The 55500-nt window shown below is 42.5% G+C and carries 54 protein-coding genes and 1 pseudogene (1 of these 55 cut by a window edge); 46 read left to right on the top strand and 9 right to left on the bottom strand.

What is annotated here, in order from left to right:
- The first annotated feature begins 213 nt into the window (after positions 1-213).
- The 11 genes from D1155_RS05115 (at position 214) to D1155_RS05065 (ending at position 11486) form a co-directional block, all read left to right on the top strand.
- Positions 214-1266 (top strand): BMP family ABC transporter substrate-binding protein, encoded by a 1053-nt coding sequence (locus D1155_RS05115; protein WP_160201300.1) that lies wholly within the window; start codon positions 214-216, stop codon positions 1264-1266.
- An 88-nt stretch (positions 1267-1354) separates the two neighbouring features.
- Entirely contained in the window at positions 1355-2896 is a 1542-nt protein-coding gene (locus D1155_RS05110) for an ABC transporter ATP-binding protein (RefSeq protein WP_160201299.1), read from the top strand.
- Positions 2893-3966, top strand: coding sequence for an ABC transporter permease (locus D1155_RS05105; RefSeq protein WP_160201298.1), 1074 nt, complete (start codon positions 2893-2895; stop codon positions 3964-3966). The genes D1155_RS05110 and D1155_RS05105 overlap by 4 nt, the downstream gene beginning before the upstream one ends.
- A gap of 1 nt (position 3967) precedes the next feature.
- The gene (locus D1155_RS05100; RefSeq protein WP_201759531.1) at positions 3968-4921 is read left to right on the top strand and encodes an ABC transporter permease; all 954 of its coding nucleotides are present in this window, start codon (positions 3968-3970) and stop codon (positions 4919-4921) included.
- A gap of 133 nt (positions 4922-5054) precedes the next feature.
- On the top strand, positions 5055-6143 hold the full coding sequence (gene tig / locus D1155_RS05095) for a trigger factor (RefSeq protein ID WP_160201297.1): 1089 nt from the start codon (positions 5055-5057) through the stop codon (positions 6141-6143).
- 319 nt (positions 6144-6462) lie between these two features.
- Positions 6463-6900 (top strand): hypothetical protein, encoded by a 438-nt coding sequence (locus D1155_RS05090; RefSeq protein WP_160201296.1) that lies wholly within the window; start codon positions 6463-6465, stop codon positions 6898-6900.
- A 137-nt stretch (positions 6901-7037) separates the two neighbouring features.
- Positions 7038-7280 carry a YlmC/YmxH family sporulation protein gene (locus tag D1155_RS05085; RefSeq protein WP_160201295.1) on the top strand — a complete coding sequence of 81 codons (243 nt, stop codon included), beginning with the start codon at positions 7038-7040 and terminating at the stop codon, positions 7278-7280.
- A 178-nt stretch (positions 7281-7458) separates the two neighbouring features.
- Positions 7459-7914: a transcriptional regulator NrdR gene (gene nrdR, locus D1155_RS05080; protein WP_160201294.1), complete on the top strand. Its 456-nt coding sequence runs from the start codon at positions 7459-7461 to the stop codon at positions 7912-7914.
- Between the two features lie 16 nt (positions 7915-7930).
- Positions 7931-8584, top strand: a complete 654-nt coding sequence (gene cmk, locus D1155_RS05075; RefSeq protein WP_160201293.1) for a (d)CMP kinase — start codon at positions 7931-7933, stop codon at positions 8582-8584.
- A complete protein-coding gene (locus tag D1155_RS05070) occupies positions 8584-9825 on the top strand; it encodes a DUF1015 family protein (RefSeq protein ID WP_160201292.1) in 1242 nt (413 codons plus the stop codon). Before cmk ends, D1155_RS05070 begins: the two co-directional genes overlap by 1 nt.
- Before the next feature lie 74 nt (positions 9826-9899).
- Entirely contained in the window at positions 9900-11486 is a 1587-nt protein-coding gene (locus D1155_RS05065; protein WP_160201291.1) for a penicillin-binding transpeptidase domain-containing protein, read from the top strand.
- Here the strand turns inward: D1155_RS05065 and sigK are convergent.
- Positions 11480-12106, bottom strand: coding sequence for an RNA polymerase sporulation sigma factor SigK (gene sigK, locus D1155_RS05060; RefSeq protein WP_160201290.1), 627 nt, complete (start codon positions 12104-12106; stop codon positions 11480-11482). The two genes, D1155_RS05065 and sigK, sit on opposite strands and share 7 nt — an antisense overlap.
- A 99-nt stretch (positions 12107-12205) precedes the next feature.
- Positions 12206-12370 carry a DUF1540 domain-containing protein gene (locus D1155_RS05055; RefSeq protein ID WP_160201289.1) on the bottom strand — a complete coding sequence of 55 codons (165 nt, stop codon included), beginning with the start codon at positions 12368-12370 and terminating at the stop codon, positions 12206-12208.
- A gap of 181 nt (positions 12371-12551) precedes the next feature.
- Between D1155_RS05055 and radC the strand changes: the two genes are divergently transcribed.
- From radC to D1155_RS05020, 7 genes are all read left to right on the top strand, one after another.
- Complete coding sequence (gene radC, locus D1155_RS05050) at positions 12552-13232, top strand: DNA repair protein RadC (RefSeq protein WP_160201288.1); 681 nt, start codon at positions 12552-12554, stop codon at positions 13230-13232.
- 28 nt (positions 13233-13260) lie between these two features.
- On the top strand, positions 13261-14304 hold the full coding sequence (locus tag D1155_RS05045) for a rod shape-determining protein (RefSeq protein ID WP_160201287.1): 1044 nt from the start codon (positions 13261-13263) through the stop codon (positions 14302-14304).
- Positions 14305-14316: 12 nt separating this feature from the next.
- On the top strand, positions 14317-15135 hold the full coding sequence (gene mreC, locus D1155_RS05040; protein ID WP_160201286.1) for a rod shape-determining protein MreC: 819 nt from the start codon (positions 14317-14319) through the stop codon (positions 15133-15135).
- Positions 15132-15632, top strand: coding sequence for a rod shape-determining protein MreD (gene mreD, locus D1155_RS05035; protein WP_160201285.1), 501 nt, complete (start codon positions 15132-15134; stop codon positions 15630-15632). The genes mreC and mreD overlap by 4 nt, the downstream gene beginning before the upstream one ends.
- Positions 15629-18358 carry a penicillin-binding transpeptidase domain-containing protein gene (locus D1155_RS05030; RefSeq protein WP_160201284.1) on the top strand — a complete coding sequence of 910 codons (2730 nt, stop codon included), beginning with the start codon at positions 15629-15631 and terminating at the stop codon, positions 18356-18358. Before mreD ends, D1155_RS05030 begins: the two co-directional genes overlap by 4 nt.
- 23 nt (positions 18359-18381) lie before the next feature.
- Positions 18382-19119 (top strand): septum site-determining protein MinD, encoded by a 738-nt coding sequence (minD, locus tag D1155_RS05025; RefSeq protein ID WP_160201283.1) that lies wholly within the window; start codon positions 18382-18384, stop codon positions 19117-19119.
- Between the two features lie 210 nt (positions 19120-19329).
- A complete protein-coding gene (locus tag D1155_RS05020) occupies positions 19330-20355 on the top strand; it encodes a uroporphyrinogen decarboxylase family protein (RefSeq protein WP_160201282.1) in 1026 nt (341 codons plus the stop codon).
- A gap of 176 nt (positions 20356-20531) precedes the next feature.
- Here D1155_RS05020 and D1155_RS05015 read toward each other — a convergent pair whose 3' ends face one another.
- Complete coding sequence (locus D1155_RS05015) at positions 20532-21635, bottom strand: FtsW/RodA/SpoVE family cell cycle protein (protein WP_160201281.1); 1104 nt, start codon at positions 21633-21635, stop codon at positions 20532-20534.
- 173 nt (positions 21636-21808) lie between these two features.
- Here D1155_RS05015 and rny point away from each other — a divergent pair, with 173 nt between their 5' ends.
- From rny to D1155_RS04960, 11 genes are all read left to right on the top strand, one after another.
- A complete protein-coding gene (rny, locus tag D1155_RS05010) occupies positions 21809-23350 on the top strand; it encodes a ribonuclease Y (RefSeq protein ID WP_160201280.1) in 1542 nt (513 codons plus the stop codon).
- Positions 23351-23480: 130 nt separating this feature from the next.
- Positions 23481-24830 carry an MATE family efflux transporter gene (locus D1155_RS05005; RefSeq protein WP_160201279.1) on the top strand — a complete coding sequence of 450 codons (1350 nt, stop codon included), beginning with the start codon at positions 23481-23483 and terminating at the stop codon, positions 24828-24830.
- 17 nt (positions 24831-24847) lie between these two features.
- Positions 24848-25984, top strand: a complete 1137-nt coding sequence (locus D1155_RS05000; protein ID WP_160201278.1) for a cysteine desulfurase family protein — start codon at positions 24848-24850, stop codon at positions 25982-25984.
- A gap of 394 nt (positions 25985-26378) precedes the next feature.
- Complete coding sequence (gene thiI, locus D1155_RS04995; protein WP_160201277.1) at positions 26379-27563, top strand: tRNA uracil 4-sulfurtransferase ThiI; 1185 nt, start codon at positions 26379-26381, stop codon at positions 27561-27563.
- Between the two features lie 72 nt (positions 27564-27635).
- Positions 27636-27965: an anti-sigma F factor antagonist gene (spoIIAA, locus tag D1155_RS04990; RefSeq protein ID WP_160201276.1), complete on the top strand. Its 330-nt coding sequence runs from the start codon at positions 27636-27638 to the stop codon at positions 27963-27965.
- Complete coding sequence (gene spoIIAB, locus D1155_RS04985) at positions 27955-28395, top strand: anti-sigma F factor (RefSeq protein WP_160201275.1); 441 nt, start codon at positions 27955-27957, stop codon at positions 28393-28395. The genes spoIIAA and spoIIAB overlap by 11 nt, the downstream gene beginning before the upstream one ends.
- On the top strand, positions 28385-29119 hold the full coding sequence (locus D1155_RS04980; protein ID WP_160201274.1) for a sigma-70 family RNA polymerase sigma factor: 735 nt from the start codon (positions 28385-28387) through the stop codon (positions 29117-29119). The genes spoIIAB and D1155_RS04980 overlap by 11 nt, the downstream gene beginning before the upstream one ends.
- Positions 29120-29330: 211 nt before the next feature.
- Positions 29331-30473, top strand: a complete 1143-nt coding sequence (locus tag D1155_RS04975; RefSeq protein WP_160201273.1) for an acyl-CoA dehydrogenase — start codon at positions 29331-29333, stop codon at positions 30471-30473.
- Between the two features lie 20 nt (positions 30474-30493).
- On the top strand, positions 30494-31300 hold the full coding sequence (locus tag D1155_RS04970) for an electron transfer flavoprotein subunit beta/FixA family protein (RefSeq protein ID WP_160201272.1): 807 nt from the start codon (positions 30494-30496) through the stop codon (positions 31298-31300).
- Between the two features lie 18 nt (positions 31301-31318).
- Positions 31319-32602, top strand: a complete 1284-nt coding sequence (locus D1155_RS04965) for an electron transfer flavoprotein subunit alpha (protein ID WP_160201271.1) — start codon at positions 31319-31321, stop codon at positions 32600-32602.
- A 748-nt stretch (positions 32603-33350) separates the two neighbouring features.
- A complete protein-coding gene (locus D1155_RS04960; RefSeq protein WP_160201270.1) occupies positions 33351-34733 on the top strand; it encodes an MATE family efflux transporter in 1383 nt (460 codons plus the stop codon).
- Here the strand turns inward: D1155_RS04960 and D1155_RS04955 are convergent.
- The gene (locus D1155_RS04955) at positions 34730-35308 is read right to left on the bottom strand and encodes a Maf family protein (protein WP_160201269.1); all 579 of its coding nucleotides are present in this window, start codon (positions 35306-35308) and stop codon (positions 34730-34732) included. The two genes, D1155_RS04960 and D1155_RS04955, sit on opposite strands and share 4 nt — an antisense overlap.
- A gap of 54 nt (positions 35309-35362) precedes the next feature.
- Here D1155_RS04955 and spoVAC point away from each other — a divergent pair, with 54 nt between their 5' ends.
- Genes spoVAC through spoVAE form a run of 3 tightly spaced genes read left to right on the top strand, consistent with a single transcriptional unit; the run spans position 35363 to position 37373 of the window.
- The gene (spoVAC, locus tag D1155_RS04950) at positions 35363-35866 is read left to right on the top strand and encodes a stage V sporulation protein AC (RefSeq protein WP_243151015.1); all 504 of its coding nucleotides are present in this window, start codon (positions 35363-35365) and stop codon (positions 35864-35866) included.
- Between the two features lie 34 nt (positions 35867-35900).
- The gene (gene spoVAD, locus D1155_RS04945) at positions 35901-36983 is read left to right on the top strand and encodes a stage V sporulation protein AD (protein WP_160201268.1); all 1083 of its coding nucleotides are present in this window, start codon (positions 35901-35903) and stop codon (positions 36981-36983) included.
- Between the two features lie 33 nt (positions 36984-37016).
- Positions 37017-37373 carry a stage V sporulation protein AE gene (spoVAE, locus tag D1155_RS04940; protein ID WP_347560967.1) on the top strand — a complete coding sequence of 119 codons (357 nt, stop codon included), beginning with the start codon at positions 37017-37019 and terminating at the stop codon, positions 37371-37373.
- A gap of 2 nt (positions 37374-37375) precedes the next feature.
- Here the strand turns inward: spoVAE and D1155_RS04935 are convergent, their stop codons facing one another.
- Positions 37376-38455, bottom strand: a complete 1080-nt coding sequence (locus tag D1155_RS04935) for a serine/threonine-protein kinase (protein WP_160201266.1) — start codon at positions 38453-38455, stop codon at positions 37376-37378.
- 86 nt (positions 38456-38541) lie between these two features.
- Between D1155_RS04935 and D1155_RS04930 the strand changes: the two genes are divergently transcribed.
- Positions 38542-38982: a helix-turn-helix transcriptional regulator gene (locus D1155_RS04930; protein ID WP_160201265.1), complete on the top strand. Its 441-nt coding sequence runs from the start codon at positions 38542-38544 to the stop codon at positions 38980-38982.
- A gap of 390 nt (positions 38983-39372) precedes the next feature.
- On the opposite strand, the gene D1155_RS04925 is transcribed toward D1155_RS04930, so the two are convergent.
- Positions 39373-39603: a helix-turn-helix transcriptional regulator gene (locus D1155_RS04925; protein ID WP_160201264.1), complete on the bottom strand. Its 231-nt coding sequence runs from the start codon at positions 39601-39603 to the stop codon at positions 39373-39375.
- Positions 39604-40096: 493 nt separating this feature from the next.
- On the opposite strand from D1155_RS04925, the gene D1155_RS04915 reads away from it, so the two are divergent.
- From D1155_RS04915 to D1155_RS04885, 7 genes are all read left to right on the top strand, one after another.
- Positions 40097-41080, top strand: coding sequence for an SPFH domain-containing protein (locus D1155_RS04915; RefSeq protein ID WP_160201312.1), 984 nt, complete (start codon positions 40097-40099; stop codon positions 41078-41080).
- A 35-nt stretch (positions 41081-41115) separates the two neighbouring features.
- The gene (locus D1155_RS04910; protein WP_201759529.1) at positions 41116-41694 is read left to right on the top strand and encodes an Ltp family lipoprotein; all 579 of its coding nucleotides are present in this window, start codon (positions 41116-41118) and stop codon (positions 41692-41694) included.
- Positions 41695-42274: 580 nt separating this feature from the next.
- Positions 42275-43081 (top strand): ABC transporter permease, encoded by an 807-nt coding sequence (locus tag D1155_RS04905; RefSeq protein WP_160201263.1) that lies wholly within the window; start codon positions 42275-42277, stop codon positions 43079-43081.
- Positions 43082-43095: 14 nt separating this feature from the next.
- The gene (locus D1155_RS04900) at positions 43096-43872 is read left to right on the top strand and encodes an ABC transporter ATP-binding protein (RefSeq protein WP_160201262.1); all 777 of its coding nucleotides are present in this window, start codon (positions 43096-43098) and stop codon (positions 43870-43872) included.
- Between the two features lie 15 nt (positions 43873-43887).
- The gene (locus D1155_RS04895) at positions 43888-45210 is read left to right on the top strand and encodes an LCP family protein (protein WP_160201261.1); all 1323 of its coding nucleotides are present in this window, start codon (positions 43888-43890) and stop codon (positions 45208-45210) included.
- Positions 45211-45237: 27 nt separating this feature from the next.
- The gene (gene thrS / locus D1155_RS04890; RefSeq protein ID WP_160201260.1) at positions 45238-46983 is read left to right on the top strand and encodes a threonine--tRNA ligase; all 1746 of its coding nucleotides are present in this window, start codon (positions 45238-45240) and stop codon (positions 46981-46983) included.
- A gap of 2 nt (positions 46984-46985) precedes the next feature.
- Positions 46986-47261, top strand: a complete 276-nt coding sequence (locus tag D1155_RS04885) for a DUF2007 domain-containing protein (RefSeq protein ID WP_160201259.1) — start codon at positions 46986-46988, stop codon at positions 47259-47261.
- 204 nt (positions 47262-47465) lie between these two features.
- Here D1155_RS04885 and D1155_RS15765 read toward each other — a convergent pair.
- The 3 genes and pseudogenes from D1155_RS15765 to D1155_RS04870 all read right to left on the bottom strand — a co-directional run.
- Positions 47466-47728 (bottom strand): annotated as a pseudogene (locus D1155_RS15765) (transposase); the annotation flags it as partial.
- Positions 47729-48020: 292 nt separating this feature from the next.
- Complete coding sequence (locus D1155_RS04875) at positions 48021-50507, bottom strand: transglutaminase domain-containing protein (RefSeq protein ID WP_160201258.1); 2487 nt, start codon at positions 50505-50507, stop codon at positions 48021-48023.
- 11 nt (positions 50508-50518) lie between these two features.
- Positions 50519-51751: an aminoacetone oxidase family FAD-binding enzyme gene (locus tag D1155_RS04870; protein ID WP_160201257.1), complete on the bottom strand. Its 1233-nt coding sequence runs from the start codon at positions 51749-51751 to the stop codon at positions 50519-50521.
- Positions 51752-52260: 509 nt separating this feature from the next.
- Here D1155_RS04870 and D1155_RS04865 point away from each other — a divergent pair.
- The 6 genes from D1155_RS04865 to rimM form a co-directional block, all read left to right on the top strand.
- Positions 52261-53013, top strand: a complete 753-nt coding sequence (locus D1155_RS04865; RefSeq protein WP_207709514.1) for a hypothetical protein — start codon at positions 52261-52263, stop codon at positions 53011-53013.
- 153 nt (positions 53014-53166) lie between these two features.
- A complete protein-coding gene (gene ylxM / locus D1155_RS04860; RefSeq protein ID WP_201759528.1) occupies positions 53167-53526 on the top strand; it encodes a YlxM family DNA-binding protein in 360 nt (119 codons plus the stop codon).
- A gap of 3 nt (positions 53527-53529) precedes the next feature.
- Positions 53530-54870 carry a signal recognition particle protein gene (ffh, locus tag D1155_RS04855; RefSeq protein WP_160201255.1) on the top strand — a complete coding sequence of 447 codons (1341 nt, stop codon included), beginning with the start codon at positions 53530-53532 and terminating at the stop codon, positions 54868-54870.
- Positions 54871-54917: 47 nt separating this feature from the next.
- Positions 54918-55160 (top strand): 30S ribosomal protein S16, encoded by a 243-nt coding sequence (rpsP, locus tag D1155_RS04850; protein ID WP_160201254.1) that lies wholly within the window; start codon positions 54918-54920, stop codon positions 55158-55160.
- Between the two features lie 17 nt (positions 55161-55177).
- Positions 55178-55417, top strand: a complete 240-nt coding sequence (locus tag D1155_RS04845) for a KH domain-containing protein (protein WP_160201253.1) — start codon at positions 55178-55180, stop codon at positions 55415-55417.
- A 75-nt stretch (positions 55418-55492) separates the two neighbouring features.
- Positions 55493-55500, top strand: partial view of a ribosome maturation factor RimM gene (rimM, locus tag D1155_RS04840; protein WP_160201252.1) — the beginning only. It continues 490 nt past the right edge of the window; 8 of the gene's 498 nt are visible here — the first part of the coding sequence; the start codon lies at positions 55493-55495; its stop codon lies beyond the right edge, outside the window.

Raw genomic sequence — 55500 nt, 5'->3', positions numbered from 1 at the left:
TCATGCGGGATCTCCTGTGTAATGGTTTGGGGTGGTAACTTAACTTTAACACAAAAATGAGATCTCGCAATTTTTTTATTCAGTTGTAACACATCTATTGTAAACCTACAATAACGACAAAATATTATTGTAAATTGTATTGATAACACAAACAGAATGTGGTAAAATTTATGCAGTAAATTCATTGTAAATTTGATAATACGGAGGATGAAGATGAAGAAATTTATTTCATTAACCTTGGCTGCCGTAATGGTACTTTCCATGTCCTTATTTATGGCAAGCTGCGGCTCAAGCGACGATGGCGGTGAGGCAAAAGAACCGGCTGAAGGTGCTATGAAAATTACAGGCGTTATTGCAACTAAGCTAGGTGACCAGTCTTTCAATGATTCTGCTAATGATGGACTGAATGAACTTGGTGAAAAAGGTTTTGACGTAAAAGTTACAGAATGCAACAATGACAAAACTATGTTCGAACAGAGTTTGATTTCTGCTGCTGAAAATTCTGAAGTAGTAGTAGGTGTAGGTTCTGAACTGGACATGATTGGTAAGGTTGCAAAGGATTATCCGGATACTAAATTTATTTGGGTGGATAATATTGTAGAAGACTATAAGGACATCCCTAATTTGACTTGCATCTCCTACAAGCAGAACGAAGGTTCCTATCTGGTAGGTTACATCGCAGGTTCTATGACTGAAAGCAATGTAGTTGGTTTCATTGGTGGTCAGGATATTGATGTAATTAATGATTTCCGTGTAGGCTACACACAAGGTGCTGAACAGGCTGGTAAAGACTTAGGTAAAGAAATCAAAGTTGTCAAGAACTATACCAATGACTGGTCAGATACTAATGCAGGTGCTGAGGTTGCTCAGTCCCAGGCTTCAGCAGGTGCTGACATTATCTTCTGCGCTGCAGGTGGTTCTGGTAACGGTGCTATCATGAAGGCTGAAGAATTAGGAATTAAATGTATTGGTGTTGATAAAGACCAGAGAATTGAGTTTCCACAGTATGCAGATTACATTTTATGTTCCATGATTAAGAACGTACACAAATCTATTGTTGATTATGTGACCATGTTTGCAGAAGATGAATCCAAGTGGATTGGCGGAGATATATTCTACGCAGGTTCCGACGGTGAATATGTAAAGGTTGCATATGGATCCGACGATATGGAAAAACTGGTTTCTGAGGATATCATTAAAGCCCTGGATGAACAAATGGAAAAAATTAAGGCTGGAGATATCGTGGTAGAAACAGCACTGAAATAGTAATTTCGCAATAAGATTTACAAGGCGTGGCGTTTTAACGCCACGCCTTCTTTCATTTATGTAGACTAAGGAATGTGAGGGAACGATTTTGCAGGAGACGATTGTAAAGTTTGAAAACGTGACCATGCAGTTTCCGGGCGTACTTGCAAACGATAATGTTTCCTTTGATATAAAAAAGGGAGAAATCTTCGCTCTGGTAGGAGAAAACGGTGCAGGAAAGAGTACTCTGATGAATATTCTTTACGGAATCAATACACCGACCAGCGGCGATGTTTATATCAAAGGCAACAAGATGGAAAAGCATACGCCGACGGAATCCATCGAAAATGGAGTGGGTATGGTGCACCAGCACTTTATGCTGGTTCCTTCTTTTACTGTGGCGCAGAACATCGTGCTCAGTAAAGAACCGAGAAAGAACAGATTTTTCTATGATTTAAAAGGCGCTGAAAAAGCAGTGTCCGACTTGGTAAACGACTACGGCCTTGTTGTAGATCCGAAAGCAGTTGTAGAGGAAATCAGCGTAGGGCTGCAGCAGAGAGTAGAAATTTTGAAGACCTTGTACAGAGGCGCAGACATCTTGATTTTGGACGAGCCTACGGCAGTGCTGACGCCGCAGGAAACAGAGGAATTATTCGATGTTATCAGACGGATTGTTCGTGAAAAGGAAATGACCGTTATTATCATTACCCATAAGCTTAACGAGGTTATGGCTATTTCCGACAGAGTCGGGGTAATGCGTCAGGGACAGCTGGTCGGCGTGGAGCAGACTAAAGATGTCAACGAAAAGATTTTGGCTTCCATGATGGTAGGCCGTGACGTACTCTTTGATAAACTGGAGAAGAAAGGAACGCCGGGCGATGTGATGATTGAAGTAGAGAATCTTCAGGTTGCAGATAATCGCGGTCTTCTTGTTGTTCGCGGCGTGGATTTGCAGGTACATGCAGGTGAGATTTTGGGCATTGCAGCAATTGAAGGTAATGGTCAGAGTGAGCTTCTTGAGGCGATTACAGGTATGCGTCACATTGAAGCAGGTAAGGTTAAGGTTTCCGGTACGGACATTGCACACCTGCGGCCGGGAGAGGTTCGTGCACTGGGCCTTGCCCATATTCCGGAAGACAGAATTGCCACCGGTGTATCCACAAAATCCACCATTACGGATAACCTGATTATCGGTAAGGAAACTCTGCCGGAGTTTTCCAAGTATAAGATTCATCTGAAGCAATCCTCTATTGTCAGATATGCAAATGAGCTCTTTGAGAAATTTGACATGAGAGGTGCAGGTGTAGGTACTGAGGTTGGCTCTCTGTCCGGCGGCAACATGCAGAAAGTTGTCGTAGCCAGAGAATTTTCCTTCGATACACCGATTGTAATCATCGCTCAGCCGACCAGAGGCGTGGACGTAGGTGCAATCGAGTTTATTCACCAGTGCATCATCGATAAGCGTAACGAAGGCTGCGCAATTCTTTTAGTCAGCGCAGATTTGGACGAAGTATTCCGTCTCAGTGACAGGATTATCACCATGTACGAAGGTGAAATTACAGGTGAATTCAAAGAAGGCGAAATCGACAAGATGGGTATCAGCTATTACATGACCGGTCACCGTAATGAAGAAACGGAGGTGCAGGCATGAATCAGCTAAAGGAAAAAATTAATGTAAGATATATCGGCACGTTGGCAGCCTGCATTATCGCAGCGCTGCTCATCGGCGCAGTGCTGATGGTTTTAACAGGATTTAATCCGGTTGAGGCTTACAGCGCTATGATTGAGGGTTCTCTGGGAAGTCCCCGCTTTATCGGTAATACCCTAGAGAAAGCTATGACACTTTGTCTTCTAGGTCTTGCTACGGCCATCGGTGCAAAGGGCGGACTTTTTAACGTCGGTGGTGAAGGGCAGCTATTCTTCGGGGCGCTGGTTTCGACTATGATTGGTCTCTGGTGCTCTAATTTGCCGACCGTCGTGGTGCTGGTACTGGCCTTTATTGGTGCAGTTGTGGTGGGAGGTATCTATGCGTGGATTCCGGCCATGCTCAAAGTAAAGCTTGGCGTCAGCGAGGTTATCACCACGATTATGTTAAATACTGTAGCGATTAAGGTTTGTACATATCTTGTAAACGGACCTTGGGTTGCACAGACGAAAGGCATATCGAAGGGGACGGAGTATTTATCAGATACTATCCGCTTTGCAAAACTGATAGAGTCATCAAATTTGAGTACAGGTTTTATTGGCGGAGCGGTTGTGACATTTTTCATCTGGTATGTGATGAAGATGACCAGCACCGGTTTGAGGATTAAAGTGACCGGTGAAAATGAAAGATTTGCAAGATTTGCAGGGCTTCCTAGCAGTAAGCTGATGATCGGCTCCATGGTGGCCTCCGGTGCAATCTGTGGTTTTGTTGGGTTAATGATGGTATATGGTTACCAAGGGCAAATGTCACAAGCTGTCAGCAACGAATTCTATTTCGACGGTATGCTGGTTGCTATGATTATGAACTATAACCCGATTGGTATTATCATCATGAGTTTCTTCTTTGCGATTATGAGCGTAGGCGCAGCGTATATGGATATGATGGTAGGTGTTTCCACACAGATTTACGATATCATTTTCTCTATCATCATCTTCCTGATGGCTGCTGAAAAGGGTATCAATACATGGCTGGAACATAAAAAATTACAGAAAAAAGCAAGAAAGGAGCTGAAATAAAATGTGGGATCAAATTTTAGGATTATTCAGTGTTGGATTATTCCAAAACACCATTCGTAATGCAACTCCGGTACTTCTTGCTGCTCTGGGCGGGCTTTTTACTGAGCACGCCGGCATTATGAATATCGGCATGGAAGGCATGATTTTGATGGGGGCGTTCTTTGCTGTTGCATTCAGTTTTATGTTTGTCAGCGCACCGATGGGCATTCTCGCGGCGGTTCTTGTAGGAATTCTGGTGGGGCTATTCTTTGCGTTGTTTGTTGTAAAGCTGAAGAGTGATGAATTTATCATCGGTATGACGATTAACACCTTTGCAGGGGGTCTGACTATCTTCATGCTCCGTTCCGTGTTCGGAAAGGTTGGTACCTGGACTGACGCAAACATCAAGGGGCTTGACCCGATTGAAATTCCTCTGATTAAGGATATTCCTGTACTGGGAGATATTCTCAGCGGATACTCTCTGTTTGTCTATCTGTCTTGGCTCTTTGTGATTCTAGTATGGATTTTCCTTTATAGAACCCCTTACGGTTTCTGGCTGCGTGCGGCGGGAGAACATCCGGAAGCGCTGGAGACAGCAGGTATCAGTCCAGTTAAGATGAAAGTGATTTCCAGTATTTTATGCGGTATTTTCTGTGGTTTTGCAGGAGCACATCTGTCTCTAGGATTCCTTAACTGCTTCACAGAGGGTATGAGCGCAAGCCGCGGCTTTATCGCATTTGCATGTGTGGTATTCGGTATGGCAAATCCGCCGAAAGTATTCGGTGCTGCCTTGCTCTTTGGCTTCCTGCAGGCACTGGGTATCAGACTGCAGTCCGTGGGCGTGCCGAGTGATTTGACGGCGGCAGTTCCGTATCTGGCAACCGTCCTCATGTTGGTATATATTACAGTGTCCGCAACAGCAAGGAAGAGAAACAGAGCGAGAAAGGCGGTCGAAAGACTGGAAGCACAATCGTAATCTTTTGACCATGTGAAAAATTGTGTATTTTATGTGAATTCTCGTGATAACATTTGAAAACTGCTGATAGCCGTGTTAGAATGTGTATAGTCTGGTAACGGACAAAGTATTATAGATTAGAGGATGGAATGACATGAAGAAAAAACTATTATCAAGCAGTCTGATTGCAGTGCTTTGCCTGGCGTCAGTTTTTGCGATGACTTCCTGCGGTGAAAGTGAACCTTACAGCGATTACGATCTGTCTGAATACGTGACTGTAGGAGAATATAAAGGACTGGAATATGAGAAGGTTTCTGTTTCTGTATCCGACAAGGAAGTAGAAGAGGAAATTCAGAAGAGACTGGAAGCCCATAAGACTTCTGAAGACGTAACTGAGGGTACTGTAAAGGACGGAGATACTGTTAATATCGACTTTAAGGGCACCATGGATGGCAAGGCATTTGACGGCGGCAGCGCTGAGGGTCAGAGCTTGACTATTGGTTCCGGAAATATGATTCCGGGCTTTGAAAGCGAACTCATTGACAAGAAAGTTGGCGATACCGTAACTTTCGATATCACTTTTCCAGATCCTTATGAGAACAATCCGGATATAGCAGGCAAAGAAGCAACCTTTGAAGTAAAGATTAACAGCAAGAAGGTTGAGAACGTACCTGAATACAACATGGACTTTGTCAAGGAGTACTACAGCGATTATAAATCCCTGGACGAATTCGAAAAGGGAGTAAAGGCTGACTTGACTGAGACTAAGACTACAGAAGCTGAGAACCAGATGAAAAGTGGTCTGTGGCAGCAGATTGTGGAAGCTTCCGAAGTAAAACAGTACCCTGATGAAAAGGCTGAGAGGATTGAGAAAGAAAAGGAAAATCTCAAGAAAGTCGCAAGCGACTATAACATGGAATGGGAAGATTATTTAGAAACCATCGGTTATGAAGAGAAAGATTTAAACAAGACTATTGAGACTTATGCGGAATCTATCGTCAAAGAAGAGATGGTGCTTTACAGCATTGCTAAGACTGAGGGACTGGAAGTCAGCGACGATGAGTATGCGGAGTATCTGCAGAGCCTGCTGAAATCTGCTAATATGGACGAAGATGCATTTAAGAGTGCATATAACATGACCATAGAGGAGTGGGGCGAAGAAAACAACGTCCGTACTTCCCTCCTTTTAAATAAAGTCATGGATAAAGTCATCGAGTATGGCAAAGAGGTCAGCAAGAAATAACTGAATATTATTTGTGAATTTTGAGGGAACCGCCTGTATGAATGGAAAATAGCCGTTCATGAGGTGGTTCTTTTTTCTATATGTAAAATGTATTTTGCTAAAAATTTATAAATAAAATGATTTTAATATTATATATTATAAAAACAAATCATAAATTGACGAATTTGAGCAAATATGCTATCATATAGAAAAGTCAGAAAAGTTAACAATCCTACAGCAGGACCATATGCTTATAAATCGGGTTTTAAAGCAGAAGCGTTTCCGAAACATAATCCGTTTAATGATTAAGGGAAAATAGAATCGAAAGGGGTAAAGTCTTGTGAGTTACAAAAAAGTGTATTACATCTGGACTATGTTTATAGTAGCTATGCTGATATATGTATTGACTTTTCACCATGACATTGTTAGTGGACCGTCTTTTTTGTCGAAAGGTTTTTCGATAAATGAATGGGGTGAACTGCTACAGCAGTATCAGAATCAAAGGAATATCACGGGGCTGAGAACCTTAATCGAAGGAATTAGTAGAATTAATGTCTTTGTGATTATTGCAGTTTACTTCATTGTTTTTAAAAGCATAAAAGAAATTGTAATGAAAAAGAAAGTGAAAATGATTATTGCAAATGTGATATGCTGCGCTATTACAATTGTTTTCATGGCGTTTATGAAAGAGTCCTTCAAATTATATTTATCCATTGCAGCAATGATTCAATTTAATTTTTGCCAATGCTATATGCTTGGAATAATTGGCAATGATTAACCATATATAATATTGACTAAAATAAAAAGGTTAAAAGGCAAAACAAAGCGGTCTCTGAAGGGGATCGTTTTGCATATTCGGAAAACTTTTGCATATAGTGAATTATACGACTATGGTCAGATCAAAGGGGGAAAAATATGTTAAGTACGGACAAACTGAAGAATAAGGAAGTCATCAATATGCGGGACGGCAGGAGCCTTGGCTTTATCTATGATATAGAAGTAAATCTGGAGAAGGGAACGATTGATGGTGTGATTATACCGGCAGAGCGGGGGTTATTTCGATTTTTTGGAAACAGGGAGGATGATTTTGTCATAAAATGGGACAGGATTAGAACGATTGGAGACGATGTAGTGCTGGTAGATTTAGAGGGGTATTGAGTTGGACAAAACTAAGGGAAAGCTGTGCAGGGTGATAGTCACCGGCGGATGTTTTCTAAAATGGAAAATTACTAAATATAGGTGCAGTCTTCTGAAGAATTTTCTTTGCAAAAACTACAATATGTAGTAAAATGGAAAAGTAAACTGTTTCCAGAGAAAGATCAAGGAGGAATGCCAGATGAAATGCCCATACTGTGAGAATCCGGATACGAAGGTAATCGATTCCAGACCGACAGAGGAAGGACATGCAATTAGACGGAGAAGAGGCTGCGAAAAGTGCGGCAAGCGCTTTACAACTTACGAAAAAGTAGAAGAATCTATCATCATGATCATTAAAAAGGACGGACGCAGGGAGTCTTTTGATCGCAATAAAGTGATGAACGGCATTGTTAAGGCATGCGAGAAACGCCCGGTTTCTATGGCGGATATTGAACGAATCGTCAACGAAATTGAGCGGGGGCTGAACAATTTGATGGAGAAGGAAGTCGAAAGCACTTTTATCGGAGAACTGATTATGGAGCAGCTGAAAAAACTGGACGAGGTTGCTTATGTCAGATTTGCGTCAGTATACCGTCAGTTCACCGATGTGAATACATTCATCAAAGAAATTGAGAAACTCATTGGAAACAAGTAAAAAACAGGAGAAATACATGAAAGAAATCATTAGAATTGCGGTGGATGGACCTAGCGGTGCAGGAAAGAGCACCATCGCCAAAGCCATTGCAAAGAAACTTTGCATAGACTATATTGACACAGGCGCAATGTACAGAGCTGTGGGATATAAAATGCTGCAAAAGGGTATCGCTATGGATGATATTCCTGCGATTACCGAAATGTTAAAAGAAACCGAAATTGACTTCTCCAGTGGAAACATCTATTTGGATGGGGAAAATATCAACGACAGAATTAGAACAGAGGAAATTTCCAAGCAGGCTTCTGATTGCTCTGCCCTTGGCATTGTCAGAGCTAAGCTTACAGAACAGCAGCAGAAGATGGGTGAGAAAAAAAGCGTTATTATGGATGGCAGAGATATCGGTACAGTGGTATTTCCAGATGCGGAGTATAAGTTTTATATTACGGCGACAGCAGAAGAGCGTGCAAACAGACGATTTAAGGAGCTGATTGCAAAGGGCGAAGAGGTGACTTATGAGAAAGTTCTTGCAGATATCAAGCAGAGAGACCATAATGATTCTACCAGAGAAATAAATCCTCTTAGAAAAGCGGATGACGCATTGGAACTGGACACCACAGAGATGAAAATTGAAGAAGTAATAGATTTTATCAGCAAGGAGATGAACAAATAATGTCGATTGTCAGACCTTTTCGGGCTGTCAGACCTGCAAAAGAAAAAGCAGAACGCGTCATTGCACTTCCTTATGATGTAATGAACAGAGAAGAAGCGGCAGAAATGGCAAAGGGAAATCCGGATAGTTTTCTTCATATCAGCAGAGCCGAAATTGATTTGCCCGGGGAAATTGATCCCTATAGCAGAAGTGTTTACGAAAAAGGCAGAGATAATATCCAGGCATTTCTAAAGAGCGGAGTGCTGCTAGAGGAAGAAAAGCCTGCCCTTTATATCTACAGACAACAGATGGATGGCAGATTTCAGACCGGAATCGTAGGATGCTGCAGTATTGACGCCTATGCAAATAACGATATCAAGAAGCATGAACTGACCAGAGTTGAGAAAGAGCAGGACAGAATTAATCACTTTGATGTCTGCAGCGCCAATACGGAACCGATATTTTTGACTTATAGGGACAGCAGCGACATTGATGCTGTAATCGATGGTTATACGAAAAGCCATGAACCGGTGTACGATTTGACAACGGCAGAAGGTATTGGACATGCACTTTGGGTTGTTGAGGAAGAAGTTGTGATAGCAAAACTTTGCGAAGCCTTTGAAGAGGTACCTGCCCTTTACATCGCTGACGGACACCATAGAAGTGCATCTGCTTACAAGGTTGGAATGAAGCGGCGGCAGGATTGTCCTAATTATACTGGTGAAGAGGAATTCAATTACTTCATGGCGGTGATTTTTCCGGACAGTCAGCTGAAAATCTTTGACTATAATAGAGTCGTAAAAGACTTAAACGGTTATACAGAGAAAGAACTTCTTCAGAAAATTGAAGAAGCAGGTTTTGTGATTATAGAAAAGGGTGCGGAGAGCTATAGACCGCAGCATATTCACGAGTTTTCTATGTATTTGAGTGGCACGTGGTATGAACTGCGGGCGAAAGATGAGCTGGTGCCGGACGATGTAATTGGTGCGCTGGATGTTTCTATTTTGCAGAATCATCTCCTTGGACCAATCCTTGGAATTTCTGATCCGCGTACAGACAAGCGAATTGACTTTATCGGAGGAATCAGAGGACTTGAGGAACTGAAACGCCGTGCGGACAGTGATATGAAGCTGGCATTTGCTGTATATCCGGTGACTATGGCAGAGCTGATGCATATTGCTGATTGTGGTCAAATTATGCCTCCGAAATCCACTTGGTTTGAGCCGAAGCTTGGGAGCGGTCTGTTCATGCATCGCATTTAAAACACTTGAAAATGTATAACGAGAGACTTTGCGGAAAAACTATCTGCAAAGTCTTTTTTATGGGAGGAAGCGACATGGTGAAGCGGTATGGAAAGCGGATTAGAATCATTGGGATTGTAGGATTGGCTTTATTTCTAGCGCTGATTGGCAGGCTGTATTATATTCAGATTTTGTGCGGGCAGGAACTGGCGGCAGGCGCTTTGGGGCAGCAGATTATAAAGGTGCAGTCTGTCAATAATCGCGGCACCATTTATGACAGGAATATGCTTCCCCTTACAGACAGCGGATGCAGTTATTATTATCTCGTGGCGGAAGAAAGGTGCGACGCGGGATTTACTCTTTTGATGAGGAAGGTGCAGGCAGAAGTGGCAGGCTCCAAAGGGGAGGGTTATACGGTATATAAGACTGCCGTGTACGATGAAGAGGTGAATGAAACGCTGCTTACCCGCTATGGCGCTTATGGATTCTGCCTTGGAAGCAGGTACGAAGATACGCAGACTGCTGCTCACTTAATCGGCTATCTCAGTGGGGAGGATAGAACCGGTGCAGCTGGTCTTGAAAAAATGTTCCAATATCGTCTCTCTGCTTCTTCTGCAAAGCTTCTGATGGTAGGCAATGGCATAGGGGCACCGGTTCCTGGAATTGGAGTAAGTCAGAGCCAGGACTGCACTGTGATTGATCCGGCAGCAGTGGTAACAACTGTTGACAGCAGTCTGCAAAAGAAAATTGAAGAAATTTTGAAAGAAAAAGAAATTTCTGGTGCGGTAGTGGTGATGAAACCGGGATCAGGACAGATTTTGGCAATGGCCAGTACGCCGGGGTTTAATCCCAATCAGGTGGAGAATTACCTTAACTCCGGACAGGGAGAGCTTGTCAACAAAGCGGTGCAGGGAGTATATCCGCCAGGTTCAGTGTTTAAAATTGTAGTGGCTGCCGCTGCTCTTGAAAGCGGTGCAGCTGATTTGACGGAAACATATAATTGTACTGGAAAGACAGAAGTTAACGGTGTAACACTGATTTGCGATGATCATCCGAGCGGACATGGGGAAGTGGATTTTGAAGAAGCTTTTGCGCTGTCCTGCAACGGCTTTTTTGCCCATTTAGCAGAAAAGACTGGATCCGAGACCATTGTTGAGATGGCACAGCGGATGGGTCTTGGAAAGACTGTCATTTCCGGCTTTCCTGATGAAGAGTCTGGAACTTTTCCGGAGGAAAGCGAGAGAAGGGATAGAGGGCTATCAAATTTTGCCATTGGTCAGGGAAGTCTCTTGGTTACACCGGTGCAAATCGCAAAAATGACCAATATTATCGCCTCTGGCGGAGTGGATTATCAGGCAACTCTTGTTATGAGTATGGAAGGACAGTCACCGGAGGGAACTAGAGTAATGACTGAAGTGACTGCCAAGGAGATTGCCCACATGATGGAGGCGGTCTGTGAAAAGGGAACGGCTTCCAGTGCAAGTCTGCATAGGAAATCTGCAGGAAAAACCGGTTCTGCCGAGGCGGGGTCAGATGAAAGTTATACAGTGCATGGCTGGTTTACAGGATATTTTCCTGCGGAGAACCCTGAATATACAGTGACTATAATTGCTGAAAATGGAAAGACAGGAAGCCGTTCAGCACTTCCTGTCTTTGAAGAGATTGTAAATTTTCTCTACTGATGAAATCCGTCTCGCAGCTTTTCCAGCGCACGCTTTTCGATTCTGGAAACATAGGAACGGCTGATATTCATAGAAGATGCGATTTCCCTCTGAGTTTTTGCCTCTCTTCCCGAAAGTCCGTAGCGAAGACAGATGATTTCCTTTTCTCTGGGTGTCAGCACTTTTTCTATGATTTCGTAAAGTTCCTTGATTTGAAATTTCAGATTTAGATTGTCAACAATTTCATCGGGATCTGTGCCTAAGATGTCATTGAGACTGATTTCGTTTCCGTCTTTATCCGTGCCGATGGGAAGACTGATGGAGACTTCCTGTTTGTTTTTCTTTGATGCCCGGATGTTCATCAGAATTTCATTTTCGATACATCTTGCCGCATAGGTGGCAAGTCTTGCGGCCTTTTTGCTGGTGTAGGTATTGATTGCTTTTATCAGCCCAATAGATCCAATGGAAATTAAATCTTCTAAAGGGGTATTGGCGCCTGTATATTTTCTGGCAATATGGGCGACCAGACGAAGATTTCTTTCGATTAAAACGTCTTTCGCCAAGGGGTCGCCAGCTTCCATCATTTCAACGTACATTTTCTCTTCATTTTCTGAAAGTGGCAGTGGAAAGGAACTGCTCATATATGTAACCCCCTCTTCGAATAAAACTATATGCGAAAAGAGAGGGCAAAGTGCATGACTACCTTGAAATAGGCATGGTTCTAAATTTAGACGCCGCGCTTATTTTACCTGGAAGGACATGCAGTCTGTGCACTGGCACTGGGTCGGATTTGCCTCGTGAGTGCCGACGGTGATTGCTTCCAGAGAGCAGTGGGTGCCATCACCTGCGATGTGCTTGCACTGCGTTACAGTGCAGTTGATTTTCTGATTACAACAATGACTCATAATAAAACCTCCTCATCACGTTATCTCAGTAAATATTTTGCCCGCCTTTCACAAAAATATAAGGGCTTTTGCTTGTAAGGACTGACAAATAATGATATAATTCATAATGATATTTTGCGATTAATTTAAAATGGAATGGAAATTGTTACGGCAGATTTTATCAGCATAGAGAGGATATGATATGCAAATAAAATTATTGCCCGAGAATGAAAGACCTGTAGAAAAAGCCTGCAGTATCGGCATAGACAAGCTGTCCAGTGCGGAGCTGATTGCGCTGATTCTTCATACAGGCACCAAAAACAAGTCAGCAATTGGTCTGGGAGAAGATGTGCTTTCAGCATTTCCCGGCGGCATCTGTGATTTAGGTGGATGTACGCTGGAAGATCTTCTGCAGATTGATGGTATCGGACCTTCCAAAGCGTGCAGTATCTTGGGAGCCATAGAACTTGGTAAGCGTATTGCGGCAAGTATGCCAAAAGAGCGCAGTACTATTACAGGTTCTGAGGATGTTGCTAAGCTTTTTATGGAAGAACTTAGATATCGGAAAAAGGAACATTTCAAATCTGTACTGGTCAACACAAAAAGCGAAATCATTGCTGTTGATTCCGTGTCTGTGGGTGAATTGTCAAGCACCATCATCCACCCGAGAGAAGTTTTCCAGCTGGCAATTAGAAAGAGCGCTGCTGCTGTAATCTTTATCCACAATCATCCCAGCGGGGATCCGACACCCAGCGGCGAAGATATTGAAACTACGAAGCGACTGACAGAAGCAGGAAAGCTTCTTGGAATTCGGGTTCTTGATCATGTCATTATTGGTGATGGCAGGTATGCAAGTATGGGAGCAATGGGATTGATGGAGTAAACGTGATAGAATTTTTGGAGGTAACAGAATGTTTAACTTATTTTCGGCAAAAGATATGGGAATCGACTTAGGAACTGCCAACACCTTGATTTACATCAAGGACAAGGGAATTGTGCTTAACGAACCATCCGTCATTGCGATGGATAACAGAAGGGGCGTTACCCTTGCGGTAGGCTCACAGGCAAAGGACATGATTGGCAAGGCGCCAGCTAACATCAGTGTTATCAGACCCCTTGAAGACGGCGTTATTTCTGATTTTGACAGAACTGCAGATATGCTAAAAGCTTTCATTGAAAAGGCTGCGGCAACCAATAAGGTAAAGAATTTCCGTGTGGTAGTCGGTGTGCCGAGCGGTGTCACTGAGGTAGAGAAGAGAGCGGTAGAAGAGACTGTCAGAAATATGGGCGCTTCCGAAGTATATATTTTAGAAGAACCGATGGCAGCTGCAATTGGAGCAGGTCTTGATGTGGACAGTTCTACTGCTTGTATGATTGCTGATATTGGCGGCGGTACGACGGATATCGCCATTATTGCGCTAGGCGGCATAGTAGCAAGTTCCTCTATTCGCCATGCGGGAGATAAGTTTAACGACGCAATCATTCAGTACATGAGAAAAAGACATGCACTGCTGATTGGTGAAAAGACGGCTGAGTACCTGAAGATTCAGGTGGGAGCAGCATGTCTTGATCTTGATGAAAACGGTGATGAGATTATTACCACTGTTAATGCCAGCGGCAGAGATATCATCTCCGGTCTTCCAAAGATTCTGGAGGTAAGCAACAGAGATATTATGATGGCGCTGCAGGAATCTGTGGATATTATTGTCGATGGTGTAAAAGCTACTATTGAGAAGGCTCCGCCTGAAATTGCGGCAGATATTGCGGCGAACGGCATGCTTCTTTCCGGAGGCGGCGGTATGATTCACAATTTGGATCAAATGATTGAAAAGAGAACTGGCGTGAAGGCGAATATAGCCGAAAATGCCTTTGAAGCAGTGGCGATGGGTACAGGCATGAGTCTGAACAATATCGAAAAACTGAAAATCTATGCGACTAGCATTAATAGAAGATAGGATAGATAGGGTATGAAGTGGATTAAAAATCACAAGTTAATCAGTTTTCTTTTGGCAGTGATTCTGCTTAGTCTGCTGTTTCTGGCAGGCTCTGTGGCTGCCGGAGGAAGTGGCAATATCGTAACGGGAGTATTCAATCGTATTTATACAGCCATTGAGCGGCCTGTTACGGCTGTAGCAGGGGGGATTTCCGACAACGTTTCCGGAATTTTCTCCTATCAGCAGCTTCAGAAGGAAAATGAAGCGCTGAAGGAAGAAAATCAAAAGCTAAAAGAGCAGGTAACGGGGCTGACCCTTTCTGCCAATGAGCTCAAAGAGTTGAAGACTTTGTCTAAAGTTTTGAATTTCAAGGGCATCAGCGGAAGCGGAGATATCGTGTCGGCAGATGTAGTATCCATGGATGGTGCCAACTGGATGAATATTTTTACCATCAATGTGGGAACTGAAAGCGGGGTTTCGCCGGATAGTATTGTTATCTGCGGTGAAGGACTTGTAGGCAAGGTGCATTCAGCGGGTAAAGGCTGGGCGAAGGTAATATCCATGATCGATGAATCCAGCCGCATTACCTTTAAAGTTTCAGGCAATCTGAAGCTGATTGGTGTGGTGGAGGGTTCTTCTGACGGAACACTCAGCGGTTTTATGCTGGACAGCAATGCCAAGGTGGAAGAAGGCGACCGTCTGGTAACAAGCGGTATGGGACTGTTTCCTGCCGGCATTGAAATTGGCAGAATTACCAAGGTAAGATACGATAGCGATGAACAGCTGCAGAAGGTGGACATCAAGTCCTCTGTTGACTTTAAATCTTTGCAGAAAGTTGCGGTGATTCTATGAAGTATCGGCAGGGATTCCTTCTATATATAGCGGCATTTTTCCTGAAACCTTTTCTGCAGGATTTGATTCCTGCCTTTGGGAACAATGTGAATCTGCTTCTATGTCTGACGGTAGTGCTGACGTTTTTGTACGATGAGACTCTTCCGGGCATTCTCTGCGGATTTGTTTTCGGGCTGCTCCACGACATAGTATTCGGCATTTATATAGGACCGGGCGTTACCGCACTGGTCGTGACGGGCATTGCAGTTTTAGTGCTGCGAGAGTTTGTAAATATAGAAAATTTTTTTAATGCACTGATTGCAATGCTGTTTTCTACTTGGCTGTATACATCAGTGTACTGGGGCATTTATTTTGTACTGGGAAGTCCGTACAGCTACGGCTATGCGATGAAAACCGTGCCTTGGCAGCTTTTATTTAACTGTCTGGTTGCAGCAGTACTGTATTTGCCTCTCATTAAAAGGGTAAAAAAACACAGAAGAGATAGGTATTTTAAATGAATAAAGGGTTAAAACAGGCGCATGCAAGGTATCAGCAGATTGTAGTGGTACTCATTGTTCTGATGGTGATTTTGTCTTTTCGCTTGTTCATGGTAACAATTTTGCAGCATGAACAGTGGACTTCCAAGGCTTCAGACCAGAATACGAAGACCATCAGTACTTCTGCGCCACGGGGGAATATTTACGACAGAAACGGCGAAGCGCTCGCTATCAATAAGCAGGTATTTACCGTGAATTTTAATGTCAGCGCTTTGTCTACAGAAGAAATTAACAGTTCTGCATTGGAACTGATAAACACGCTGATTAAAAACGGCGATAAGTATACGGACAACTTTCCGATTAAAATCAACAGCAGCGGAAAATTTTATTACACTTATAAACAGCAGATTAAAAAATGGCTGTCAAAGCAGGGCTTTGATACAAATCTGACTGCGGCAGAGGCGTTCAGCAGACTTTGCAGCAGATACAATCTGGATGACAGCCAGGAGGCGAGATTTGCTTCTATGGCGATGCTGGAAGAAAAATACAACCTGAATATTCCAATCAACGAGGATAAGATGGTCTATACCTATGACCAGTCCTTGGAACTTTTCTTTGGAAAATTCAGTTCCTATGAAGATGAATTTAACGGCAAGATGACTGCAGAGGAATGCTTTGCAGCGCTTCGCAAGAAGTACGATATTGATCCGGAGCTTTCAGATAAGGAGGCACGGAAGATTTTTATTATTCGAAACGAAGTTGCGACCAATGGTTTTACTCGATATTTGCCGATTAAAGTTGCGTCGGATATCAGTACTAAAACCATTGCACATATTGAAGAATCTGGCATTCCCGGCGTGGAAGTTGCATCAGAAAGCGAGCGCGTTTATCCTAACAAAAATACGGCGTGTCATATTCTTGGTTATTTAGGTGCGATTTCCGAAAGTGAGACAGCGTACTATGTAGATGAGCGTGGGTACAGTTCCAGTGATCTTGTTGGAAAAGACGGTATAGAAGCGGCGCTGGAAGAAAAGCTTCACGGCACACCTGGCACGACCCAGATTCGTGTAAACAGTGCGGGTGAATACGTGGAGACTATCAGCACCAGCGAGCCGAAAAAAGGTTCTGATGTATATTTGACTATCGATTTGCGCCTGCAAAAGGCTGCAGAAAAATCTCTTGCCAAGGCGGCTGCGGGAAAGAGCGGTGCGGCAGTTGCAATCGATGCAGAGACAGGTGATGTTCTTGCTATGGCAAGTTATCCGACCTACAATCCGAATATTTTTGCTAATGGCATTTCTGATAGAGCCTGGGATTCAGTGCAGCAGGAAAATCCGAGAGATCCGTTTTCTCCTGCCCCGCTATATAACAATGCAACGAAGGCAGCGATTCAGCCCGGATCTACCTTTAAACCTATTACGGCGGTGGCAGCTCTGGAAGCAGGACTGGATCCTAACCGAAGCATTTACGATGACGGTATGATTGAATATGGTGATAGAGAATGGGGTTGCTCCGCATGGAATGATTACGGAGGCAGACATGGCAGCCAGAATTTGGAATGGGGTATTGGAAACTCCTGCAACACCTATTTTTATAATATTGCTACCGGTAAGGACTGGGATTCAGGTGCTTCTTTAGGCTATACCATGACCGTGGAAGATTTGATGGATACTGCAAAGAAATTCGGTCTGGGTGTCAAGACCGGTATTGAAATTGACGAGGTTGTAGCAGAAACGCCGACGTCTCAGATGAAAATAGACAACACGAAAGTGGGAATCAGAGATTATCTGTACAATAACAGAAATACTTTCTTCCCGAAGTCGGTGGTGAACGACTACGACAAGCTGGTGGAGAACCTGAGCACTATTGCGGACTGGACAGAGGACAATCCGGAGTATGGAGATTTGATTGAGCTTTTGAAAGCGCATACTGATGTAAAAGAGAGTCAAATTGAAACGGTAGCCTCCCGTGTCAAGTTTGACTACTATATTCAGGCGCAGTGGGGTGTAGGCGACCAGTTCAACTTCTCAATCGGGCAGGGATATAATGCCTATACGCCTCTTGCAATGGCAAACTATGTAGCAACGCTTGGAAACGATGGTGTCAGAAATCAGGCGAGTCTGGTTTATGGCGTAGAAGGCGAAGGGCTTAATGTTAAAGATAAAGCGGTAGATTTGAAACTGAAAGACGGCACAGTAGACGAAGTAATCAAGGGTATGCGTCGTGTATGCACCAGTGGCACGCTTTCCGGCTTCTTTGGGAATTTTCCTGTAGCAGTTGCTGGAAAAACCGGTACAGCTGAGAACCAGACGCTGATTCAGCCGAAGAGTGAAGTTAATTATGTAAAAAATCATTTGGGACAGTTTAACTCTGCGGCAGGCACTGACATTTCCTGGTCTAAGGTTAAAAAGACCATGGAAGAGATGATGGAAAAGGATTCTGAACGCTATCCATCAGAAGAGGACACGGTAGATGATGCGCTGATTGAAGCAAGCGGTTACAAGATTACTCAGTCGATGATTAATTCCTATAAGCAGACTCATGATTATGTGGCTTGGACAATCGCTATGGCGCCTGCTGATAATCCGAAAATTGCGGTGGCTGTCATGATTATCGACGGCGGTTATTCTTCCAATGCAGCGCCGGTAGCCAAGGATATCTTAGAGGCTTATCTGGGGCTGGATGAGGCTGATAATAAAGTAAAAGTAAATAAAACCGATATGGACGGAAAAAATAGAGTACAGTAGTTTAGATTTAATTGGAGGACGAAATGGGCAAAGCATTTTTAATTGCATCAGGAAAGGGCGGAACCGGAAAATCTATGTTTGCCGTTAACTTTGGCGCGACACTGGCAAAGGGAGGGGCAAAAGTGGTGATTCTGGATCTGGATTTAGGACTCCGAAATCTTGACCTATATTTTGGCCTGGAGAACAACGTAGTGTATGATGTTTACGATGTTCTGACAGGAGTCTGCCGCATCAAACAGGCTTTGATTCGAGATAAGAGGTTTGATGATTTATATCTGATGGCTGCATCACCGACCAGAGATGATGGCACGCTGACACCGCTTCATATGAAGGTGCTTTGCGAAAAGTTAAAAAATACCTATGATTATGTGATTATTGATGCGCCTTCTGGTATTGACGATGGTCTGGTTCTGTCCTCTGCAGGTGCGGATACAGCTATTATCGTGACTACACCAGAGTATTCGGCTCTTCGAGATGCAGATGCAGTGGATCGTCAGCTTCTGAAGCTGGGAATAAAAGAGCGTTTTGTTATTCTTAATAAGGTAGTTGCAGAAATGATGAGCGCTGGATATATGCCGCGGCTGCGTGAAATTACCGCAATGCTTCAGCCGCCTTTCGCCGGCGTGATTCAGTTCGATGAAAACATTCAGATTTCCATGAATTTGGGGATTCCTATCGTACTGAAAGAGGATACCTATATCGAAGAAAATTTTGAACATATCGTAGAGAGAATTGAAAAGCAACAGTCAGAACTTGTATGAGTAAAAATAGCATGACAAAGTGCACAGGTGCGTTTGGGTACCTGCGCACTTTTTTTATAGAAGAATTGAATTTACCATTATTTCTGTAAAATTTCTTAGAACAAGAGCGGCACTTATGATAGAATTGTTCTTGTAGTAGATATAGTCTTATAAAAGATATAGTCTTTACAAATGAAGCTTGATTATGTAGAATAGTAGGAGGGAAAGAGAATGGCAAAAAGAAATATGAAAGAATGGAAGGAAAGTGTAATTGCCAATCCTAGAAAGCAAGGTGCACCAGTACTTACCTTTCCATCCGTACAGCTGACAGGCGCAACAGTGAAACAGCTTGTTACAGATGCGCAGATTCAGGCAGATGGAATGAAATTCCTGGCAGAAAGAACCCCGTCTTTAGTAGCAACTAGCATGATGGATTTGACAGTAGAGGCAGAAGCTTGTGGTGCTGAGGTCAGAGTACCAGAAAATGATGTTCCGGCAACTCTGGGTGAACTGATTAAGACAAAAGCTGACGCCGAAAATATGAAAGTGCCTGAAATTGGAGCAGGCCGTACACAGCTGTTTATTGATGCAACAAAGAAGGCTGCTGAGATGATTACTGACAGACCTGTTCTTGCGGGCATTGCTGGTCCATATACTATGGCTGGAAGATTGATTGGTATGATTGAGATGATGATGGCGTGTATGAAAGAGCCTGAAATGGTGACCATCGTAATGGAGAAGTGCACGGAATTCATTACTAAATATGCGCTTGCTTATAAGGAACAGACCAATGCAGGTGGATTTGTTATGGCTGAACCGATGATGGGACTGCTTTCACCAAAGCTAAGCAAGAAATTTGTAACACCTTACTGCAAGCAGATTGTAGAGGCTGTACAGGATGAAGAATTTGTAGTAATCTTCCATAATTGCGGCGGCAATGTTACGAAGATTGCCGACCAGCTGATTGATATTAATGCAGAGGGCTATCATTTTGGCAATGTTATCAATATGGCAGATATTTGCCCGCTGCTGCCCGCTGACAAGCTGGTAATGGGCAACATTGATCCGGCAAACCAGTTCTGTTTCGGTACGGCAGAATCAATGAAAGAAAACACGAAAGCTGTAATGGAGAGTTGTCATAAGTATCCTAACTTTGTAATTTCCTCAGGCTGTGATATCGGACCAAATGCAAGTTGGGAATGTATTGACGCATTCTATGAGGCAATCGACGAGTTCTATATGGAAAAAGGACTTTAAAAAATTTTGCAATCAGGTCAAATTTTATATACCTTCACATTACTAACAGAAGAGACACCCTAGCTTTGCCAACTTAAGGGTGTCTCTTTTACTGTCGGTTATAGTTAATCATAGAGAAAGACGATATAATCAAAGCGTGCAACTGAATCAATTTTGCTTTAGTTGTTCACGCTTGATTAAAAATTAATCCCCTTACTGCGCATACCCACATCTAATACCAGACCGATGGCGAACATATTACTCATGATGGATGAACCACCTGCGCTGAGCAACGGCAGGGTAATACCGGTTACTGGCATAAGCCCCATGGTCATGGCGATGTTTTCAAAGATTTGGAATGCAAACATGCCGATGACACCGGCGACTACTAATGCGCCATAAAAGTCCAGCGCGTCTCTAACGATGCCAGCCATGCGAACCAGTAAAATCGTAAACAGTCCGATAACAGCAAGTCCTCCAATCAGTCCCAGTTCTTCGCCGATTACAGAGAAGATAAAGTCAGAGGTCTGTACTGGGATAAAATCCAGTTCTTTCTGCGTACCATTGAAAAGACCTTTTCCGAAGACACCACCAGAACCGATAGCAACTTTGGACTGCCATACCTGCCAGTTGCCGGACAGATTCAGATTATCCGGGTGAAGAAAGGCTTCGATACGCTCTTTCTGATAGTCTGCCATAAAGACATAGGCAACAGGAACGGCCGCAAGAACCAGAGCAAAAAACTTTCCGAAGACTTTCAGATTGATACCTGCAAAGAAAATCATGGCTACCCAGGTGAAAGAGAATACTAAGGCGCTTCCTAAATCCTCTTTCAGCACGATAATGATAATAGGCGCAGCCACAATGCCAGCCTTCAGAAGACCTTTGAAGTTATATAAGTCATCTTTGTGCTCGTTGAGATAGCCTGCCATAATAAGAATAAATAAAAGCTTAACAAATTCTGACGGCTGGATGGTAGTTACCCCCAGGTTAATCCAGGAACGAGCGCCGAACTGCTCCATACCAAGTCCCGGTATGTATACTGAGAGAAGAAGTAGCAGCGACAGCACGTAGAGATACTTTTCCATCCCAGCGAACATATTATAGTTAAAGTTTAAAATTATGACAACACCTATAAATCCAATGAAGTAGGCAATGCACTGTACCACCACTTCTCGGGATATAAATCCACTGCTGATTTGGGTGCTTCCAATCATCAAAATGCTGAGTCCGGCAAGCAGAACAACAACTCCGATGATGACTTTATCGATATTTTTAATTAAATTTGAAAAATAGTTCATAGTTTTCCCCTCTTGTTCTTGACATTATGCCGATTACAACATTATAATATATGTTGTGCGAATATATCAAGATTTAATTACGTAATGCGAAATTTTTTATTGAAAACCTTGAAAATATAAGACGACTTTAGAAGAGACTTGAAGAAAAATTAAAAAAAGAAGGAGGTGCTTTAATGTCTCCAATTATATGGATTATTATCTGTGTAGCAGTACTTGCGCTCGGAATATTAGTAGGCTATATCCTGAGAAAAAATATCGGGGAAAAGGCCATCGGCAGTGCAGAACAGAAAGCAAGAAATTTGATTCTGGACGCTGAGAATAAATCCGAAACGATTAAGAAAGAGATTACATTAGAAGCAAAAGAAGAAGCTCATCGCATGCGAACAGACATTGAGCGAGAGGCAAAAGAGAGAAGAGCTGAGATACAGCGCTCTGAAAGAAGGTTGATTCAGAAAGAAGAGTCAGTTGACAGAAAACTGGAAAACATCGAAAAAAGAGAAGAAAGCATTACTAAACACGAGAAAGAAATCTTAGAAAAGAAACAAGAGTTAGAAGGTTTTGTAGCAAGACAGATTGAGGAATTAGAAAAGATTTCCGGTCTGACTGCTGAAGAAGCGAAAGCTTTGCTTTTGGACGAAATTGAGAAGGATGTCAGACATGACGCTTCTTTGATGATTAAGGATATCGAGTCTAAGGCAAAGGAAGACGCGGACAAGAAAGCCAAAGAAATCATTACTGGAGCAATTCAAAGATGTGCGGCAGACCATGTTGCAGAAAGTACAGTTTCTGTAGTTTCTCTGCCAAACGATGAAATGAAGGGCAGAATTATCGGTCGTGAAGGAAGAAACATCAGAGCGATCGAAACACTGACCGGTGTAGATTTGATTATTGACGATACACCGGAGGCAGTTATCATTTCCGGATTTGATCCAGTAAGACGTGAGATTGCAAGAATCGCACTGGAAAAGCTCATCGTCGATGGTCGAATTCATCCTGCCAGAATTGAAGAAATGGTGGACAAAGCTGAGAGAGAAGTCAATTCAATCATCAAAGAAGAAGGTGAACAGGCAACCTTTGAAGTTGGAATTCACAACCTCCATGGAGAACTTGTGAAGCTTCTGGGAAGACTGAAATACAGAACTTCTTATGGGCAGAATGTGTTAAAACATTCTGTGGAAGTTGCACATTTGGCGGGGCTCATGGCAGGAGAGCTTGGTCTTGATCCAAAGCTGGCCAAGCGTGCAGGATTGCTTCACGACATAGGCAAATCTCTTGACCACGAGTATGAAGGCACCCATGTCGATATCGGCATTCAGATTTTAAAGAAATATAAGGAGTCTGAGGCGGTAATCAACGGCATGGCTGCTCATCACGGGGATTATGAACCTAAGAGTATGGAAGCAGTATTGATTGCTGCTGCTGATGCGCTTTCTGCAGCAAGACCTGGTGCGAGAAGAGAAACCTTAGACGCATATATCAAACGTCTTGAAAAGCTGGAAGAAATCGCGAATACTACGCCTGGTGTAGACAAGTCTTTTGCAATTCAGGCGGGCAGAGAAATCCGTATTATTGCAAAACCGGAAGAAATGAACGATGATGATATTGTCTTGCTGGCCAGGGAAGTTTCCAAGAAGATTGAATCTGAACTGGAATATCCAGGGCAGATTAAAGTCAATGTGGTTAGAGAAACAAGAGCAATCGACTACGCTAAGTAATATCGCAAGTATAACTCCCCATTTCCGATGGGGAGTTCTTTCATGAGAAGGTTTTATGCATAGGTGATAATTTTCTCATAGGATGGCATGCATAGTTATACTTTTGCGAGGAAAGAAGGACAAAAAATAAATGATAAAACAAACGGAACCCAATTACTATAAACGACTTTTGCTGCTGGCAATGCCAATTGTGCTGCAGCAAATTATTTCCGTAAGCTTGAATTTAGTGGACAATATTATGATTGGAAAACTGGGGCCGTTACCGCTTGCGGCGGTAGGTTCTGCGAATCAGGTCTTTGGAATTTATTCTATGATTCTATTCGGGCTGTTTAGCGGGGCGGCAGTGCCACTGGCACAGTATTTCGGCGTTAGGGACTTTAAGAGTATTCGAGGAATTGTCGGCATGGATGTAATTCTTTGTTTGGTAATGGGTATTCCTACGGTGATTGCAGTGGTTGTTGCAGCACCTGAGGTTATCTCTTTTTTCGCAGATGATCCGCAGGTAATTGCTCTTGGCACCCAGTACATCAGAATTACGGCATTGACCTATTTGACGGTAGGCGTCAGCTATGCTATTGCGTTTAACTCCAGATCGGTTCAGTCACTAAAGGTTCCGACTATCATTAATGTGTGCAGTATTTTGACCAATACTGTGCTCAACTATATGATGATTTACGGTCATGGTGGTTTTAGTGCCATGGGAGTAAAGGGGGCAGCTCTTGCTACACTGATTGCGAGAGTTTTTGAGCTGACTGCGTTAATTACATATCTGTGTGTGGATAAGAATCACCCGTTTCATGGGCGAATTAAGGACTTTACCAGCTTTACCATGGATTTTGTAAAGTCGGTGATGAAGACGGCACTGCCAGTAGTCATCAGTGAAGGAGGCTGGTCTCTTGGGGTCAGCTTGACCTTTGCGGCATACGGCAAAATTAGTGCGCAGGCGTTGGCGGTCATTCAGGTCAGTCAGGTTCTCTGCAATCTTTGTCAGTGTGCATCTTTTGGTGTGGGTAATGCAAATGCAGCGCTAATAGGTGCAACGCTTGGGCAAGGGAAAGGGGAAGAAGCCTATGAAAATTCTAAAAAATATATGGTAATCCAGTGGGGACTTAACGCAATCATGTGCGTGCTGATTTTGCTGCTGCGAAGACCGATTGCTGTAATTTACGATTTTGACGCAGAGACAACACAGATGTTAATGCTTTCTTTGGGAGTCTTTGCATTTACTTTGATACCAAGAATGGCGTCCTATGCGGTACAGTCCGGTATTTTGCGCGCCGGAGGAGATACCTTTTTCTGTATGGTGGTAGAGCTTGTCTGCAATTTAGGCATTGAGGTGGCGTTGGCGTATATCAGCGTACTGGTATTTAAACTGCCGCTGCATCTCTGCATTCTGGTAGCATCCGGCGGAAATCTGGTAAAGGCAATTGTTGAATACAAGCGATATCTTGGAAAAAAATGGATTAATACAATCATTTGAGCATATAGGAGAAAAGAATGTTTGTTTATTTGGATAACAGTGCGACCACTCGTCAGTATGAACGGGTGACGGAAGTGATGAAAACTTCCATGGAAGAAAACTATGGGAATCCGTCTTCCCTGCATAAACTGGGACTTGCGGCAGAAAAGCAGATGCGACAAAGCCGCAAAACGGTAGCGGATTCACTGGGGGCAAAGGAAGACGAAGTATTTTTTACATCGGGAGGAACAGAAAGTGATAACACTGCACTTTTTGGTGTTGCTCGCGCAAGAAAACGGACAGGCAAAAAAATCATTACAACTAAGGTGGAACATCCTGCCGTGATGGAAAGCTGTAAGGCGCTTGAAGCAGAGGGCTTTCAGGTGGAATACATCGGCGTGGACGATAAGTGCCGTTTGAATATGGAGGAACTGCATGCTGCCATCAACGAGGACACGATTTTGATTTCGATTATGGCAGTCAACAATGAAACAGGAACGATTATGCCCATAGAGGAAATCGCAAAGATAAAGGAAAACGCGTTGCTGCACACAGACGCAGTGCAGGCCTATGGGAAAATTTCTCTGGAACATACTGGCGCTGATTTGATTTCTGTCAGCGGACACAAAATTCATGGCCCAAAGGGGATTGGCGCGCTTTATGTGCGGAAAGGGATTCGATTGCCGGCTTTTGTTGTAGGCGGCGGACAGGAAAGGCATATGCGTTCGGGAACAGAAAATGTGCCCGCCATACTGGGATTTGGCGAGGCCGTGGAGATTTCTCAGAAAACATTTGCTGAACGTGTTAGAACTATGGGAAAAGCCAGAGAACACCTGCTTGCAGGGCTTTTAGATCAGGTGCCTGATATCAAAATTAACAGCCCGGACGATGGTGCAGTAAGTGTGCTCAACGTTTCATTTTTGGGAACAAGAGGAGAAGTTTTGCTGCACACACTGGAGCAGGACGATATCTATGTATCCACAGGGTCAGCCTGTTCTTCCAATAAAAAAGGGCGCAGTCATGTGCTTTCTGCTATGGGTCTTACGGATAAAGAAATTGAAGGCGCGATTCGTTTCAGTTTCAATGAATTTAACACCATAGAAGAAATGGACTACGTAATTGATAAAGTGAAAAACGCTGTGAGCCGCTTTAGGCGACTGGGCAGTTTTAGATAATAGTTTGCTGCGAAGAATTAGTAAAGTTTGCAGTTTTAATGGAAGGTTGTGCCAAAAGGACTATTCGAAAGGTATTTGCACAACTTTGCGGATACAGTTGAATGAAAGCTGTGTAAATCAGCGCGAAATAGGTCAATCTGCACAACAAGGTTGTGCAAAATAGGAAATTTGAAGTGTGTGTGCACAACCTTGTGAAGACAGAAATTAGGTGGGTTGTGCAAACTGAAGCAGGACGCAGCTAATCTACACAACTAAGTTGTGCAAGACATGGTAATCAAATGATGTCTGCACAACCCTGCGTATATAACAGGTTCCAGAGTTGTGCAAATCGATGGAGAAGCAATTAATCTGCACAACAGCGTAATGAATTATGAGATAGTAGAAGGGAAAGAAAATGAACGAACAGAATATTTTTATTGTCCGTTGCGGTGAAGTGGCTTTAAAAGGTATGAATAAGCCGTATTTTGAGCGAATGCTGGTAGATCGGATTCGAAAAAATCTAAAGGAATTTGATGCGGTAGATGTGAGACGACATGAAGGTCTAATCTTCGTCAGAGCAGATAAAAAATACGACAAGGAACAACTGATCAAACAGATTTCAAAGGTTTTCGGTGTGGCATCTATCAGCCCGGCTGTGGAGGCACCGAGCAATCTTGATGCAATCGGTGAAGAGGCTGTCAAATACATGATGGAACTGATTGAGACCAAAGGCGTCAAGACCTTTAAAGTAGAGGCTAAACGTGCAGATAAAAATTTCCCGGTCAAGTCGCCGGATATCGGCAGAATCATCGGTGCAAAGGTGCTGATCGGCTGCAAGGTGCTAAAAGTAGATGTGCACAATCCGGACGTTCATCTTTTTGTCGATGTACGTCATGATAAATCTTATATTTATCAGCAGAAAATCGCTGGCTTTGGAGGGCTTCCTCTTGGCACTAACGGCAAAGGCATGGTGCTGCTTTCCGGCGGAATTGACAGCCCGGTAGCGGCGTGGATGATGGCAAAGCGAGGCATGGTCATCGAGGCGGTGCATTTCCATTCCTATCCGTACACCAGCCAGCGTGCCCAGGAAAAAGTAGAAGATCTGGCGCGCATTGTGGCATCCTACTGCGGAAATTTTAAAATGCATGTGATTAATCTGCTACCGATTCAGGAGCAGATTGTACAGAACTGTCCGGAAGAAGAAACCACTATTTTGGTGCGTCGCTTTATGATGCGCATTGCTGAAAAGATTGCCGAAAAGAATCGCGCCATGATGCTGATTACTGGCGAAAATCTGGGGCAGGTGGCAAGCCAGACTGCAGAGGCGCTGGTGGTGACCGATGCCTGCGTGAAGATGCCAGTGATGAGACCGCTCATAGCCATGGACAAAGTTGATATCATGGATAAAGCCGAAGAAATTGGCACCTTTGAAACATCCATTCAGCCATATGAAGACTGCTGTACCGTATTCCTGCCTAAGCATCCGACAACAAAACCAAAACTGGAACGTATTTTGGAATCGGAAAGTCATCTGGATGTAGACGCATTGGTTGATGCGGCAGTGGCATCAGCCGAAGTTGTACAGATTCGACAAAATTAGTAAGATTCCCCCTTTTTCTCTTAAAGACAAGACGCTAAGTCAGAATTATAATAGAGGAAAGGGGGTTTTTATATGGATACAATGTTTCATTTAAAAGACAGTATGCTGGTGGCAGAACTTTGCGGAGAAATTGACCACCATGTCTGTGATAAAATTAGAGAAGATATAGATAAAGAGCTGGAACTGTACGAAGTAAAGCATCTGGTTTTTGACTTTAAAGGTGTAACTTTTATGGACAGTTCCGGAATCGGCGTGGTGCTGGGGCGATATAAAAAACTGAAAAAAAATGGAGGGACTGTAACCATTCGCAGTGCAAACAAGCTGGTAAAGCAAATTCTCGACATGTCGGGAATTTTTACATTGATGGAATATAAGGAAGAGGAGGAAGAAGATGGAGAGTAATTTTGTAACGATAGAGTTTGAGGCAATGCCGCAAAATCAGGGTTTTGCCAGAGCGATTGCAGCTTCCTATGCGGCGCAGCTTGATCCTACCGTAGAAGAGCTGACAGAGATTAAAACTGCAGTATCTGAAGCCGTAAGCAATGCAGTGATTCACGGATATCAGCGAAAGGGCGAGGGAAAGATTGTCATGGAATTTAAGACTATCGACCGAGATAAAATTTTTATTAAAATTGCTGATTTTGGTAAAGGAATACCCGATGTAAAAAAAGCTATGGAACCGATGTTTTCTACAGAGGAAGAAAAGGAAATGAGTGGTATGGGCTTTACCGTGATGGAAAGTTTTACGGACAAAGTTTTTGTAGAGTCAGAGCCGGGCAAGGGAACAGCGGTGACTTTGATTAAGTATCTGGACGTTTACCATGGCATATAAATACGTGCCGATTCCAAAAGCCGATACATATGAACTGATTAAAAAAGCGCAGAATGGTGACGAAGAAGCTTTGAGTTTGCTGTGCGAGCAAAATACAGGGCTTGTAAAAAAGATGGCGCTGAAGTTTACGACCTCTGAGTACGAAGCAGAGGATCTGATTCAAATCGGGTATATTGGGCTTTTAAAGGCAGTCAATAAATTTCAGCCGGAGTTTAACGTGATGTTTTCTACCTACGCTGTTCCAATCATCATGGGGGAATTGAAACGTTTTTTTCGGGACAATGGGAGAATTAAGGCAAGTCGGAGCTTGAAGTCGGAAATCTATGCGCTAAAAAAAGCACAGGAAACTCTTTGTGGTAAAGACGGAAAACAGCCGAAACTGAGCCAGATTGCTGAATTTATGGGGGTTTCCACAGAACGGGTCTTAGAAGTTATGGAGGCTGCAACAGCACTTTCTAATGTGGTCAGCCTGGACAGTCAGCCAGTAGAGGAAGAATATAACACATATTACAGACAGAGTTCGCCGGAAAACAACTTGGATAGCATTATGATTAAGAAAGAAATCGAACATCTGCCCATGCGTGAACGACAGGTGCTCGTACTGCGGTATTATAAGGATATGACGCAGCAGGAAATTGCAAGAATTATGGGGATTTCACAGGTGCAGGTTTCAAGAATTGAAAAGAGAGCCCTGACAGAGATAAGACAAAAAATGGCAGAGTAAAAATTTGCAAGTGAGTCGAAAATAACTCACCTTTTTCTTTCGACAATTTGTCGCAATAAATGCGAAAAACGCTTGCAAAAATCGCTGAAAAGTGGTTTACTATATATGTATGCTGTTATTTTTATAACAAACAAAAACAGCATAGTTTGATACGGTTAAATACTCCTTCCGAAAGGGAAGGACCGTTATTATAATTTAAGGAGGCATTTACATGAACTTTCAACTAACGAAGGAACAAGAATTCGTAAGAAAAATGGTAAGAGAATTCGCCACTAACGAAGTTGAACCATTAGCTGCAGAAATTGACCAGGAACACAGATTCCCAGTGGAAACTGTAGAAAAAATGGCAAAGTACGGCATGCTGGGCGTTCCATTCCCAACTGAGTACGGTGGAGCAGGCGGAGACCACATCTCCTATGCAATCACTGTAGAAGAATTATCCAGAGTTTGTGCATCCACAGGCGTTATCTGTTCTGCACATACTTCTCTGTGCTGCTGGCCGATTTTTAACTGGGGTAACGAAGAACAGAAGAGAAAATACCTGCCAGACCTGTTATCCGGCAAGAAGTTAGGCGCTTTCGGTCTGACAGAACCTAACGCAGGTACAGACGCATCCGGACAGCAGACTAGAGCTGAACTGGTTGATGGTAAATGGATTTTAAACGGTGCGAAAGTATTCATCACCAATGGTGGATATGCTGACGTTTTCGTTGTAATGGCTATGACCGACAAGAAAAAAGGAAACCACGGTATTTCTGCATTCATCGTTGAAAAAGGCGACGAAGGTTTCTCCATCGGTAAGACTGAAGACAAGATGGGTATCTGCGCATCTTCCACTACTGAACTTATTTTCCAGAACTGCGTAATTCCTGAAGACAGACTGCTGGGTCAGGTTGGCGAAGGATTCAAAGTTGCAATGTCCACACTGGACGGCGGTCGTATCGGTATCGCTTCCCAGGCTCTGGGTATCGCACAGGGCGCATTCGACGTTACAGTTGAATACATGAACGCAAGAAAGCAGTTCGGCAAGAAGCTGTCTCAGATGCAGGCACTGCAGTTTGCTATGGCTGATTTGAAGACTAAGATTGAAGCTGCAAGACTGTTAATCTACAGAGCTGCTGACATGAAGGATAAGCACATGGCATACGGAGAAGCTGCTGCAATGGCTAAGTTGTTCGCTGCTGAAACTGCCATGGAAGTAACTACTAAGTGTGTACAGTACCATGGCGGATACGGATACACCAAGGATTATCCGGTAGAAAGAATGATGAGAGACGCGAAGATTACTGAAATCTACGAAGGAACTTCTGAAGTTCAGAGAATGGTAATCGCTGCGAACACTTTCAAGAAATAAGATAGTAGGAGGAAATAGAAATGGCATTTAAGATTATCGTATGCGCAAAGCAGGTACCAGATACTAATGTTATCAAAATTAACCCTAAAACTGGTACTCTTATCAGAGACGGCGTTCCAAGCATCTTAAACCACGACGATGCTAACGCTTTAGAAGAAGCATTAAAGATTAAGGATAAATATGACGATGTAACAATCACCGTAGTATCCATGGGACCTCCTCAGGCTTCTGACCTTCTGTTTGAATGTATTGCAAAAGGTGCTGACGAAGGTATTCTGGTTTCCGACAGAGCAGTTGGCGGTTCCGATACATGGGCTACTTCCAACACGCTGGAAGCTGCAATCAAAAAATGGGAAAAAGAAAACGGTCCTGCTGACCTGATTTTTGCTGGTCGTCAGGCTATCGACGGAGATACCGCACAGGTAGGTCCTCAGATTGCCGAAAAATTAGACCTGCCGCAGGTTACATATGTTGAAGAATTTGAAATCGCTGACAACATGAAAGACATCACAGTAAAGAGACAGATGGAAGATGGTTATGAACTGATCGGCATTAAGACTCCTTGCATGCTGACAGCGATCAAAGAACTGAACGAGCCAAGATACATGAACATGGCTGGTATCTTCGCAGAGAAAGATATCAAAGTTTGGAATGCAAAGGACATCGAAGTTGACCTGACTAAAGTTGGTCTGGAAGCTTCCCCTACTAACGTATTCAGATCCTTCACACCGGCTCCGAAGGCTCCTGGCCAGATCGTTAACGGAGATTCCGAAAACGAACAGGCAAAGAACCTGCTGATCCAGCTGAAGGGTAAGCACATCATCTAATCTGAAGGAGGAATAATAATGGCTATTAAAATCATTAATGATAAATGTAAAGGATGTTCCCTTTGCGCAAAAGCTTGTCCGTTTGACGCTCTGAAGATCGTTGACAGAATTGCTGTTGTAGACGAAGGAAAGTGCACAAACTGTAACGCTTGTATCGCTAAATGTAACTTCGACGCGATTGAAGCTGCTCCTGAAGCTGAAAAGGTTGACCTTTCCGCTTACAAGCACATCTGGGTATTTGCTGAACAGAGACAGGGCAAAATTCAGAACGTGGCACTGGAATTACTGGGCGAAGGTAAGAAATTAGCAAAAGACATCAGCGAAGATACACAGATCTGTGCTGTACTGATTGGTAACAACATCGACCACCTGGCACAGGAATGTTTCGAATACGGCGCTGAAAAAGTATATATGGTTCAGGACCCACTTCTTGAAAACTTCACAACTGACGGTTACACTAAGGTTATGAAGCAGTTAATCGATGAATACAAACCGGAAATCGTTCTGTACGGCGCTACTCACATTGGTCGTGACTTTGCACCTCGTATTGCTGCAAGATGCAACACTGGTCTGACCGCTGACTGTACACACCTGGACGTTAAAGTTTCCAAGTACATCGAATTTGCAAAAGCTAACACTACATTAGATACTTCCACACTGGACCCTAACGATCCATCCACTGGAATCAAGCAGACTCGTCCGGCATTCGGCGGTAACCTGATGGCTACCATCATCTGCCCTAAGACTAGACCGCAGATGTCCACAGTAAGACCTGGCGTAATGCAGAAGCAGGAAAGACAGGCTGGTGCTACTGGTGAAATCGTAAACGTTAAACCAGAAATTAGCAAGGAAGATGTCAGAATCGAAATCAAAGATATCGTTAAATCCATGAAGGAAATGGTATCTCTGACTGATGCTAAGATTATCTGCTCCGGCGGACGTGGTCTGGGTGATGCTTCCGGTTTTGAACTGATGAAGCAGTTCGCTGACAAAGTTGGCGGTGTTGTTGGCTCTTCCCGTGCTGCTGTAGATGCTGGCTGGATTGACCACTCCCACCAGGTAGGTCAGACTGGTACTACAGTTAAACCTGAAATTTACTTTGCTTGTGGTATCTCCGGCGCTATCCAGCACCTTGCTGGTATGCAGACTTCCGGCTGTATCGTAGCAATCAACAAGGATCCAGACGCTCCGATCATGGAAGTTGCTGACTACGCAATCGTAGGCGACCTGTACAAAGTAATCCCAGAAATCATTGCTGAATGGGAAAACGCAGAAGCGCTGTACGACGCAACTACGAAATAGGGAGACCTAACCCAAATTGCATAAAAAGAGGACGCAAATGCGTCCTCTTTTTGAATGCAATTTGCTGGTAGATTTCTGCGAAGTCGAGTCGATAGTGTAAATGTTTAAACCATTATTCTGCATGGCACTTTTGTGGTTTTATGGTTGTGCAGCTACATGGACTTACTTCGTGTTTGCACAACTTGACTTATGGAAAGTTATGTGGATGAGATTTGGATTTAAGAATTTGCACAACTTCTTTGGAGTAGTGGGATTATAGATGAAATAACTATCACATTTACGTTTAAAATGTTGTGCAAGGTTGAATTGTTTGGGCAGTATTGCACAACGATAATCAGTGATAGGTAGAGTGCAGCGCGTTTATCCCTTAGTAGTTGTGCAAAGGAATGTTGTTTATTAGGTTATGCACAACTCCTTATAGAAGAAGTTGTGCATAATGTAGGTGTGGAAGTGGGGAATTGCACAATAATCCTCAAACAGCGCAATAATTCAAAATAAAGACGTGAAGTTGGCATCTACCATTGGCTAGGTTTGCACAAGAACATATCGCAACATTTTATGACTTTTCGCTTTGCTTTCTCTTTTCATGGGGTTGCCAGGATTATTATAGGATTAAGGGCTCCTACAAAAACTTTCTCCCAATGGATTGGATTTTCAATTGTAATGTGATATAATGATGATTGCCCTAAGCTGGCAGAGGTATAGCCCCTTGCAAGTAGAGGGCAATTTTCATAGAGGAGGAAGGGTTATGACAGAATTGACGGTGCAGACAGCGCAGAAACGATTTTATCGAAAAATGCTCATAATCGGGATTCCGGTGGTATTTCAAAACTTAATCAGCTTGGGTCTTAACTTAATCGACACGCTGATGATTGGAATGCTAGGGGAACAGGAACTGGCTGCTGTAGGTGCTGCTAATCAGGTTTATTTCGTATATACAGTTACGCTTTTTGGGCTTTACAGCGGAGCGGCGGTTTATACTGCGCAGTACTGGGGAGCCAAGGATATTGCCGGTGTGAGGCGAATGCTGGGGATTGACTATGCGGTAGGTTTCATTTTTGCACTCGTAGTGAGTGTAGCAGCATTTGTTTTTGCACCAAATGTGATACAGATGTTTTCTGAAGATGAAATGGTGATTAAACTTGGCGTGGATTATCTTAGAATCGCTTGCTTTTCGTATGTATTTTCGGGTATGTCATCTGCCATATCCTATAATTCCAGAGCGATTCAGGATTTAAAAGTGCCGACAATAATCAATGCAGTTGCCTTGTGCATCAATGCGGTACTGAATTACGTTTTGATTTTCGGAGTCTGCGGATTTCCAGAGCTCGGTGTAAAGGGTGCTGCTGTAGCAACTTTAATTGCAAGAATTTTTGAGTTTACAGCGCTGGTCACCTTTGTCTATACGAGAAAATCTCATCCGTTTAAGACAAACTTGAAAACACTGCTCAATTTTGAAAAATCTCATTTTATGCGTGTTATGAAAACAGCTGTTCCGGTAGTTTTTACAGAGTGTAGTTGGGCGGCTTCCGTAACGCTGATTTTTGCCGCTTACGGAAGACTGGGGACAGCAGCTCTTGCTGTGGCGCAGGTTGCCAATGTAATCTGTGAACTGCTCCAGTCAGCATATTTTGGCGTCGGTAATGCAACGGCAATGCTAATAGGAGAAACATTAGGGCAGGGAAATAAAGAAGAAGCCTTCCAAAATGGAAAGCGTGCCGTTAAAGTAGTTATGATACTTAACGTCTTCATGACGATTTTGATGATACTCGTTGCAAGACCGGTGACAGGTATTTATCACTTCAATGGTGAAACCAATGATTTGTTGGTGCATTCGCTGATTGCGATGGCAATTACTCTGACACCGAAGATGCTGGGGTATATTTTTATCGTGGGAACTCTGCGAGCTGGAGGAGATACCTTGTTCTGCATGAAAGTTGAGATTATATGTAACTTGCTGGTGCAGGTGCCTCTCGCGTTTTTCTCGGTTTTGGTGCTGAAGGTTAGCCTACCTATTGCAATGCTCATTGTTGCCATTGGCGATGTTGGAAGAGTAATTGTATCACTGCCAAGATTCAAAAATCGTAAATGGATTAATATTGTGGCGGATATCCCGCAAGAGAACGACTAATTTTCGCTAGTAAGGAGTTCTTTAAGCTTTAGCTGAATCAATTCCCAGGGAAATCCGACTACGGTGTTAAATGAGCCGTTCCAGTGATCGATGTGTTTTGCAAAGATTCCCTGAATGGCATAGGCTCCGGCTTTGTCGTAAGGCTCATCAGTATCAAGATAGGCGGAAAGCTCATCGTCGTTAAAATCCTTGCAAAAGACTTCCATTATATCATAACATACGTTTCTAGTAGATTCACCGGCTATTAGAATCGCAACGCCTGTTGCGACCTGATGGCTGGTGTTTTTTATTTTTCTGAGCATGCGGGCAGCATCGCTTCTGTTTTCCGGTTTTCCTAAAATTCCATCCTTATAAACCACCGTGTCTGCGGCGATGATGATACTGCCTGGCGCAGCTTTTTGCTCTACGTAAAGGGCTTTTTTGAGCGCTAGAAACATGACTGCATCTTTAGCAGAAATGTTTTTTGGCAGAGTTTCGTCTATATCAGCAGGCATGATAGTAGGATTATAGCCGTGTTTATGCATCATTTCGATTCTTCTTGGCGATGATGAAGCTAAAATAATTGTTTTTTTCATGGTTTTACCTCCGCATAATATTATGGCATAAAATTTGGATTTTGCCAAATACTAATGAAAGATTTATGGGAGGTGACCGAAATGGCACAGAACACAGAGAAAAAAGAAGTACAAAAGAAAGATGTAGCGAAAGCATATGAAAAATATTCTAAGCAGTTCACACCGAAACCAACTTATTTTGCCAATTGTATGCGGGCATTTATTGTCGGCGGACTAGTTTGCACAGCAGGTTTTTATATCAGCAATCTGCTAGTAAGCAAGGGGCTTTCGGAAAAAGATGCAGGCACCTATGTGACCATCGGAATTGTGGCGCTGGCGCAGCTTTTAACGGGCTTTGGCATCTTTGACAGTATCGCAAAGTTTGCTGGCGCAGGCGTTATTGTACCCATTAGTGGTTTTGCCAATTCTATGGTCGCACCGGCAATCGAGTACAAAAAAGAAGGACTTGTACTGGGCGTCGGCGCAAAACTTTTCAGCGTAGCAGGACCTGTGCTAGTAAGCGGGATTACGGCGGCGACAGTGGTCGGGGTGATTTACTGGATGATAGGATTATTTTAAAGATTGTTTGAAAAACGGTTGTGAGGAGGCAGAAATGGCAGAAAAGAAAATTGGAAAGCAGACGGTGACATTTGATACCTGTCCTTATATCATAGGTTCGGCGGCAGTGGTCGGAAAAAAAGAGGGTGAAGGACCTTTGCGCGATTCATTTGATATGATTTTAGAAGATGATATGTTTGGCGAAAAGACCTGGGAAAAGGCGGAAAGCAAGATGCTGAAAGAGGCAATGCTTGCGGCTCTGCAAAAATCGGGAAAAGAGAAAAAGGATATCGATCTGGTACTCAGCGGCGATCTTCTCAATCAGCTGATGTCTTCATCTTTTATGGCAAGGGATTTACATTTGCCGTTTTTAGGACTTTACGGCGCCTGTTCAACGATGACGGAGTCTCTGCTTCTTGGAGCAATGCTCACCGACGGCGGTTTTGCCCATAATATTATCGTGGGTGCGTCCAGTCACTTTTGCACGGCGGAGCGGCAGTTTCGTATGCCAGTAGAGCACGGCAATCAGAGACCACCTTCAGCGCAGTGGACTGCTACTGCAGCAGGGGCAATGGTGGTATCCGAAAAGATGGCGGACCTGTCGCAAGTCGGCGCTTTGGACGGGAAGAAAGCTGCGGAGCCGGTTTCTCTGAAAAACATAAAGGTTGACTGCGGTACCATTGGTAAAATTATCGATGCAGGGGTAAAGGACGCCAATCAGATGGGAAGCGCCATGGCGCCGGCTGCGGTAGACACGATTCTCAACCATCTGGAAGATACAGGCAGGAAGCTGGATTATTATGATTTAGTTTTGACTGGCGATTTGGGATATATCGGAAAGGATATCGCGGCGGATTTACTGAAAGACGCGGGACTTGACCCGGCAGCTGTGAATCAGCGGTATGATGATTGCGGCACGATGCTTTTCTATCGGGAAGAGCAGGATGTCCATGGCGGCGGAAGCGGCTGCGGCTGCTCAGCTTCGGTTTTCAGCGGAAACATTTTGCGAAGAATGCGCTGCGGGGAGTTTTCCAGGGTGCTGCTGATTTCAACGGGAGCGATGCTTTCCACCATCAGTCCTTTTCAGGGCGAAAGCATTCCGGGGATTGCTCACGCGGTATCTTTGGCGACATGTTAAAGATCTAAGATTTGCAGGATTAGAGAGGATGAGATTATGGATTATATATATACGTTTTTAATCGGCGGCGCGATTTGTGTCATCGGACAGATTCTCATGGATACTACAAAGTTGACTACGCCGAGAATTTTAGTCATCTTTGTAGTGGCAGGTGTACTGCTTGAGGCAGTTCATCTGTACGAACCCCTTGTGCAGCTTGCCAGCCAGGGCGCAACAACACCGTTGCCGGGATTTGGCTATGCACTTGCAAAGGGCGCCATGGAAGGCGCAAAGGATGGATTTCTGGGTGCTGTCACCGGTGCAGTAAAGGCGACTTCCGCAGGAATTGCGGTGGCGATTGCCTTCGGATATATCGTAGCGGTGCTGTTTAATCCGAAGTCGCCGAAGTAAAGTTATTCAAGGAAGAGGACGAAAACGACCGGAATCAGAAAACAAAGGAATCCTCCCAGGAGCAGGCGACCGGCTTCACGTATGCCGGAGGATTTCTTTTTCCAAGGATATCGGTTCCGCAAATTGAAATAATTGGTGTAGTATATGAGGCACAGCAGCAGGGCGATGGCAGAACCGATTCGATTTACCCAGAGGGAATATCCTGTAAAAGGCTGATTATTCTCTTGGGTAAATTCTGTGGTCATGCTGACATAGGTAAAGAATACACCTGTGAGAAAGACGAGAGAATGCTGCAGGGGTGTTTTTTTCTTGGGAGCCGGTTCAACTGCGGCATTTGAGGTATTTACAGGAACAGCCGCAGCAGGCGGCACGATGCTGTTTTTTAATGCCTGCGCCAGCTGATTGCAGCTTGCGTAGCGATCGTCAGGATTTAATGCGGTGCAGGTCTGGATGATTTTTCCAAGACGGCCGGCAGCCAGAGTTTCGGAAGGGAGACTTCCGGTCAGCATTTTGTTCATTAAAATGCCGATGGAGTAGATATCCGTTCTTTGGTCGGACTGCAGAAAGCCGTATTGTTCCGGAGCAGCATAATCCACCGTACCCATCAGTACGGTGTCCTTTGTTTTGTTGGGATTGTATGTCTTTGCTGCGTCAAAATCAATTAAATACAGATGACCGTGTTTTTCCAAAATAAGATTGGAAGGTTTAATATCACGATGAATGATTTTAGGAAAATGGTCGTGAAAGGGCTTTAAAATTTTACACAAGTCGATGATGATATGTGCGGTTTCCTCTTCAGAAAACAGACGCTTCTCTAAAATTTGTTCCAGATTTTTTCCGTGGATGTATTCCTCGATAATCGTCAGGGAATCGGCATCGGGAATCAGCTCAATGATTTCGGGAACCGATGGAAATGCAGATTTTTGAAGCGTATCGTAAACGGGAAAGCATTCTATTGACGCATGCTTTTTGATGTAGATTTCTCCGGATTCAACATGCTGGACAAGATGTACATCGTGGTCTTTGCTGATTACGGCAATTTCCTTGTAAAAGGAAAGTGTCAGTTGGTTTTCTGGGGTCATGCTATTTCTCCTGCTTGCATTTAATCTAATTGTATTGTAACATATTTGAAAAGAATATCATATAGCATTTTCGGGAGTAAAAGTTTATGAGTGAGAAGACGACGAGAGGCTTATCGAAGATATTAGAACAAGTGAAAGACTGCAGCGAGGCGGATCAATTCATCGATGCCTATAAGGAACGGGAGTTTACATATTTTTATGAATACCTGAACTGGATGATTGGAGTAAAGGGTCTGACTACGTCAGAAGTAGTTGCCGCCAGCGGAATCAGTCGCAACTATGTGTATAACATTTTAAATGGTGACAAGAAAAATCCCGGCAGGGATAAGGTGATAGCTCTTTGTATTGGTGCAGAGATGAACTACAGTCAGACGCAGCGGGGTCTTGAGATTGCAAAAGCCGCGCCGTTGTATCCCAAAGATGAACGGGACGTGCGGATTGCTGTGGCAATTAACAATGGAATTTCTGATGTGACCGAGGTGAATTTACTGCTGGATCAGTGTGGCGTAGCGCCTTTGAAGGTCTGAGACTACTATAGAAGGGGCGTGTGCATATATCCGGAAAAAAAGCCAAAAATATGCATAGCGTATTGAAGAAATCTGCATATTTCTGATGGTTTTGCTCCACATATGCATTTTTATCAATAAAAAACTCTGAAATAGCAATTAGATTATTCGTTCACAGTGGCAAATATGCATATATAACGTAAAAACCCCGAAAATATGTAGACTGATGTGCATATTTTTGGGGTTTTCTTTAAAAATATGTATTTCACCGTGGGGAAGGCAGTGCAGAATCAAGAGCGTTAAAGTCTGCGACAGACCTCTTCGCTCATATTTTTCGTGCTGTCAGCACAACATCCCCTAACGTTTTTGTGTAAACTATAGGTAAAGGCGTATCTTCGAGGCAATACAGCTTTATTCTTTTGTTGGAGGAACGAACTCCAGTAAATCCTCAATTTTGCAGTCTAAGGCAGTACATAAGCGGGCCAGCACATCGATATCAAGTCTGCTAATTTGATTGTTGCAGTATTTGTTCAGCTGCGTACGCTGCATATCAGCTCTATGGCTCAATTTGTTTTTACTGAGATTTCGTTCTTTTATCAAATCGTTCACTTTAATGTGAATTGTTCCAAATTCGTAATCCATAGAAACCACCTTTCCGGATTATAAAAAATAGTTGACATGTATAGTGTAACCGTATTAAAATAGCTTTATAAGCTGTAAGAAATCTTGTGTAAGAAATTACACAAGACGGATGGAATATTAAGAGAGGTTAGAATTATGAATGAAAATTGTCCGCTATGCGGAGCTCCGATGGAATCAGATACATGTGATTATTGCGGACATACGAAAGATAAGGAACAGTCGACACTGGCGCAATCATTGGAAATAAATTATACGCAAAATTATGCTTACAGAACCTGTAGTAATAAAGATATAAGGATAGCGCTACTTCTTTGTGTTTTTTTTGGAATACTTGGCGTCCATAGATTTTATGTTGGTGATATCAAGATAGGGCTTCTTTATCTGTTCACCGGTGGCATTCTCTGTCTCGGATGGTTTTATGATATTGTGAAGATTCTACGGGGTTCGTTTCGGGATAAATATGGATTTAGATTGCAATGATGAGAGAAATTAAATGAGATTATTCGATATTGTAAAGGATCAATTTCTTGATGTAATTGAGTATGTAGACGAAAGTAACAAACTTGTCGTTATAAAGTTTCAAAGAAAAAGTGGAAACAATGAGTTAAAGCAAGGTTCAAAAGTTATTGTGCGAGAAGGGCAGATTGCAGTTTTTCTGAAAGGTGGACAGCTAGCTGATATTTTGCCGCCGGGGACATATTCTCTTAATACGGGAAATATGCCGGTGTTGTCAACCCTAGAAGGATTTCCGTATCTATTTACGTCTCCTGTAATTGCGGATTTATATTTTTTAAGTACCAGACAGTTCATTGATAATAAGTGGGCGACAAAGACCCCGATTATGAAGCGAGATAATGACTTTAATATGGTACGCATCCGCGCATTTGGAAAATTTGCTTTTAGAATTATAGATGTCAGCAAGTTTATGCGTGAAATATTTGGCGCTATGGGGATGACCAAAACCTATGATATTGTAGGATATTTGTCCTCTATGGTAACAGAGACTTTTTCAGTTGTAATTGGGGAAACAACAATGTCTGCCCTTGACTTAGCAGTAGAATATAGGAAACTTTCGGCTGTGATTCAGGAGAAATTGAATGAAAGAACAGAGTCTTTGGGAATTCAATTTAGCAATATCATTATAGAAAGCGCTTCTCTTCCGGAGGAAGTAGAAAAAATGATTGACGAGCAGTCCGGAATAGGTATGGCTCAAAAGGATATGAGTACGTTTACTCAGTATCAAACGGCACGAGCCATTCGGGATGCTTCTAAACAAGAAGGTGGACTTGCCGGCCTTGGAACTGGTATTGCACTAGGTAACCAGATGATGAATACGGTGCAGAGCACATTACCGGAATCGAATCAGCGTAAAACCGGAAAGGCTGATATGCTTCGTGAATTGAAAGCTTTATTTGACGAAGGAATTTTAACGCAGGAAGAGTTTGAGGCAGAGAAGAAACAGATTTTGAAACAATAACTCGGTAATTTAAACATGATGAGAAGGAGAAAGAAATGAGGAAAGAGAAAATGATGAAATGCAGCCATTGCGGAGCAGATATCGCAGCGGCAGCAAAAGTGTGCCCAGTATGCGGAGGAAAAAATAAGAAGCCGATTTATAAAAAACCTTGGTTTATTGTTCTGATTATTGTTTTGCTTCTTGGAATTGGCGGTGCTGCCGGTGGCGGCGATTCTACCGACAGTACTCAGAATAATTCTAACCAGGCGGTAGAAGAAAAAGAGCCTGTAGAGCCTATTCAGGAAGAGGCAGAAAAGGAACCTGAAGTCTCTAAAGAATTCCAAAATGCTCTTGCAAAGGCTGAATCTTACTCTGAAATAATGCATATGTCTAAAAAAGCAATTTATGATCAGCTCGTTTCCGAATATGGCGAGCAGTTTTCTGAGGATGCCGCAGAATATGCAATGGAAAATTTAAAAGCTGATTGGAAAGCAAATGCTCTTGCTAAAGCAAGGGAATATCAGGATATGATGAGTATGTCGAAAGATGCGATTTACGACCAATTAGTTTCTGAGTATGGAGAGCAATTTACTGCAAAACAGGCACAATATGCAATTGACCATTTAGATGATTAATTGAAAAAATATGAATCAAAAAACAGGTCGAGGAGTCCTGTGCAATACACGGGGCTCAGCCTTCCGGCTACATAAAACTAGTGAGGCAGCCAGTGGGGAACATGGCGTAGCTTTTACTGGCAAAAGTGTGGAGATTACAGTAGAATAAGATGGTTCATGAGATGAAGAGGGCAGATGACAGGCTCTCTTCATTTATTTCATGTGTGCAACCTGTGAAATCTACCTGTGATTATTTACAAAGGTGGACAATTGTGGTAAACTAATACGGAATATCAGTAGTGGGATTATGATTTTTAGCTGAAAAAATGGAACTGTTTTCAATATATGACGGGTTGATTAGCGATTACTTCACAATTATCGTAGCGAGTTAAATAAAAAGATGTACTATTATCCGCTCAATTACAGAGAATATGTAGAGAAAATAACATCAACGTCAGTTTATTTGACTTCATGGTGTGTTGTGCATGTTTAGAGCAAGGCAACTGATGTAAAATTTGCAGAGCGTTGTTTTGTTTGCATGATGATACAAAAAAATTTGGAGTGAGGAATTATAATCAATCAATTGATGAGAGGTTAATTTGTGAATACGATAAAAGAGATAATAAAAGACCATTATGATTACCGGAAGCAATTATTCAAACTTGCCAAAGCGGAAATTATTAAGACTTATAAGGGTGCAGCTCTCGGCTGGTCGTGGGCAATGATACGACCAGCAATTCAAATCTTTGTGTTTTGGTTTGCGTTTTCTATCGGCCTCAGAAAAGGAAATCCGGTAGAAGGGTATCCTTTCTTTTTATGGCTTATTGCAGGCATGATACCATGGTTTTATATGAAAGATATGATTCAGGGCGGTTCGGCTTGTCTTAGGCGTCATACGCATCTGATTACAAAAATTAAATTTCCCATATCTACGATACCGACCTTTGTAAGCATATCTCTGTTTGTGGTTCATATTGGACTGCTTATTATAGTAATTTTAATTTATATGGCTTTTGGATATATGCCAGATATTTACTATTTTCAGTTGCCCTTCTATATGGCATTGATGTTTGTTTTCTTTACAGCATGGGGACTTTTTGCCGGAGTACTATCAGCTATGAGCAGAGATTTTCTAAATCTGGTTAAGGCGCTTACAACGGCACTATTCTGGATGAGCGGAATTCTATATGATGTTAATACAATTGAAATTAGCTGGCTTAGAACAGTTTTGCTCTACAATCCGATTACTTTAATTGATAATGGATTCCGGAATTGTTTTATCTATAAAAGGTGGTTTTGGGAAACACCGCAGGAGATGTTAAATTTTGTAATTGCTTATACGGTTATGGGATTCTTTGCAATCTGGGCATACAAAAAGCTGCGCAAAGATATTCCGGATGTATTGTAGGGGAAGTGGTTAATATGAGTAAAGTAACGATAGAGTTTAAGAGTGTTACAAAACAATATAAATTATATAAAAACGACAAGCAGCGTTTCAAGGCCATTTTTTTTAAGAAAATTAAGCCGAAGATAAAAAACGCAATTGATGATGTTTCGTTTACTATTGAAAAGGGAGAAAGTGTAGCTCTGTTTGGACGTAATGGTGCGGGAAAATCTACCCTTTTAAAGATGATTACGGGTGTTACCTACCCGACAAGAGGAGAAATCGTTGTAGATGGTAGAGTTAGCGCATTGCTGGAACTGACAGCGGGTTTTGACCCTGATTTTACTGGCAGAGAGAACATCTTTTTTCGAGGTCAGCTGCTTGGAATGGAGGATGCAGAGTTAAGGGAGTTGGAACCGGAAATCGTTAGATTTGCAGATCTGGGGGATTATATTGATCAGCCTGTCAGAACTTATTCCAGTGGTATGAAAGCCAGGCTGGGATTTGCTATCAATGCAAACATAAAGCCAGAAATATTGATTGTTGATGAGGCATTGAGCGTAGGTGATAAAGATTTTAGGTTGAAATGTAATCGAAAAATAAAAGAAATTCTTGGAGAAGGTGAGTCCACTTTCTTATTTGTAACCCACTCCACAAAGGTAGCGAAGAGTTTTTGCGAACGAGGAATTGTGCTGAAACAGGGTAAAATCCTGTTTGACGGAGAAATTCAGGATGCCATAGATTTTTATGAAACGCTTCCTGAACAGGCGCAGAAAATACAAAAACGCAAGGAGAATAAAAAAGTTTTAGATTAAAAGGAGTGATGGAACATGGCAAGACGCAAAAATGAAATATTTTCGCATAACAACAAATACGAAGGAAATATTTTTAAAAAGTTCGGAAGATGGTTTGGAAGGCTAAAGGGTTGGCAGAAAGCGATTTTTATCGCATTAATCGTGATACTTGTTACTGTATCATGTGTAGCCGGCTATGTCGTCTCAAAGCTGGACAAAATTGACCGCATAAAACTTGATGAGAAAGAATTGTCCTGCGTAGATGTGGATGGCTACATCAACATTCTGCTGTTGGGAGTCGACAGCCGGGATATGGAAGATATTCAAGGCTCTGGCGCGGATGCGATTATGATTCTCAGCATAAAGGAAGAAACTGGTGAAGTTAAACTGATGAGTGTATATCGTGATACTTACCTGAAGTTTGGCAATACAGATACTTATGGGAAAATTACAGACGCCAACAGAATCGGCGGACCTGCTATGATGATTCAGTCGCTGAATCAGGCTATGGATATGAATATCAGCAAGTTTGTTGTCGTGAACTTTAAGGCTGTATCCGACCTTGTGAATGCTGTGGGAGGTATTACCGTAGATGTGCAGGAAGAGGAAATTCAGCAGCTCAATAAATACACTATACAGACTGCTAACAATATTGGTCAGAAGACCTATAAACTGGTGGAAAGCGCTGGTGAGCAGACCATTGAAGGGGTGCAGGCTGTTTCTTACGGAAGAATACGTAAAGGTGTGGGTGATGACTATAAGCGTACAGAACGCATGAGAATTGTTCTGACCAAAGTCTTTGAGAAATTAAAGACAATGAATATCGGCAAGCTTGACGATCTTTTGGATATGATGCTGCCGCAGGTGCAGACCAATCTTTCCAACAACGATATGTTGGGACTTGCTATGCGTCTTGCAAACTTTAACATCAAAAGTGGTGCGGGATGGCCATATAATGTGACGGGCGGATTGCTGAACGGTATATCCTATGTTTTCCCGGATAATCTGGCGGAAAATACCACAAAGCTGCATCAGGAGATGTTCAATCAGCAGGATTATGTACCGTCAGATACAGTAGAGAATATCAGTGCTACAATTATCAGCAATATCAGTTCATCTGTAACCAACCAGAAACCGATTGATACAGGCGGTGCTTCACAGGAACCGGATCCAGAACCTGCGACAACGCCGAATCCAAAGCCGTCACAGAAACCGAAACCAGATCCAGAGCCGGAACCGACACCGGATCCTGAGCCAACGCCAGAGCCGGAACCGACACCGGATCCTGAGCCAACGCCAGAACCAGAGCCGACGCCGACGCCGACGCCGGATCCGGGTACAGACAGTTCACAATCATAAATGATATATAGAAAGAAGGATAGAGAAATGGCAAAAGAGAAAATTAATTTTGAAGACGAAGAGATCAAGCTTCGGTATAGACATACGACATCTCACATCATGGCACAGGCAGTGAAAAAACTATGGCCTGATGCAAAGCTGGCAATTGGACCTGCTATTGACAATGGATTTTACTATGACTTTGACATGGAACATAAACTCAATGATCAAGATCTTTTAAAAATCCAAAAAGAGATGAAAAAAGTCATTCAGGCTAACTACAAGCTGGAAAGATTTGAGCTTCCTAGAGAAGAAGCTATCAAGTATATGGCAGATAGAGATGAGGACTACAAGGTAGAACTGATTCAGGATTTACCGGAAGATGAGGTAATCTCCTTCTATCAGCAGGGCGACTTTGTCGACCTTTGTGCAGGACCACATATGGAGTCCACCGGTCAGATCAAAGCTGTGAAGCTGATGAGCGTGGCAGGTGCCTACTGGCGAGGTGATGAGCACAACAAAATGCTGCAGAGAATTTACGGAACTTGTTTCCCGACGCAGGAAGAACTGGACGAATACATCAACAGACTGGAAGAGGCAAAGAAGAGAGACCATAGAAAAATTGGAAAAGAGATGGATTTATTCGCCCTCTTTGAGGAAGGTCCGGGATTTCCGTTCTTCATGCCAAAAGGCATGATCATCAGAAACGAGCTGGAAAATTTCTGGCGTGCAGAACATCGCAAGAGAGGCTATGTAGAAATCAAGACACCGCTGATCTTAAATGAACAGCTGTGGAGAACTTCCGGTCACTGGGATCACTATAAAGATAATATGTACTTTACTAAGATTGATGAGCAGGATTATGCGATTAAGCCGATGAACTGTCCGGGTTCCTTGCTTTGCTATAAGAGAAAAATGTGGTCCTACAGAGATTTCCCGATTAGAATGGGAGAACTGGGTCAGGTGCACAGACACGAACTTTCCGGTGCGCTGCACGGATTGATGCGCGTACGTACCTTTACACAGGACGATTCCCACATTTTCATGCTGCCAGAACAGGTAAAGGATGAAATCGTAGGCGTTGCAAAGTTTATTGATGATATTTACAGTATGTTCGGTTTCAAATATCACGTAGAATTATCTACTCGTCCCGAGGATTCTATGGGAACCGATGAGGAATGGGCGACTGCGGAAGATGCGCTTCGTGAGGCGATTGCAGAGGTTGGCGTGCCATACGTAGTCAATGAAGGAGACGGTGCATTTTATGGTCCGAAGTTGGATTTCCATCTGGAAGATTCAATTGGAAGAACCTGGCAGTGCGGTACTATTCAGTTAGATATGCAGCTGCCGCAGAGATTCGACCTGACTTACGTAGGTTCCGACAATGAAAAACACAGACCGATTATGATCCACAGAGTCATCTTTGGCTCTATTGAGCGTTTCATCGGTATTTTAACTGAACACTTTGCTGGAAAATTCCCGCTGTGGCTTGCGCCAGTGCAGGTAAAACTTTTGACAGTAGCAGAAACCTTTTCTGATTATGCAAAAGAAATCGCTGCAAAGTGTGAGGAAGCGGGTCTGCGTGTAGAACTCGATCTCAGAAACGAAAAAATTGGCTATAAGCTGAGAGAAGCCAGAAACGAGAGAGTTTCCTATATCTGCGTCATTGGCGAGAGAGAAGCAGAAGCTGGCAGCTTATCTGTTCGCTCCACCAAGGTGGGTGATCTGGGCGAGATGGCCGCTGATGAATTTGTTGCAAAGCTGATAGAAGAAATTAAAACGAAGGCGATTTAATCATGTATAAAAAAGATATAAGCGATACATGGAGAGGCGGCGTATATCTTTGCACCGCTGAGGATAATCTGGAAGCAGACCTTCTGGAGTCCAAGCTTCGCAGTGAAGAGATAGTTTGCATTCGCAGGTATGAAGGCGGTGGAAACTACGTGGAGATTGTCATGGGTATTAACAGTGCACGAGGTATTGACCTTTACGTAGCCGAAGAACACCTTGAAGATGCTGCGAATATTATAGTTCCAATCGATTTAGATGACTGCGAAGAAATAGAAGGATAGTGTAAAATAAAAAAGAAACCTATATGTATTTAGCTTTGCGAGTGTGTGAAAAAAAGTTTGTAAAATGCCTACTATGGTAATTTAGCTATGATAAAACATTGAAAATTCAATGAAATTTGACTGTAATTAATATAATCTATGATGAGCAGTATGTCAAGGACTCCTTCGCAAGAGGGAGCCCTTATACCATATATGAATAGATTTCTAAATAGGCATTCGATCCTTGTATATGATGGTAAACCCACCATATATCTTGCCCCAGTTCCTAAGTGGATGTGTCCATTTCTTCGTCGCCTGAAGAGTCGCAAGTACAGTGTTTTTAGCAGCGCTTTGTCATTAGGAAATACGCTCCTTTGCTGGTTCAGCTTCTTGTACATGCTGTTTAGGCTCTCAATGACATTGGTCGTGTAAGTGACCTTGCGTATATCAGATGAAAACTTGAATATCGGTGTCAGCACGTCCCAATTTTGTACCTAGCTTTTCATTTTCAGCTTACATCATGGAGTTGATAATTCCTCCAGGAAGGTCTTTGAGTGCTTCCTGGATACCGTCAGCTGTTTTGATGTCATATCCATCAATCAAAGCGGCTATGATATTTTCTTGTTTTCATTCAGTGATTTTATCTGGTGTACATCTTTTTGTTTGCCATAAAAAATCCTCCTATGGCTACTTTGATTTTACTATAGAAGGATTTTCTTTTGCGTTTTTTACGGACTTTTTTCAAACTCTCGACTATTCAGTTATTTTGGTTTCCAGAACCTAAACTTTTTCTCCATCGGGGTTTGAAGGTGTTGCTGGCTTACTAATCTTAGATAATATTTTAATGTCTAAATATTCCCACTGGGTATGGTAGTCTTTGCCATTAATGTCTTTGAGACCTCGAATCTTGTAATAATATCTGTACCCCTTTTTCAGGTTGGAGGCATTAATGAATCTGCACTTTTCGGTAGAACCAAGCTTGCGGTAGCCAGAGTCAAATTTGGTAGATTTCCAGATCTGATAGCTGTCTGGTTTTATGTTAATCGGCTTTTTCAGTTGCCAAGTTAAAACAACCTTATCTTTTTTGCCTTTAACTTGTGCGATTTCGCCAATAATATGCTGATTGTGGATCGCCTTAATCTGTTCCATGATTTTATCAGTCGGCATTTTTTTAGCGCTGATATTAAATAGAACACGCCAAGTATTAATACCGATTTTTCCAGTGGTTGTAATTCCATTGACATGTTGGAAGTTTTCTACTGCTTCGGTTAGAGCAGCACTATAAATGCCATCAATGGAGCCGTTGTAGTAATCTAGTTCTTTAAGGCGTTTTTGTACTGCTTGAATGTATGAAAAGTATATGGCATCGTTTCTACCCTCATATAAATAATAGCAATAGCTGTTTGGATTCAACTCAAATCTGATTTCATAATTATGAAAATCAGGATTCGTACAGTAGCCAGATGAATTTGAGGTTAGCTTTTTGCCACCTCCGTTATAAATTCCGCTGGCTTTATATCCGATGTCAGCCTTGAAAATCACTTCTAATTTTTTTGTATTTTTAGCATCATACTTTAGCTGAAAGGCACCGTTGTTGCCAGCATAAATATGAATATTTTTGTGATTTGCATATAATCGAGCATCTTTGAGCCTGTTATCTGTTGTAATATTGGCAGTTTTCAACTGTTTTGTATTTTCTAGGCTTATAGATTTGAGATTGTTGTTATAAAGTCGTATAGTTTCAAGATTCGGACAGTTGCTTAAATCTACATGCTCCAGTTTATTATGATGCATGGAAAATAGTTTTAGCTCTTTGAAACCAGAGAAATCAGCGCTTCCCTGAAAACCTTTATTACTCCATTGAATTTGAGATGTTTTTCCGTAGGCGTTGGTCATGAAATTGGCTTTAAAACCATCTCCCCAAGTAGTTTTATCCCACTGTGTATAGTTACTGTTCATGATTTTCCCATTCGATAGATTACCGGTTTTTGCATTCAAAAATGCAGCAAGTTTACTAATTTCATATTGATCGGTAATCAGATATCCAAATCGTTTCTCGGGATAGATGTTGTGATAAATATGAGAAACTGCAATCTGCTCATCGGAGGGATCAAAAAAAGTATAGCTACATAATCCATAATACTGCCATTCTCCGGTGTTTTTGTTGTACTTGTTACTTGTGCCGATAGTTGGGTCGATGAAAATCCATCTACCGTCTACATATGACTCTACCCACCAATGATCTTTTTTTCCAATGTTCTGTTCAGTTTCCCAGTTATTGAGAGGAGAGGAAGCTCTGTGACCAAAAACGAATCTAGTCGGAATGCCTTGTGCTCTTGCCAGAGAAAGGAAGATGGCAGCATATCCTTGACAGGTGGTGGCTACACGCCCCTGATTGTCACTGTTTGCACTAGGAATTTTGTTGACATGATTATATAAATTGTCATAAGGATTTGCATATTGGAACGAATGTGTGATATAAGCAATAGTATCATAGTAGAATTCTCCTGCCACATATTCGTAAATTTTCAGCAGTTTGTCATAATCGCTGATGGCATCTGCGGTGATCAGATCCGACATTTCGCGCATAAAATGAATTTTGTATGGCGTCATTTCCTTATAGACGTTGGTTGATGGGATTTTTAGTGTAAACCTGATATCTGACAGAGTTTCATCTAAGTACCAGTCTGTCTGATAGGAGGCACCGATATCTTTTATACGTTGATTTTCGACCATAATATCATCGTATCTATAAATCTCAGGCGTTCCCTTGGTTAGATTAAAAACCAGATTTCTATATAAACCGCCATTGTTCGGATGCCTTTCATAAACGTCGTTTTCATCTTGAATGCGGGAGATATATAGGAAATATTGTCCATCTTTAATTTTCTTTTTAGAAAAGTCGATGGTTTGTGTAAAACCATAAATAGGTTGACCACTTGCTGTTTGATCCACATTTTGGGCTGCAGTGAAGGTATCCAAATTTGTAAAACATCTTTTAGGAACGACCCCATAAAGTGCGATGCGAAATTGTACTGCAGGCAGCATGGTTTTGAATTCTATAATCATTTTTTTCCCTTTGACCGTTGCTTTACAGTAATCATTTTCCATAGTGGCGCTGGATTGAAAGGATTTTGAGGTATGTGGCTTTTCTACAGTGTCTTTTGCTGCGGCGAATCCACTGGTTGGGAAAAGGAAGGTTAGAATTAGTGAAAATATTAAAATGACAATGAGTAAAAAAGGTTGTTTTTTCTTAAATGTTTTCAATTTTTCCTCCTTTAAATCTTATTAAGCTTTAATAGCTGATTTTCCAGGGTGTAATTGATTGTATTAGAAGCGGCGCAGGCGGAGGAATAAGCGAATTGTAAGTTGTAGCCTCCTGTTGCACCGTCGATATCAAGGACTTCTCCTATGATAAAAAGACCTGGATAACGGCTACATTCCATGGTTTTACAGTTTATTTCTGAAAGGGCAATGCCACCTGCTGTAACCATGGCTTTTTGGTAACCTCCCGGCGAGGTGACTGTAAAAGTGTCTGCAGTAAGCTTTTCTGCAATGGCTTTGGGTTTCTCACAGGTCACAGCGATGACCTCTTTCAAAAAACTTTTTGGCAGCTTTAGTTCATTTGCAAGCAAATTAATAAGCTGTTTGTTGCGGTTTTGCATTACATAATTTATTTTATCCAGAATCTCAGTTTTTTCACTTGGATATAAATAGTTTAACACAATTTTGTCGTTTTTTGTGATAACTTTGGAAAAATTTAAAATTAAAGGACCGGAAAAATTTTCATGAGTGAAAAGCAGCGGTCCGTTTCCACGCGTACAGAGCTTTCCATTTCGCCAGATGGAAAGACCAGCATTTTTAAAGGAAATTCCAGATAAATTGCTGTAGGGATAGGAAGCGACATTGACCGGTGTCAGAGCAGGGCGCAAGGGTGCTAAATCAAGACGCGGCTGATCTTCTTTTTGGTTTTCTGTCAACACTTTAAATATGGATCCATCAGAGCCGGTTTGAGGGAAAGAGCGACCACCGGCAGCAATTACCAGATTTTTACACAGGTAAGAATCTGCATTTGTGCAGACCTGCCATAAACTGTTATGCTGTACAATAGAAGTAACCGATGAATTGTACAGGATAGAAAATCCGTTTTCACGGCCTTTGCGAAGCAGCATATCGCGAATGTCTTTTGCTCTCATAGATTTTGGAAAGATTTTTCCATCTTCCCGTTCCCAGGTGGGCACATCGTTTTTACACAAAAAATCCTGCAGATGCAGGTTATTGTATTTATAAAGGCAGCTTCTGATTTTGCTGCCGTTTTTTCCGTACATGGAAATAAAGTTTTTGATGGAGCCGCTATGGGTAATGTTGCACTGACCAGCGCCGCTCATCAATAGTTTGGTGCCGGGCTTTTTTGTCTTTTCTAAAATCAGGCCGTTTATTTCAGTGGGAAAAGCGGCACTGCAGAACAGGCCTGATGCGCCAGCTCCGACAATAATACAATCGTAAATCATGAAGGGAAGTATCCTTTCTCTTCTAGTCTAACAGAAATTATAACGTAGTTTGGGGTATGCGTCAACAGTCGGAATACATGCGATTAAAAATATGTAAAATATGTAAAAAAATAGTTGAAGAATGCGCCAGAATTCTGTATAATGAGAATAGAGTTGCTGGCATTTTCGAAATTAAAAATCATTTTACAGAAAAAAGTAAAATAAGAATCAAAAAAAGGAAAATCGTCATGTTAAATTGGTTAAAAACTAATTTATATCTGGATTTTTCTTTTACGAAGGCGAGAACTTCTACTTTTCTTGACTAAAAGTAGAAGTTGTCAGAGCTCAGGAGCAGTATTTATCATTTGAGAAAGGAATTTTAAGAAGTTAAAGAAATTGTTTTGCATTTTTTTCTAAAATAAAGGGAGGAGTTCTGCAAAATATTTTTTTCTTTGAAAGAGAGGTGTTGTAATGTGCTGTTTAATAGTCAGGAATGTGTGAAGCGAGATTTGAATTTACAAAAAAATACATTGAAACGGTATAAAGAGCAGTTGAAAAAATTGCCGAAAGGCTCTTTATATGCCAGTGAGAGAAACGGAGTAAAGTATTATACGAAGGTTACTAACTTCCGCGGAAAAAAGAGAAGTGTGTACTTGGGAAAGGAAACAAATCCACAGGTGCAGCTTTTACAGAAGAAGTATTACCTGCGTAAAGCGATTCAGGCGATGGAGTCTAATATTTCCTTGATGGAAAAGTTTTTAAATGGTTATCAGTCCATTGACCCCAATGTTTTGCAGAAACAGTTTCCGAAGGCATATCAAAGTTTGCCACAGTCTTGCTTTGATACAGCGGGGGTATTTAACTTGGATAGATGGGGAAGTGAGTTTTACGTAAAGTCAACAAGCAGGTCGGAGAACCTTTTGAATTCTACAAAAAAAGGCGATAAAGTGCGCTCTAAATCAGAGGTTATTATTGCCAATGCAGTAGCAGCACGAGGCCTGCAGTATCGCTATGAAGAAGTTACATATATTAATGGGTATAAGAAAGCACCAGACTTTAAAGTTATAGACCCGAGAACAGGAAGAATCATCTACTGGGAACACCTTGGACTGATTACAGATATGGAGTATCTAAAACAGGCGCTTTTTCGTATTGCAGACTATATTAGAGATGGTATAGTTCCAGGTGTAAACCTGATTTTGACCTTTGACGATGCGGAGAATCACATTGATTCTCTGATGATTGAAAGAACGCTGGATTTGTGGTTCGGCGCAGCGGCGTAGAGACTGCAGCATGTAGATGTCTGGGGCAAAAAATAAAATTTAATGTCAAGGGAAAACCCTTGACACCCGGTGCCTGATATGGTAAAGTAATACGGTGTTAAGGAATCAGCCTTGACATTTGACTGGATTTTCATCTCAAAAAGAGGGGAAGGAATGATAGATAAGATTACAGAAGCTAGTCTTTTATATGATTTTTACGGACAGCTTCTTACAAAGCGCAAACAGGATGTAATGCGCCTTTATCATGAAGAAAATTTCTCATTAGCAGAGATTGCAGAGGAGTTTGGCATATCGAGAGCTGCCGTTTACGACTCCTTGAAGACAGCGGAGAAATCCCTCAGAGAGTACGAGGATAAGCTGGGACTGGTTAGCAAATTTATGAGATCCAGCGAGGCAATCGTCCGTATTGACCAGATGATTTGTGACTTGACAGTGAAGTATCGGAAGCAGACGGATTTGGTTGAAAAATTAGAAGAGATTAAGTCTGTTATTAACAGTTTGGAGGATGCTTAAGAAATGGCATTTGAGAGTTTATCGGATAAATTACAGAATGCGTTTAAGAAGCTGAAGGGCAAGGGAGTCCTGACAGAAGCTGATATAAACGATGCAATGCGGGAAGTGAAGCTGGCGCTGCTGGAGGCAGATGTCAACTTCAAGGTTGTAAAAGGCTTCGTAAACGATGTAAAAGAAAAGTGTCTGGGCACCGAAGTGCTGGAAAGTCTTACGCCGGCGCAGCAGATTATTAAGATAGTCAATCAGGAACTTGTGGAACTGATGGGAGGAACCGGCAGCAAGCTGACCTATTCGCCATCGGGTTTTACTACCATCATGATGGTTGGTCTGCAAGGTACGGGTAAAACTACCACCTGCGGAAAACTGGCAAACTATCTGAAACAGCATGGTAAGAAACCGATGATGTGTGCATGTGACATTTACAGACCGGCCGCAATCGACCAGCTGGAGGTTGTAGGAAAATCAGTGAATACGCCGGTATTCACCATGCGTGACAGTAAGGAACCTGCAAAGATTGCGCTGGCAGCAAAGAAAGAGGCCGAAAAAAAAGGTTTCGATGTCCTCATTGTCGATACCGCAGGTCGTCTGCAGATTGACCAGGCGCTGATGGATGAGCTTGTGGACATCAAAGGCGAAGTGAAACCTCATGAGATTTTACTGGTAGTAGATGCGCTGACCGGTCAGGATGCAGTTAACGTAGCTGAAGGTTTTAACGAAAAGCTGGGTGTAGATGGAATTGTCATGACCAAGATGGATGGCGATTCTCGCGGTGGTGCAGCCCTTTCTGCAAAGAAAGTAACCGGCAAGCCGATTAAGTTCATGGGCGTGGGCGAAAAATTCGACGCGCTGGAGCCGTTCCATCCGGAACGAATGGCGAGCCGAATTCTGGGTATGGGTGATATGCTTTCACTTATTGAGAAAGCAGAGCAGGCTTTTGACCAGGAAAAAGCTGAGAAACTGGAAGAGCGACTGAAGAAAAATCAGTTTACCTTAGAGGATTTTCTGGATCAGATGGGGCAGGTTAAAAATATGGGTGGTATTGGAAAAATCTTGGAGATGATGCCGGGTGTAAGTGCAGCTCAGATGAAAGGCGTGGACCTTGAAGAAAGTGAGAAGGAATTCCGTCAGATGGAAGCCATCATACAGTCTATGACGATTGAGGAAAGACAGAATCCAAATATTTTAAACGCCAGCAGGAGAAAGAGAATTGCAGCAGGCTGCGGACAGCCGGTTAGCAAGATTAACAACCTGATTAAGCGTTACGAAGAAATGAAGAAGATGGTAAAACAGCTTTCAAACCCGAAAGCCATGAAGAAAAATAAGTTATTTAGAGGTTTATTTTAAACTCTGACATAAAAGCAAAAGAATTATCATAAAAGGAGGAACAGAAAATGGTAAAAATCAGATTAAAGAGAATGGGTGCACACAAGAAACCTTTCTATAGAGTGGTTGTTGCTGACTCTCGCAGAGCTAGAGACGGTAAATTTATCGAAGAAATCGGTTACTACAATCCTCTGACAGAGCCACCTACAATCAAAATCGATGATGAAAAAGCAAAGACTTGGTTATCCAACGGTGCGCAGCCTACAGATGTTGTAAAAGGCCTGTTTAAGAAGTCTGGCATCATTGAATAAGAAAGCGGTGAGACGACGTGACTAAATTAGTTGAATCAATTGCAAAATCGCTGGTTGAACATCCGGATTCTGTTGTAGTGACAGAAACAAAGGACGATCAGGGCAGTGTTTTGCAGCTTCAGGTTGCAGCTGATGATATGGGGAAAATTATTGGCAAACAGGGAAGAATTGCCAAGGCGCTCCGCACTGTTGTCAAGGCTGCCGCCACAAAGCAGAACAAGAAAGTAGTAGTAGAAATCGTTTCAGAAGACGAATAATATTGCTGACAAAATCGGGCACATGGATTTACCTGTCAGGTATTTTCATGTGCCTGAAATAGTATTAGGAGAAAAATGGAAAA

The organism is Anaerotruncus sp. 80 (assembly GCF_009936115.1).
Taxonomy (GTDB): Bacteria; Bacillota; Clostridia; order Peptostreptococcales; family Anaerovoracaceae; genus Senimuribacter; species Senimuribacter intestinalis.
This window is presented reverse-complemented; position numbering and strand designations above follow the sequence as displayed.

Excerpts from the sequence above, each read along its gene's own strand:
- D1155_RS05100 (WP_201759531.1), top strand. The coding sequence starts at position 3,968 with ATGTGGGATCAAATTTTAGGATTATTCAGTGTTGGATTATTCCAAAAC.
- D1155_RS04975 (WP_160201273.1), top strand. The coding sequence starts at position 29,331 with ATGAACTTTCAACTAACGAAGGAACAAGAATTCGTAAGAAAAATGGTA.
- D1155_RS04935 (WP_160201266.1), bottom strand. The coding sequence starts at position 38,455 with ATGACCCCAGAAAACCAACTGACACTTTCCTTTTACAAGGAAATTGCC.
- nrdR (WP_160201294.1), top strand. The coding sequence starts at position 7,459 with ATGAAATGCCCATACTGTGAGAATCCGGATACGAAGGTAATCGATTCC.
- D1155_RS04970 (WP_160201272.1), top strand. The coding sequence starts at position 30,494 with ATGGCATTTAAGATTATCGTATGCGCAAAGCAGGTACCAGATACTAAT.
- D1155_RS05015 (WP_160201281.1), bottom strand. The coding sequence starts at position 21,635 with ATGAACTATTTTTCAAATTTAATTAAAAATATCGATAAAGTCATCATC.
- mreD (WP_160201285.1), top strand. The coding sequence starts at position 15,132 with ATGAAGTATCGGCAGGGATTCCTTCTATATATAGCGGCATTTTTCCTG.
- thrS (WP_160201260.1), top strand. The coding sequence starts at position 45,238 with ATGGCAAAAGAGAAAATTAATTTTGAAGACGAAGAGATCAAGCTTCGG.
- ffh (WP_160201255.1), top strand. The coding sequence starts at position 53,530 with ATGGCATTTGAGAGTTTATCGGATAAATTACAGAATGCGTTTAAGAAG.
- D1155_RS05020 (WP_160201282.1), top strand. The coding sequence starts at position 19,330 with ATGGCAAAAAGAAATATGAAAGAATGGAAGGAAAGTGTAATTGCCAAT.
- spoVAD (WP_160201268.1), top strand. The coding sequence starts at position 35,901 with ATGGCAGAAAAGAAAATTGGAAAGCAGACGGTGACATTTGATACCTGT.
- D1155_RS04915 (WP_160201312.1), top strand. The coding sequence starts at position 40,097 with ATGAGATTATTCGATATTGTAAAGGATCAATTTCTTGATGTAATTGAG.
- D1155_RS05000 (WP_160201278.1), top strand. The coding sequence starts at position 24,848 with ATGTTTGTTTATTTGGATAACAGTGCGACCACTCGTCAGTATGAACGG.
- D1155_RS05030 (WP_160201284.1), top strand. The coding sequence starts at position 15,629 with ATGAATAAAGGGTTAAAACAGGCGCATGCAAGGTATCAGCAGATTGTA.
- D1155_RS05070 (WP_160201292.1), top strand. The coding sequence starts at position 8,584 with ATGTCGATTGTCAGACCTTTTCGGGCTGTCAGACCTGCAAAAGAAAAA.
- mreC (WP_160201286.1), top strand. The coding sequence starts at position 14,317 with ATGAAGTGGATTAAAAATCACAAGTTAATCAGTTTTCTTTTGGCAGTG.
- rny (WP_160201280.1), top strand. The coding sequence starts at position 21,809 with ATGTCTCCAATTATATGGATTATTATCTGTGTAGCAGTACTTGCGCTC.
- D1155_RS05105 (WP_160201298.1), top strand. The coding sequence starts at position 2,893 with ATGAATCAGCTAAAGGAAAAAATTAATGTAAGATATATCGGCACGTTG.
- spoVAC (WP_243151015.1), top strand. The coding sequence starts at position 35,363 with ATGAAAGATTTATGGGAGGTGACCGAAATGGCACAGAACACAGAGAAA.
- spoIIAA (WP_160201276.1), top strand. The coding sequence starts at position 27,636 with ATGGATACAATGTTTCATTTAAAAGACAGTATGCTGGTGGCAGAACTT.
- D1155_RS05045 (WP_160201287.1), top strand. The coding sequence starts at position 13,261 with ATGTTTAACTTATTTTCGGCAAAAGATATGGGAATCGACTTAGGAACT.
- minD (WP_160201283.1), top strand. The coding sequence starts at position 18,382 with ATGGGCAAAGCATTTTTAATTGCATCAGGAAAGGGCGGAACCGGAAAA.
- D1155_RS04900 (WP_160201262.1), top strand. The coding sequence starts at position 43,096 with ATGAGTAAAGTAACGATAGAGTTTAAGAGTGTTACAAAACAATATAAA.
- D1155_RS05065 (WP_160201291.1), top strand. The coding sequence starts at position 9,900 with ATGGTGAAGCGGTATGGAAAGCGGATTAGAATCATTGGGATTGTAGGA.
- D1155_RS04960 (WP_160201270.1), top strand. The coding sequence starts at position 33,351 with ATGACAGAATTGACGGTGCAGACAGCGCAGAAACGATTTTATCGAAAA.
- D1155_RS05085 (WP_160201295.1), top strand. The coding sequence starts at position 7,038 with ATGTTAAGTACGGACAAACTGAAGAATAAGGAAGTCATCAATATGCGG.
- thiI (WP_160201277.1), top strand. The coding sequence starts at position 26,379 with ATGAACGAACAGAATATTTTTATTGTCCGTTGCGGTGAAGTGGCTTTA.
- radC (WP_160201288.1), top strand. The coding sequence starts at position 12,552 with ATGCAAATAAAATTATTGCCCGAGAATGAAAGACCTGTAGAAAAAGCC.
- D1155_RS04870 (WP_160201257.1), bottom strand. The coding sequence starts at position 51,751 with ATGATTTACGATTGTATTATTGTCGGAGCTGGCGCATCAGGCCTGTTC.
- D1155_RS04980 (WP_160201274.1), top strand. The coding sequence starts at position 28,385 with ATGGCATATAAATACGTGCCGATTCCAAAAGCCGATACATATGAACTG.
- ylxM (WP_201759528.1), top strand. The coding sequence starts at position 53,167 with ATGATAGATAAGATTACAGAAGCTAGTCTTTTATATGATTTTTACGGA.
- D1155_RS05055 (WP_160201289.1), bottom strand. The coding sequence starts at position 12,370 with ATGAGTCATTGTTGTAATCAGAAAATCAACTGCACTGTAACGCAGTGC.
- D1155_RS04925 (WP_160201264.1), bottom strand. The coding sequence starts at position 39,603 with ATGGATTACGAATTTGGAACAATTCACATTAAAGTGAACGATTTGATA.
- D1155_RS04895 (WP_160201261.1), top strand. The coding sequence starts at position 43,888 with ATGGCAAGACGCAAAAATGAAATATTTTCGCATAACAACAAATACGAA.
- spoIIAB (WP_160201275.1), top strand. The coding sequence starts at position 27,955 with ATGGAGAGTAATTTTGTAACGATAGAGTTTGAGGCAATGCCGCAAAAT.
- D1155_RS04930 (WP_160201265.1), top strand. The coding sequence starts at position 38,542 with ATGAGTGAGAAGACGACGAGAGGCTTATCGAAGATATTAGAACAAGTG.
- sigK (WP_160201290.1), bottom strand. The coding sequence starts at position 12,106 with ATGAGCAGTTCCTTTCCACTGCCACTTTCAGAAAATGAAGAGAAAATG.
- D1155_RS04955 (WP_160201269.1), bottom strand. The coding sequence starts at position 35,308 with ATGAAAAAAACAATTATTTTAGCTTCATCATCGCCAAGAAGAATCGAA.
- D1155_RS04885 (WP_160201259.1), top strand. The coding sequence starts at position 46,986 with ATGTATAAAAAAGATATAAGCGATACATGGAGAGGCGGCGTATATCTT.
- D1155_RS05115 (WP_160201300.1), top strand. The coding sequence starts at position 214 with ATGAAGAAATTTATTTCATTAACCTTGGCTGCCGTAATGGTACTTTCC.
- D1155_RS05005 (WP_160201279.1), top strand. The coding sequence starts at position 23,481 with ATGATAAAACAAACGGAACCCAATTACTATAAACGACTTTTGCTGCTG.
- rpsP (WP_160201254.1), top strand. The coding sequence starts at position 54,918 with ATGGTAAAAATCAGATTAAAGAGAATGGGTGCACACAAGAAACCTTTC.
- D1155_RS04910 (WP_201759529.1), top strand. The coding sequence starts at position 41,116 with ATGAGGAAAGAGAAAATGATGAAATGCAGCCATTGCGGAGCAGATATC.
- tig (WP_160201297.1), top strand. The coding sequence starts at position 5,055 with ATGAAGAAAAAACTATTATCAAGCAGTCTGATTGCAGTGCTTTGCCTG.
- cmk (WP_160201293.1), top strand. The coding sequence starts at position 7,931 with ATGAAAGAAATCATTAGAATTGCGGTGGATGGACCTAGCGGTGCAGGA.
- D1155_RS04965 (WP_160201271.1), top strand. The coding sequence starts at position 31,319 with ATGGCTATTAAAATCATTAATGATAAATGTAAAGGATGTTCCCTTTGC.